This is a genomic window from Pristimantibacillus sp. Z349TD_6 (assembly GCF_056173205.1).
Window position 1 is genome coordinate 7,190,001 of the sequence record NZ_CM149662.1, and the last position, 55,610, is coordinate 7,245,610.

Genomic DNA, 55,610 nt, shown 5'->3' on the forward strand with positions numbered 1-55,610 from the left:
CTGTCTTAGATCTTGCAAATACAAGAGACCCGGCCGCTTTGAAGATGAGTACTCCAAAACGCATGCCATAAGCACATGCAATAATAATCGCGGGAATTTCCAGAATTCCGTGCGGCAGCAAACCTTTAACAATAAGCTCCATCACATACCCGCCGCCATGAAGCTCAGCTGTCGTTTTCAGTAGATAACCGATCATCATTCCATTTACAACTAAGAAAAAGAACGGCAATACCCCAAACAAAGCACCTAAGTACATAACCAGTATCGATTTGACCGCATTATTCAAAAAAATGAAGATCATCATCGTTAACGTTGGATTTTTGGAATCATCGATCATTTCAGCGAGCTGTCCTAGCCCTTTCAGCTGTTCATCAAGAAAAGCTCTGAACGCCGGGTTCGTGCCTCCGATAACCATGCCTGCTAAAAATAATATGGATCCAAACGCTATATAGGGATTCATTTGCTTAAAATGCTCCCAAATCAAACGCCATTTAAACATTTTATCCCCTCCGCAGCTTGTAAGTTCGCAAGATGGATGAATATCTCTGTAGTACGAGCATAGATTGTACTACAAGCGTAAACGACGGCAGCCTTCGATGGAGGCAAATACTCGTTTCGCAATTAAAGATAAGTGAAGTATAAAGGTCGGATTTATACTTTCTTATCTTTGTACAAGCTTCCATTAGAGAGGAGTGCCCTTCCCAATGAACGTTTTTTATGTTCTGAATGGCCGAAAGTTGAAAAGGTATTTCTTAATCGCTATCGCTGTCGTATTTTCCATTGGCATCATTTATGCCGAACGTGACAACATCACCGTCTTTGCTCCGCAGCAGCCGGCTGCAATCTACAGCGTACCCACTGACAAAAAGGTTGTTGCTCTTACCTTTGACATTAGTTGGGGCGATAAACGCACGGAACCCATTCTTAATGTGCTAAAAGAGAAAAACATTAAGCAGGCTACCTTCTTCTTGTCTTCACCATGGAGCCAGTCCCATCCCGAGATCGTCAGAAAGATTCAAGAGGCTGGTTATGAAATAGGCAGCCATGGCCACAAACATGATAATTACAGCAAGCTTAGCGATGAAGAAATTCGCAAACAAATTACGACTGCACACACCATTTTATCCGACGTAACGGGAAAACAACCGAAATTGATCCGACTTCCTAACGGAGATTTTGACAAGAGAGTACTGCGCATTGCTGAAGAGCTGCAATATAAGGTAATTCAGTGGGATACGGATTCACTCGACTGGATGAACATCGGCACCGACAAAATTATTAATCGCGTCGTTACGCGTGCTCATCCTGGCGACATCATTTTGTTCCATGCGAGTGATTCTGTAAAGCAGACACATGAGGCGCTTCCGATCGTTATTGATCAGCTGCGTGAAAAAGGCTATGAGTTTGTTACGGTAACCGACCTCATCACACAAACTGAGGTTGACGGCAAAGCGGTGCAGGACAAGACATCCTCTACATTCCCGCAAATTAATGCTGCTGAACTAGAATATTAAGTTAAACGACCGGCTTCGCAGCAATCGCTGCTGAGTCGGTTGTTTGTTTTTTCACCAAACGGTGCATCATCATAATTTGGTATGCATTGCAGACGAATAAAGGAACCATCATAAATACAATAGCAGATACGTTCGTTTCTCCTTGCAGCGCAGGCCAAGACTCAATGAAAGTAATGAAGAACATCAAAAACATGGTCGGCACAAAAGCGGTTTTGTTCGTTTGCTTAACCTTGAACCATGATACTGCAACAGAAAATAGAAGCAGGGTAAGCGGCAATGTCCAGAAAAACCAGTTGTTCAGGCGCTGCTCATACAACATATACCCCAGCCCTATTGCTGCGAATATCGTCGTATAGCCTTGCAGCGCATTCCATAAATATTTTTTGCCGAATACGCTAAGAGCGATGTAGTTTAACGTTAAATAAGCGAAAAAGCCCATTTGGCTAAACGCTCCAATCATTAAACCAACCAAACCCATCATTAATGCATTAAAGCCGACAGCCTTAAAGCCTAAGAAACCAAACTCCGGATCTACCCAAGCCATCAACGCCCCGGTAATTACGCAGGCAAGCCCACCTACTACCATGCCGCTCCAAAATAAAAAGAACCACTTTTTTAAATTCACGTTCATTATCCTCCTGTTATCCACATTACCCTTTATTTTACCACGTTCACAATAAAAAGCTAAAGTCTGTCCATGATAATCCGGTGAACTTTGTACATAATAACTATACGATCCATCACTTTTCGAACGATTTGTTTATCCAAACGGTATGCAGCAGCAATGACATAGGAAGGAGCTTGCGAATCATGCGTAAGAGCTTTGCTTTACTTTCGGTTATTTCAGCCATGTTATTTGTTTTATCCGGCTGTGGCGCCGAGTCCTCTGGAGGTAGTAATGAGCAGGTCAGCTACAAGGATTTGAAAACGATGGTTATTGATATCCTCAAAACAGAGGATGCGCAAAAAGCGCTGCAGGAGTCATCACAGCAAATTTCCGGTTATAGTGGCCAAACCTCTAAGCTGCTGTCTGTGCAGGATCAGGAGGAGGTTCGCTTAGCGGTTAAGGATGTCCTTATTTCTCCTCAGTACGACAAGGTAATCAAAAAGCTTATGGTTGATCCACGTTTCGCGGGGGAATTTGCCAAATCCGTTAATAAGCAAAATAAACAAATCCATAAAGAACTAATAAAGGACCCCTCCTATCAAGCTGATTTAATTAAGGTGCTTAAAAACCCAGAAATGGACAAGATGATTCTTGAGGTGCTGCAAAGTACGCAATACCGCAAGGAAGTGATGTCCCTTATGCAGGATGCGATGCAAAATCCATTGTTTCGACTTGAAGTGCTTGATCTGATGAAAAAAGCGGTACAAGAAGAGCTTAAACCAAGTCCAGACCAGAAAGTAGATAAAAAGAAAGAAGAATCAGGCGGTGAGCAAAAGTCTGATGAAGAAGGCGGCGGCGGTGAAGACGATTCGGGCGGTGGAGATGAACAAGGCGGCGATTCGGCTATGTAGCGGTAGTGTTATTGTTTTCATCGCATAAAATGAAATCAAAAAAGCCCGAACAGGTTGTCCGCATGGCAGCAATGATTAGCTGCCTTAGACAATGGTTCGGGCTTTTGTTATTTGACTATTTGCCGCATTTCGCTAATACGCTGTCTGCAAGCTCCAAGTACATCTTCCCTGTTTCAGTATCGGCTTTGTATACCGACGGTGCAAAGTCAGGCTCAGATACATGGTTGTCCGGCGCCCCCAGTGGAATTTGAGCAAGCAGATCTGAATGAAGCGTCTCTGCGAGGCGTGCGCCGCCACCGCGGCCAAATACATATTCTCTCTCGCCGGTAACTTTAGATTCGAAATAGGACATATTCTCAACGATTCCAATGATTTCGTGTTCTGTCTTAATCGCCATTGCGCCTGCCCTAGCTGCAACGAATGCTGCTGTAGCATGCGGGGTAGTAACGATAATTTCTTTGCTTTGCGGAATAATCTGATGAACATCAAGCGCCACATCTCCCGTACCCGGCGGAAGGTCTAGCAGCAGGTAGTCAAGCTCGCCCCATTCAATCTCTTGGAAGAAGTTGCGCAGCATTTTGCCAAGCATCGGTCCGCGCCACACGATTGGACTGTTGTCCTCTACGAAGAAGCCCATGGACATCACCTTAACACCAAACTTCTCAATTGGGATGACCCGTTCATTCACAACATCCGGGCGCTCTTCAATCCCCATCATATCCGGCACGCTGAAGCCGTAGATATCCGCATCGATGATGCCGACGCGCTTGCCCCTGCGGGCTAAAGCGACCGCCAAGTTGACGGTCACTGTCGATTTGCCGACGCCGCCCTTGCCGCTCGCGACGGCGATGAACTGCACCCCGCTGGCAGGATCCAGCAGCGGGTTAGCTAAGCCGGCCCCATGCCCCTGAACAGGCGCTGGGCCGCTAGATTTGCCAGCACCGGCGCTAGCCGCAGCCGGTGCTGCAGCTGCCGCTGGCGGCGGCGTAGACGCGCCTGCGCCTGCGGCAGGCGCTGCCTCGGCCCGAAACCGGAAATGCACGGTTTCGGCGCCTAGGCGCGCCAGCGCCTCGCGGAGCGAGGCTTCCAGCGCGGGCTCCATTGCCGCGCCAGACCCAAGGACCGTCATCGAAACTTGACGGTCCCGAACCATTACATCGCGGATGGTAACCCCATCCGCTTTATGCTGTGCCGTCACGATTTCGACGGCCTCTATAACTTGCTCTCGTGTCAACATAGGCTCAGTCCCACCTTTATATAATTAAAACTATATAATAGTTAGTATAACACAGTAAGCCCATGAACCAAGTCATAGGGTGCAGCTTTGCTTCATTTTCGGCGAAAGGTTTCTTACTTGTCGGTTACCTCATCTTGCAGCACGCTGCCGCTCAGCTTCTCCCCTGCAGTATATCTCAGAATACCCTCATAGATGGAGGCAGCTACCGATCTTTGGTACTCCGTATCCGCAAGCCGCTGTGATTCCCCAGGGTTAGACAGAAAGCCCACCTCAACGAGTGCCGTTGGGATGTTCTCGATTGCCTTCAGCACATAAACATCCTTCACGGTAGCGGCAACTCTTGTCGTATTTTCTAAATTGCGTTTAATCTCATCTTGTATAAAGGTTGCGAGAATCCGATTGTCTGGATGATTGTCCGGATGAAAAAAAGTTTGTGCACCCGTCCACTTAGCTGAAGGGATACTGTTCATATGTATGCTTATAACTGCGGCCGGATTGCTGTTTTTAATAAGGGACACTCGCTTCTTTAAATCCTCTGTCTTGCGCTTGCTATAGGCTCTTGAATCCCCCGTAGCGAGATCGTAATCACCTTCCCTTGTCATTACGACGACCGCTCCAGCCTGCTGCAAATAATCGCGCAAATAAAGCGCAATCGCTAAGTTCAAATCCTTTTCGATAATGCCCTGCTTACTGACCGCACCGCCGTCTGCCCCGCCATGCCCGGCATCAATAGCTATAGTCTTGCCTGACAAAGGCAACGTCCAATAAGACCATGCTTTTTTTGAAGGCATCGATTGTGTAAGCAGTATGCCCGTTAGTGCAATAACCAGCAATCCGATACTGATGCGAATTAAACCTTTATACGTCAACCAAATGACAACATGCCGATCAATTCGGCGCATAAAAAAACCACCCCGTTTTCCATCAAATGAATATACAGCAGCAAGCAGCTTAATCAAGCCAAATGCACACATTCATTTATATGGGACGAGATGGTCGTTTATGAGACAAACCTTAAGTTATTCGGTTAATTAAACTACTGGCTGCTCAGACATGCCTTCAATCAGTATTTTAGCAACCTCAGGACGGGAGAACTCAGGCGGCGGGCAAATGCCATCGCGCAGCAATGCGCGTACCTTCGTACCCGAAAGCGTCAAATGATGCTCCTTGTCATGAGGGCAAGTTTTTGATGTAGCCATGTTGCCGCACTCTTTGCAGAAGAAACTGTGCTCGAAATAAAGTGGAGTAATGCCTAGATCTTCTACTGGAATCGTTTTGAGCAGATCCTGTGCTTCGTATGTTCCATAGTAGTCGCCTACACCAGCATGATCGCGTCCAACAATAAAATGCGAACAGCCATAGTTTTTACGAACAAGAGCATGGAAGATCGCCTCACGAGGACCTGCGTAACGCATAGCTGCCGGGAATACGCCAAGGAATACACGATCCTTCGGGTAATAGTTGTCAAGCAGTGCGAGATAGCTCTTCATCCGTACATTCGCAGGAACATCATCCGATTTCGTTTCACCAACGAGCGGATTGAGGAAAAGCGCATCAACGATTTCCATTGCTGTTTTTTGAATGTATTCATGCGCGCGGTGAACCGGATTGCGAGTTTGGAAGCCAACAACGGTTTTCCAGCCCTTTTCTGCAAATAAACGACGCGTTTCCGCTGGGTCAAAATAAAACTCGTTAAACTTCTCAGGCTGCGGACGGTTCAGCACCGTAATTTCTCCGCCTACATTTATGGAAGAGCGTTCGAACAGCTTTTGGACACCTGGGTGCTCCAAATCATCTGTCTTGAACACATTCACTGCTTCAACTTTATGGTCAACCGTATAGATGCTATCAATGCTGATAATTGCGTATGTTACGCCATCTTCACCGACTAGCGCTGCACGTTCTCCTGCGGACAGCTCTGCTGCCTTCGCTTCTTCTACAGCAAGCGTAATAGGAATGCTCCATACCGTGCCATTTGCTAGACGCATGTCTTTCACAACGGACTGGTAATCAGCTTCGTTCATAAAACCAGTAAGTGGGGAAAATGCTCCAACTGCGATCAAATCAAGGTCGGATATGGCCCAAGTGTTGATCGCAATCGATTTAAGGGTAGCAGCTTCAGCTAGTAATGCTTCACGTTGTTCGCCCGTAGCGACACGGTTAACGAGTACGCCGCCGTGCGGTAGAATTTGACTCATTGATATTGCTCCTCCTCGAGAGTGCTTATTTATGCAATCCGCATTCTGTTTTTTCTTGACCTGCCCAGCGTCCAGCGCGTGGATCTTCACCAGGCATTACTTTGCGCGTGCATTGCTCGCAGCCGATGCTCGGGTAGTTTTGATCATGCAATGGGTTGTAAATAACATCATTCTCGCGAATATAGTTCCATACGTCCTCGGATGTCCAGTGAGCGATTGGATTAAATTTAACGAGCCCGAATTTTGTGTCGTACTCAATTTTTTTGGAATTTGCACGAGTAGGTGCTTGATCGCGGCGAATACCTGTAATCCAAGCATCATATTTCGAAAGAATTTGGGTTAATGGTTTAACTTTACGAATGTTGCAGCATGCGTTCGCATCGGATTTCCAAAGCTCTTCGCCAAACTGAGCAGCTTGCTCCTCAGGTGTAATTTCAGGCTTTACTTCTACGAATGGAATGCCTGGGTAGCGCTTAGCCATCAAATCACGAGTTTCATACGTTTCTTTGAAATGGTAATCCGTATCTAAATAGAAAATGTCCGTTTTTGGGCTAATTTTCTGCAGCATATCAACAAGCACAACATCTTCAGCACCAAAGCTGCATGCAAACGTAATATTTGGGAAAGTTTCTACCGCAAACGCAATAATTTCTTCCGGTGTTGCGTTTTCCAGTTCAACTTCCTTTTGTTTGATAAGCGCTTCTTTTTCAAAAAGGTTCATTTTTTTGCCCTCCGTTTTTAATTCCTAGTAAATTGCTCTGTATAAAAATTATACGTCCAAAAAGTGAAATGTTCAATATAAGTTTTAACCAAAATGAAATAAAGTTTGAAATTTTTATGGACATACCAAAAAAACACCTTATGCGTCTTCCGACCAGCAAAGGTGTTTTAAGGGGAAATCAGTATAAGTTAAATGTTTTTAAACAAAAAAATGCCCTCTCTGGCAAGCAGAGAAGACATTTTGAAGTATTAACGTTTCGAGAATTGTGGAGCGCGACGAGCCGCTTTAAGACCGTATTTTTTACGCTCTTTCATACGCGGATCACGAGTTAGGAAGCCAGCACGTTTTAGAGCCGGACGGAATTCAGGGTCTGCTTTAAGCAAAGCACGTGAAATACCGTGACGGATAGCGCCTGCTTGACCGGACATACCGCCGCCGTTAGCAATTACTAGTACATCGTAGTTAGACAATGTGTCAGTAAGGTTAAGCGGTTGTTTTACGATCAGCTTCAATGTTTCTAGACCAAAATATTCATTAAGGTCGCGTTTGTTAATAATGATTCGTCCTTCACCCGGCACAAGACGTACACGTGCAACAGAGTGTTTACGACGACCGGTTCCATAGTATTGCACTTGAGCCATGAAACTTGTCCTCCTCTTTATTACCCGCGAAGTTCGTAAACTTCAGGGTTTTGTGCTTGATGCGGATGTTCAGCACCTGCGTATACTTTAAGTTTAAGCTTCATTTTGTTACCAAGACGGTTCTTAGGCAACATGCCGTGTACAGCCAGTTCGATTACGCGTTCTGGCTTGTTTTTAATCATCTCTTGAGCCGGAGTGGATTTCAATCCGCCGGAGTACATGGAGTGACTGTAGTAAATTTTATCTGACATTTTCTTACCTGTCAGATGGATTTTTTCAGCGTTGATAACAACAACGAAATCGCCTGTATCAACATGTGGCGTAAATGTCGGTTTGTGTTTGCCGCGGATCAGGGCAGCAACTTCACTCGCCAAGCGGCCTAGCGTTTTGCCTTCCGCATCGACGACGAACCATTTACGATCAACTTCAGTTGATTTAGCCATATAAGTGGTACGCATGGATGATCCTCCTTAATTTCATACATTAATCGTTTTTATAACAACGTAAACGTTGATTTGTTTGTTCATTGTTGATAGCCAAGTTTGTGACAATCTCAGTCGGGGCTGTGGGTTAGCCACTTCGAAAGCACAAGTTATATTCTACTATAAAGAATAAGTAAGTGCAAGTAATTTATAGTGATTTATCCCTGTATTTCGCTGGAATATTCAACATCCATCAACATCAATCCATGCGGCATTGCCGTAGGACCAGCAAGCGAACGATTTCGCCCCTCAAGGATGTTTTTGATCTCCGATGAAGCCATCTTCCCTTCGCCAACCCATAGTAAAGTTCCCATAATGACTCGAACCATATTGTACAGAAAACCATTGCCTGTCACGTACATATGCACGATTGGGCCTTCCTGAACAAAATCTGCTTCATAGATCGTACGAATATGATGAGGCTTGGTTGAATGTATCGATGTGAAGGAAGTAAAGTCATGTTTACCAACTAGGTAGCTTAGACCTTCCCGCATCGCATCCACATCAAGCGGCGTCGGATGATGAAAGCGATATTGTCGGCCAAATACATCAGGAAACTTACCAGTATCAATCGTATAGCGATACGTTTTGCGCTTAGCGGATCTTCTTGCATGAAAATGTTCTGGCACATCGAATGCTTCTATAATGACGATATCCTTCGGCAACCGCGTATTAAGCGCAATCGCCCATCTCTCTGTCGGAATCGTAGATTCCGTATAGAAATTGAATATTTGTCCCCGCGCATGCACTCCCGCATCTGTGCGACCCGATCCAATAATAATGGTCGTCTCGCCCGTCAGCTTCTTTATGGCCTTCTCTATTTCACCCTGAACCGTTCTGCCGTAAGGCTGCGTCTGAAAACCGTTGAAGCCTGCCCCGTCATAACTGACCTTTACGCATATATTCCTCAACCTATCCCCCCCTTTAACTATAGGGATACCTAAACGTCCAAAATTCCCTCTTGCTAAGAGAACCTAAGATGCTAAGCCTTATGGACACCTGTAGGCATCACACAAGCTCATCTATTGCCCCTGGCATGAATAACAAATCATTCTTTTCAAACAAAAAAAGGTGGCCGCAAGGGTCCACCCTTTTCATTAAAATATAAGAAGTATAGGGAGACCCTAATACTTACTTATATTTTATTGCGTTGGCAGCTCATCCCCCACGTTGGCAGGCACAAGCCGTTTACCGCTCGCGTATAAAGCTTGGACAAGGTTTAACGCTGTGGACAAGCTTATACATTTCATTTATTAGGTAACCTACGCGCGGTCAACCAATTCTAGGTAAACCATAGGCGCAGCATCGCCGCGACGGGGTCCTAGTTTTAGAATACGCGTGTAGCCGCCTGCACGCTCCGCATAGCGAGGTGCTAGATCGGAGAATAGCTTTTGAATAGCGTCTTGTGTACCATCGACAGTTTCGCGACGAACATAAGCAGCTACTTGACGACGAGCATGAAGATCACCTTGCTTAGCTTTAGTGATCAGCTTCTCAGCGATTGAACGAACTTCTTTCGCTTTAGCTTCAGTCGTTTGAATACGCTCATAAAGGAACAAGTCAGTAACGAGGTCACGGAACAAAGCTTTCCGTGCACTAGCGTCACGTCCTAATTTTTGATATGCCATCTTGTTTTCCCCTCCCTTGCTCTTAAGTCTTCACTAGTTGGTTACTACTCTTCCATGCGAAGGCCCAAACCAAGCTCTTCAAGCTTCTCTTGAACTTCCTCAAGGGATTTACGGCCTAGGTTACGGACCTTCATCATATCCTCTTCGGATTTCGTAATTAGCTCTTGAACCGTGTTGATTCCAGCGCGTTTCAAGCAGTTGTAAGAACGGACGGAAAGATCAAGTTCCTCGATCGTCATCTCTAGAACTTTCTCTTTCTTATCTTCTTCCTTCTCAACCATTATTTCAGCGTCTTTGGCTTCATCGGTCAATCCAACGAACAAGTCCAAATGCTCGGTCAAAATTTTAGCGCCGAGGCTCACAGCCTCTTCCGGTCTAATACTACCGTCAGTCCATACTTCAAGCGTTAGCTTGTCGTAGTTAGTTACTTGACCAACACGTGTATTTTCAACGCTATAATTTACACGAGTAATTGGCGTGTAAATCGAATCTACAGGAATTACACCAATCGGTTGTTCGTCTTTCTTGTTGCGATCCGCTTGCACGTAACCGCGTCCCCGATTAGCAAATACCCGCATATGGAGCCGCGCGCCGGAGGCCAAGGTTGCGATGTGAAGATCAGGGCTTAAAATCTCGACATCGCTGTCTGCTCGAATGTCGCCCGCTGTAATATTCCCTTCGCCATCCGCGTCGATTTCCAACACCTTTTCTTCATCGGAGTGGATTTTCAACGAGAGGCCCTTCAGGTTCAGAATGATTTCGGTAACATCCTCAATCACTCCGGGAACCGTAGAGAACTCGTGAAGCACTCCATCGATTTGAACCGAAGTTACTGCTGCACCCGGCAACGACGACAACAAAATTCGGCGAAGCGAATTCCCAAGCGTCGTGCCATATCCGCGTTCAAGCGGCTCGACGACGAAACGTCCGTAAGTTCCCTCATCATTCAGTTCTACGGTTTCGATTTTCGGCTTTTCGATCTCAATCACTAATAGTACCCTCCTTCAAACGTCGCTCCGTTAGCTTACGTTATTTTAAGTCAAACCTTGTAGTATGCCAAACCTTCACAACCATTATTCACAAGTTGTTGATATTTGATACCACATCAGATCCAACTATACGCGACGACGTTTCGGAGGACGGCATCCGTTATGAGGAACTGGTGTTACGTCTTTAATGAGGTTAACTTCCAATCCAGCAGCTTGAAGCGAACGAATCGCAGCTTCGCGGCCAGCGCCTGGTCCTTTTACCATCACTTCGACAGTTCTCATGCCATGCTCCATCGCAGCTTTAGCAGCTGTTTCAGCAGCCATTTGAGCTGCGAAAGGCGTGCTCTTACGTGAGCCTCTGAAGCCCATGTTACCAGAGCTTGCCCATGAAATTGCATTGCCGTGAGGATCCGTGATCGTAACGATCGTATTGTTGAATGTCGAGCGAATGTGCGCAACGCCAGTCTCAATATTCTTCCGGTCGCGGCGTTTTGTACGAACGACTTTTTTTGGTTTAGCCATTGTCCATTATCCTCCCTTCTTATTTCTTCTTGTTAGCTACAGTCCGACGAGGACCTTTACGCGTACGTGCATTTGTCTTAGTACGTTGACCGCGAACAGGCAAGCCGCGACGGTGACGAAGTCCACGGTAGCATCCGATTTCAGTCAGACGTTTAATGTTAAGTGAAATTTCACGACGCAAGTCGCCTTCTACTTTAACAGATTTATCAATTGCTTCGCGAAGGCGAGCAAGTTCGTCTTCTGTCAAGTCACGAACACGAGTGTCGTAGCTAACTTCAGCTGTATTCAAAAGTTTTTGCGACGTTGTTTTGCCGATACCGAAAATGTATGTCAGGGCGATTTCGACGCGTTTGTCACGCGGCAAGTCTACACCAGCTATACGTGCCATAGGCTATATTCCCCTCCTTCTATCCTTGTTTTTGTTTGTGTTTCGGATTTTCACAAATCACCATAACGTTGCCTTTGCGACGAATGACTTTGCATTTTTCGCAGATCGGCTTTACCGAAGGTCTAACCTTCATTGTGATTACCTCCCGAATCTTTCGTAATAAGCCCCAAATTGAGCCTATTTACGATAGGTGATGCGCCCTTTTGATAAATCATAAGGCGATAACTGTATAACCACCTTGTCTCCTGTCAGGATGCGAATAAAGTGCATTCTGAGCTTACCGGAAACATGTGCGAGAATTTGATGACCGTTCTCCAGCTCCACCTTGAACGTGGCATTCGGCAACGGTTCAATAACCGTACCTTCGACCTCAATGATGTCTTCCTTAGCCAACCGTCATTCTCCTTTCGCATTTAAATACTTCTGAATTGCATAACGTAACTTTGCGTTGGTCACCCTGCCGGTCTCTTGCATACTGCTTGAAACCTCAGAACTAATTGCAGGCTGTAACTCGAGATGCAGAACGTTCTTTTTCTTCGGTCCATCGAATCGGCGCTTATGGCCATCGGCAATCATGACGAATCGCTCATCAACGATTGCTAGGATAACAGCATAGCTTTCCTCATCTTTACCGCGAAGTACTTTGACGAACTGACCAATCTGGGGACGAGCTTCCATCGTCATACTATGGTTGCTGCGGCAAAATGGTCAATATTTCAAAGCCGTCCTCTGTAACAGCTACTGTATGCTCGAAATGAGCACACCATGAGCCGTCTTCCGTTACAACCGTCCAATTGTCTTCGAGCGTCCGGACATATCGTTCACCGATATTAACCATTGGTTCGATTGCAAGCACCATTCCGGTCTTCAGACGAGGTCCGCGATCTGGTATGCCGTAGTTCGGTATTTGTGGTTCCTCATGGAGGTCCGCGCCGATTCCGTGCCCTACGTATTCCCGTACTACGGAGAATCCTGCATCTTCAATTACCTTTTGAATAGCATGCGAAATTGTATATAGCCTAATATCCGGTTTGACGAGCGCAAGCCCCGCATAAAGCGATGCTTCCGTCACATCGAGCAACTTCTGAACTTCAGGGGTTACAGCTCCTACCGCATAGGTCCAAGCTGAATCACCGTGATAGCCTTCAAATTGCGCACCGATATCGATACTAATTATATCGCCTTCGTTCAACTTGCGTGACCCAGGGAAGCCGTGCACCAGCTCATCATTCACAGAAGCACAAATGCTGGAAGGGAAACCATTGTAACCTTTGAAGGAAGGAATCGCATTTTGACTCTTAATGTACGTTTCAGCGATTTGGTCAAGCTCACGAGTAGTGATGCCTGGTTTCACAGCCTGCGCCATCAATCGATGCGTTTCCGCAACAATGCGTCCTGCTTCCCTCATATAACGCAGCTCCGATTCGGATTTGCATATAATCATTACAATGAACCTCGCAAGCAGGAAACGATGTCTGATGTTACAACATCAATGTCCTTCTCGCCGTCGACTTCGCGAAGGAGACCTTTAGCACTGTAGTAATCGAGTAGAGGTGCGGTTTTGGATGTATACTCATCCAAACGAGTTCCGACCTTTTCCTCTGTATCATCAGAACGCTGATACAATTCTCCGCCATCTTTGTCGCAGATACCTTCGACCTTAGGTGGATTAAAGATTACATGATAAGTCGTACCAGTCGTTTTCGATATGCGTCTGCCCGTCAAACGAGCAAGCAGCAAGCTGCGATCAACTTTTAAATTTACAACATGGTCAATACTGCGTCCGAGCTCCGCAAGCATAACATCTAGCGCTTCTGCTTGTTGCAGTGTGCGAGGAAACCCGTCGAGCAAGAATCCATTTTTGCAATCGGCTTGTTCAAGTCTTTCCTTTACAATGCCGTTCGTGATCTCATCGGGAACGAGCAAGCCTTGATCGACATACTCTTTCGCTTTGATTCCGAGTGCGGTTCCTTGTTTCATAGCGAGGCGGAATGCATCACCAGTGGAAATGTGGGGAATACCGAACTCTTCTACGATCCGTTCAGCTTGTGTACCTTTACCGGCACCCGGAGGGCCCATGAATAAAATGTTCATTGCTGAGTTCCTCGCTTTAAGCACAATAGGCTCGGGCGGGCTGCCGCAGAGCGCCTGTTGACGAACGCGGAAGCCCGGTCAGAACCTATTGTTATTTATTGATAAACCCTTTGTAATGGCGTTTGATCAACTGGCTCTCGATTTGCTTCATCGTATCAAGTGCAACACCGATAACGATTAGTAATGAAGTACCACCTAGCTGCACTGACTTAGGTAATCCAGCAAGTGTCCCGAAGAATACCGGAATGATTGAGATAACCGCCAAGAAAATTGCACCTGTCAACGTAATACGCGACATAACGCGTGTTAGGTAAGACGAAGTTGGCTTTCCTGGACGAATACCTGGAATATATCCGCCATTTTTCTTCATTTGATCGGCCATTTGAACCGGATTAATCTGAACGAAAGTGTAGAAGAAGGTAAACCCGATGATTAACAATACGTACAATACCATACCAAGTGGCTGGTCATAGCTCATATTCTTAATAATCCAGTCTGCCCAACCCTGAGTGGACCAAAACTGAGCAATCGTAACCGGGAACATGATGAGTGAAACCGCGAAAATGACCGGAATAACGCCTGCGCCGTTCACTTTCATCGGAATGTGCGTCGATTGTCCGCCGTACATTTTCCGTCCAACAACACGTTTTGCGTATTGAACAGGAATTTTACGAATACCTTGCTGTACGAATATAACACCGACGATGATTGCGATAATCGCAATCAGAATCAGTACCATTTTGATAATGTTCAGGAACAGTTGGTCTTGAGCACCTACGAACTGATCTTCGACGATCGTACGAATGTGTCCAGGAATACCAGCTGCGATTGCTGCAAAGATAAGAATGGAAATACCATTTCCGATTCCTTTTTCCGTAATTTGCTCACCCAGCCACATCAAGAAAGCAGTACCTGCTGTCAAGATAATAGCGATAAGCAAGTAATCAACGAATGTTGCGCCAACGATCATTTCATAACCGTATTGACGGTTAAAGCCGATCGCCGTTGCGAAACCTTGGATCATACCAAGAACAATCGTACCATAACGAGTGATTTGTGCGAGCTTACGTTTACCGTTCTCGCCTTCCTTTGCCCACTCTGCAAATTTCGGGATAACATCCATAGACAACAACTGTACGATAATCGACGCTGTAATGTATGGGGTAATTCCGATTGCAAAGATAGAGAATTGGAACAAAGCACCGCCGGAAAACGTGTTAAGCAAGCCGAACAGTTCCGAACCGGCTGTATTAACTTGCTTAAACACATCTTTGTTTACATCAGGTACCGGAATAAAAGCACCGATGCGGTATATTAATAGGATGAAAAGGGTGAAGAGGATCCTTGTACGAAGATCCGCCACTTTCCAAATATTGGACACGGTCTTGAACAATTAGATCACCTCGGTTTTACCGCCGGCAGCCTGGATTTTCTCTACCGCAGATTGAGAGAACTTGTTTGCTTTAACAGTAAGTGTAACGCTAACTTCACCATTACCCAAAATTTTGATTCCTGCGAGCGGGTTCTTAACGATCCCAGTCTCGATGAGAACTTCTGGAGTGACTTCAGTACCTGCTGCAAAAGCATTTAGCTCTTCAATGTTGACAATTGCGTACTCTTTGCGGAACGGGTTGTTAAATCCGCGTTTCGGCACTCGACGATACAAAGGATTTTGTCCGCCCTCGAAACCAGGACGAACGCCGCCGCCGGAACGAGCGTTTTGACCTTTGTGACCTTTACCGGCGGTTTTACCGTTACCGGAACCGATACCGCGACCTTTGCGCTTTGGCGCTTGGGTTGAACCCGGTGCTGGTGCTAGCTCATGCAATTTCATCGTTCGTGCACCTCCTTATTTATTTCTTAGAACAGCTATCTATTCTTGTACTTCTTCAACTTTTACCAAGTGACTAACAGTGTTAACCATGCCGCGGACAGCTGGGCTATCGTTCAAAACAACTGCTTGACGAATCTTCTTAAGACCGAAAGACTCAACCGTTGCACGTTGTTTCTCGTTGCGACCGATTAAACTGCGAACGAGGGTGATTTGCAATTTTGCCATCTTATTTCCCTCCTTAGCGTAACAGCTCTTCGACTGTTTTTCCACGAAGCTTAGCAACTTCTTCCACGCGTTTAAGACGGGAAAGACCTTCAAGCGTTGCATTAACCATATTCATGGAGTTCGAAGAACCTAGCGATTTCGTCAAGATGTCGCCGACACCAGCAAGTTCAAGAACTGCACGAACTGGGCCGCCAGCGATAACGCCAGTACCTTCTGAAGCTGGCTTCAAAAGAACTTCACCTGCACCGAAATGTCCGAGTACAAGATGGGGAATAGTCGTGCCAACGATTGGTACGTGGATCAGGTTTTTCTTAGCATCTTCAATACCTTTGCGGATTGCATCAGGTACTTCGCCTGCTTTACCGATCCCTGCGCCAACGTAGCCTTTACCGTCGCCGACTACTACTAGTGCACTAAAGCTGAAACGGCGTCCGCCTTTTACAACTTTAGATACGCGATTGATATTAACAACTTTTTCAGTCAGTTCTAACGTATTTGGATCTACACGCAAGTCGTTTAACCTCCTTATAAATAAAGTCGATTAGAATTCTAGGCCAGCTTCACGAGCTGCTGTAGCAAGTGCCTGAATTCTGCCGTGATACAAGTAACCGCCGCGATCAAATACTACTTGGGTTACACCCTTAGCTTGAGCGCGTTTCGCAATCAATTCTCCGACTTTGCTAGCTGCATCGATGTTACCACCGTTGCCAATTGCTTCAGTCAATTCTTTATCCTGTGTGGATGCAGAAACGATTGTTACTCCTGAAACATCGTCGATTAATTGAGCATACATATGCTTGGAGGAACGGAATACAGATAGACGCGGACGTGCAGCTGTACCGTTAATTTTTTTACGAACACGAAGGTGTCTTTTCAGACGAGCCTTGTTTTTGTCGCCTTTCGTAATCATACAAAGTTCACTCCTTTCTTTCAGCCTTAAGACGCTATCTTAAGCAAACGAACCGTTTGCTTATTTTTTCTTACCAGCTTTACCTTCTTTGCGGATGATGCGTTCGCCTTCATACTTGATACCTTTACCTTTATACGGTTCTGGTTCACGTACGGAACGAATTTTCGCTGCAGTTGCGCCAACTAGTTCTTTATCGATACCACGAACAGTAATCTTAGTGTTCGCAGGAACGTCAAACTCGATGCCGCTATCTGGAGTGATCTCAACTGGGTGAGAGTAACCAACGTTAAGTGTGATTTTGTCTCCAGTTTTGCTTGCACGGTAACCTACGCCAACTAGCTCCAAGTTCTTGGAGAAGCCTTCAGTAACGCCGCTCACCATGTTAGCGATGATGCTGCGAGTTGTTCCGTGCAACGAGCGATGCAATTTATTATCGGAAGGACGTTCTACTAGGATTTCAGTTTCAGTTACATTCACAACCATATCTTTGTGAATTTCACGAGAAAGTGAGCCTTTCGGTCCTTTTACAGTAATAACTGTGTTGTCCAAGCTGATTGTTACGCCGTTAGGCACTTGGATTGGTTTGCGACCAATACGGGACATTGTTACACCTCCTATCTTTGTGACTTGTTACTTACCAAACGTAGCAAACTACTTCGCCGCCAGATTTAACTTGGCGAGCTTCTTTATCAGTCATAATCCCTTTGGAAGTGGAAATAATTGCAATTCCAAGTCCACCGAGTACACGAGGGATTTCAGTTGATTGTGTATAAACGCGAAGGCCTGGTTTTGAAATACGTTTCAAGCCAGTAATAACGCGTTCTTGGTTAGGGCCGTATTTCAAGAAAATACGGATAATCCCTTGTTTGTTGTCTTCGATATATTCAGCGTCGCGGATAAAACCCTCGCGCTTCAAAATCTCAGCGATTTGCTTCTTCATTTTCGAAGCGGGCATTTCCACGGTCTCGTGACGAACGACATTCGCGTTACGAATACGCGTCAACATATCTGCAACCGGATCAGACATAACCATTGTGTTAACCTCCTTCCCAAACTAGGCTGATTACCAGCTTGCTTTTTTAACGCCAGGAATCTGGCCCTTATGTGCTAACTCACGGAAACAAATCCGGCAAACTTTAAACTTTTGCAAAACAGAATGCGGACGGCCGCAACGCTCACAGCGCGTATACGCGCGCACTTTAAATTTCGGTGTGCGTTGTTGCTTCACTTTCATCGAAGTTTTTGCCACTGGGTATTACACCTCCTAAAAGTGGATTACTTCGTAAACGGCATGCCCATTTGGGTCAGCAGTTCACGAGATTCTTCGTCCGTTTTTGCCGTCGTGACGATGACGATGTCCATACCGCGCACTTTATCGACTTTGTCGTACTCGATCTCTGGGAATATCAATTGCTCTTTCAAACCAAGCGTATAGTTACCGCGGCCATCAAAAGCTTTGTTTGATACACCGCGGAAGTCACGTACACGCGGAAGAGAAATGTTGAACAGTTTATCAAGGAAATGGTACATACGCTCACCGCGCAAAGTAACTTTAACCCCGATTGGCATGTTCTCACGAAGTTTAAAGCCTGCAATAGACTTCTTCGCACGAGTAACGACTGGTTTTTGACCGGAAATGATACGTAGTTCTTCAACAGCTACATCAAGGATTTTCGAATTGGAAACCGCTTCGCCTACCCCCATGTTGATAACTACCTTCTCAATTTTCGGCACTTGCATAACAGACGTATAGTTGAACTTCTGCATAAGAGCAGGAGTTATTTCGTTTAAGAAACGACCTTTCAATCTTGCTGCCATTGATCATGGACCTCCTTTCCTACCGTAACGATTAGTCGATTACTTCTCCGGAACGTTTCGCGATCCGAACTTTCTTGCCGTTGTCTAGCACTTTGTATCCGATACGTGTTACTTTACCGCTCTTCGGATCGATATGCATAACGTTTGATACGTGAATTGGTGCTTCTTGTTCGATAATACCGCCCTGTGGGTTAGCTTGTGATGGACGAGTATGTTTCTTAACAGTATTTACACCTTCTACAAGAACGCGATTTTCACGCGGGTATGCAGCGATAACGCGGCCCTTCTTACCTTTATCTTTACCGGTAATTACGATAACCGTATCGTCTTTTTTCACGTGCAATTTGTTGTTATGGGATTCGAGTACTTTTTTCAGCCTTGGCATGAGTTACACCTCCTGCACGCTTGTGCTTTCAAGCTTATATAGGTTGTTAGATTACTTCTGGAGCAAGCGATACGATTTTCATGAAATCTCTATCGCGAAGTTCACGGGCAACTGGTCCAAAGATACGTGTGCCACGTGGGCTTTTGTCTTCTTTAACGATAACAGCTGCGTTTTCGTCAAATGCGATGTACGAACCGTCTTTACGACGAACCGAACGTTTTGTACGAACGATAACCGCTTTAACAACGTCACCCTTTTTGACAACGCCGCCTGGTGTTGCTTGTTTTACTGAGCAAACGATCAAATCGCCGATGTGTCCAACGCGACGTCCCGTTCCACCAAGTACACGGATACACATCAATTGTTTTGCGCCAGAGTTGTCAGCAACCGCTAAGCGCGAAAATGGTTGAATCATTTCAACGTCCTCCTTTCGGAAAAATGCTCAGATACTGCATACGCTCATTAGATAATAACAGCAACTTCAACAACTTCCACAAGTCTGAAGCGCTTATCTTTCGATAGCGGACGAGTCTCCATGATTTTCACGATGTCGCCAATCTTCGCTTGGTTATTTTCATCGTGCGCTTTAAATTTTTTCGTAACTTTAATGCGTTTATGGTACAATTCGTGTTTTTTATATGTTTCAATAGCAACTACGATTGTTTTATCCATCTTGTCGCTTACCACTTTGCCAATTAACACTTTGCGGGCATTGCGTTCGCTCATGTTCTTCCTCCTTCCTTCAGCCATGATTATGCATTCATGTAAGGGATTTACTAGCTGCTAATTCCGAGTTCTCTTTCACGCAAAATCGTTTTAGCACGAGCGATTCCTTTACGCACATCACGGATCCGAGTCGGGTTATCCAATTGGCCAGTAGCCAGTTGGAAACGAAGATTGAAAAGCTCTTCTTTAAAACCAGCGACCTGTTGTTCAAGCTCAGCAGAGGTTAGGTTTCTAAATTCACTAGCTTTCATTTGCTTCACCACCCACTTCTTCACGCTTCACGAATTTAGTCTTGATTGGCAATTTATGAGCCGCAAGACGCATCGCTTCACGAGCGGTTTCTTCGGATACACCAGCAAGTTCAAACAGGATTTTACCTGGTTTAACTACGGCTACCCATTTCTCAACGTTACCTTTACCACTACCCATACGCACTTCAAGAGGCTTTTGAGTAATTGGTTTTGCAGGGAAAATCTTGATCCAAACTTTACCGCCACGTTTAATGTAGCGAGTCATAGCGATACGAGCCGCTTCAATCTGACGGTTTGTGATCCATGATGGTTCTAGAGCTTGTAGACCGAATTCACCGAATGCTACTGTAGTGCCGCCTTTAGCGCGACCCTTCATATGACCGCGTTGTTGTTTGCGGTGTTTGACACGTTTAGGTACCAACATGATTAGTTGCCTCCTTCCTGGGGAGCTTTCTTCTTAATCGGAAGGACTTCGCCGCGATAGATCCATACTTTTACGCCGATACGGCCGTATGTTGTAGCCGCTTCAGCCGTGCCATAATCGATATCTGCACGTAGTGTATGAAGTGGTACTGTTCCTTCGCTGTAGCCTTCCGAACGTGCGATTTCCGCGCCACCGAGACGACCGCTAACTGCGGTTTTGATCCCTTTAGCACCTGAACGCATGGAGCGTTGAATTGCTTGCTTCAATGCGCGACGGAAAGATACACGACGCTCAAGTTGTTGTGCAATGCTTTCAGCTACAAGAATAGCGTCAAGATCTGCATGTTTGATTTCAGAAATGTTGATGTGAACTTTTTTGCCTTTAGAAATTTTACCAAGCTCAGTACGTAGGTTTTCTACCTCTGAACCGCCTTTACCAATAACCATACCTGGTTTTGCGGTTTGAATCGTAACGTTCACGCGGTTAGCTGCACGTTCGATCTCGATGTGAGAAACTGCTGCGTCTTTCAGCTTGTTTTTCAAATATTCACGGATTTTAACGTCTTCCATAAGAAGATCGCCGAAATCTTTGCCAGCGAACCATTTGGACTCCCAATCACGGATAACACCGACCCGGAAGCCTATTGGATTTACCTTTTGACCCACACGTATTCCCTCCTTATTTTTCAGATACCACCAAGGTAATGTGGCTGGTTCTTTTATTGATCCGGCTTGCGCGACCCATCGCACGTGGACGGAAACGTTTCATCGTTGGCCCTTGGTTAACAAAGGCTTGCGAGATAACCAATTTGTTCACGTCAAGCTGGTAGTTATGCTCAGCGTTAGCAATCGCAGAGTTCAACAGCTTCTCCAAAATTGGGGATGCAGACTTAGGCGTGTGACGCAAAATCGCAATTGCTTCGCCAACTTGTTTACCGCGAATCAAATCCGCAACAAGCTGTGCTTTACGAGGTGCAATACGAATATATTTAGCGTGCGCTTTAGCTTCTGGCATGTAGGAACCTCCTCTCGTTCAGTTAGAGATGTTTAAGGGCAAATTAACGTCTGCCCGTTTTTTTGTCTTCACCGGCATGGCCTTTATACGTACGAGTTGGTGCAAATTCACCAAGCTTGTGTCCAACCATATCTTCCGTTACATATACAGGCACGTGCTTGCGTCCGTCATATACCGCAAACGTGTGACCTATGAATTGTGGGAAAATGGTCGAGCGGCGGGACCAGGTTTTGATAACGACCTTTTTCTCAGCTTCGTTCAATACCTCGACTTTTTTAAGCAGGTATCCGTCAATAAACGGACCTTTCTTTAAACTGCGACCCATTTGTGTTCCTCCCTTCAAATAAGCGGTAGCGATACTTACGTATCACGCGGTTTTTATCAAGCAGCTATTATTTCGTGCGACGACGAATAATGTATTGGCTTGATGCTTTTTTCTTCTTACGTGTTTTGTAACCAAGAGTTGGTTTACCCCATGGTGACAACGGAGATTTACGTCCGATTGGAGCACGGCCTTCACCACCACCGTGTGGGTGATCGTTAGGGTTCATGACAACACCACGTACAGTAGGGCGATTGCCCAACCAACGGTTACGGCCGGCTTTACCGATTTTCACGAGTTCGTGATCTTCGTTACCAACAGAACCAATTGTTGCACGGCAAGTGTTCAAGATACGACGAACTTCACCTGAAGACAAACGAACGGATACATAGTTTTCTTCTTTACCAAGAAGTTGAGCACTAGTACCAGCTGCACGAACAAGTTGTCCGCCTTTGCCTGGTTTCAATTCGATGTTGTGGATAACTGTACCGACAGGGATATTAACAAGCGGCATTGCATTGCCGGGTTTAATATCAGAGCCTACTCCAGATACCACTTGATCTCCAACTTTCAAGCCTTTAGGAGCGATGATATATGCTTTTGCACCATCAACATAATGGATCAAAGCGATGTTGGAAGAACGGTTTGGATCATACTCGATCGTAGCTACGTTACCAACGATACCGTCTTTAGTACGTTTGAAGTCGATGATACGGTATTTACGTTTGTGTCCGCCGCCATGGTGACGAACCGTAATTTTACCTTGGTTGTTGCGTCCAGCTTTTTTGAAAAGTGGAGCAAGCAACGATTTCTCCGGTGTACTTGTCGTGATCTCTTCGAAAGTCGAGACCGACATGTTACGACGTGCAGGAGAGGTCGGTTTGTACTTTTTAATAGGCACTTTGATTTCCTCCTTTTCTAAACAGACGTTTCAAAGAATTCAAGTTCTTTGCTATCAGCGCTCAATTGAACGATGGCTTTTTTCCAATCCGGTCTGTATCCGCTATGTTTACCATAACGTTTCGGTTTACCCGCAACACGCATTGTGTTAACGCCGGTTACTTTTACTTTAAAGATTGATTCAATCGCAAGTTTGATTTCAGTTTTGTTTGAACGAAGATCAACTTCGAAAACATACTTTTTATCAACCATGTAATCGCTCGTACGTTCCGTGATAACCGGGCGCTTGATAATATCGCGTGGATTTTTCATTACGCAAGCACCTCCTGTACTTTCTCTACTGCTTCTTTAGTGATGATAAGGTTGTCATGCACCAAAACATCCAGAACATTGATGCCGTCAGCTGCAACGAACTTCACACCTGGGATGTTACGAGCAGACAATGCTACGTTATCTTCATAATTAGCCGTTACTACAAGAGCTTTGCGGCCAACTTTAAGGTTGCTTAGAATTGCTGCGAATTCTTTCGTCTTAGGAGCTGCAAATGTCAGTTGATCCAAAACGATAATCTCGTTTGCAATCACTTTCGAAGACAATGCTGATTTAATCGCTAGACGACGAACTTTCTTAGGAAGTTTGAAGCCATAAGAGCGTGGAGTCGGTCCGAAAACCACACCGCCGCCAACCCATTGCGGGGAGCGAATACTACCTTGACGAGCACGGCCAGTACCTTTTTGTTTCCAAGGTTTACGACCGCCACCACGTACTTCGGAGCGTCCTTTAGTTTTGTGATTGCCGAAGCGTTCAGATGCTTGTTGATTAACAACAGCACTGTGCAAAACGTGAACATTTGGTTGAATTCCGAAAACCGTTTCAGCCAGTTCAAGTTCGCCCACTTGCGCGCCACTCACGTTATATACTGTTACTTTTGGCATTTCCTGTTCCTCCTTTCTTTAAGATCAATTATTTCTTAACAGTTTGCTTAACTTTTACGAATCCGTTTTTCGGGCCCGGAATCGAACCTTTTATTAGAAGAACGTTACGTTCTACATCTACACGGATAACTTCAAGTTTTTGAATCGTAATTGTTTCGTGACCCATATGTCCTGGAAGGCGTTTGCCTTTCGGTACACGGTTCGCTTGGATAGAACCCATCGAACCTGGTCCACGGTGGTAACGGGAACCGTGAGACATAGGACCCGTGCTTTGTCCCCAACGTTTGATAACGCCGGCAAAGCCTTTACCTTTTGAAATACCTGTTACGTCAACGAATTCGCCTTCTGTGAATAGGTCAGCTTTAACTTCTTGGCCAACTTCATAATCACCTAGATTAATTCCGCGAATTTCACGAACGTAGCGCTTAGGTGTTGTGTTAGCTTTTTTAGCGTGACCAGCTTCTGGCTTGTTCGATCTGCTCTCCTTCTTATCGGAGAAACCGAATTGAACTGCTTCGTAGCCATCGTTTTCTTGGTCTTTCTTTTGAAGTACTACGCAAGGTCCAGCTTCGATAACCGTTACAGGAACGACATTACCTTCAGCAGTAAACACTTGAGTCATACCAAGTTTTTTTCCTAAGATACCTTTCATGTTGACACCTCATTTCCTTTCTATAATCGCATATGCTGATATTACAGTTTGATTTCGATATCTACACCGGATGGTAAATCCAGGCGCATCAACGCATCAACCGTTTGCGGCGTTGGGTTTACAATGTCGATCAAACGCTTATGAGTGCGTTGTTCGAATTGCTCCCTAGAATCCTTGTACTTGTGTACCGCACGGAGAATGGTGATGATTTGCTTTTCCGTTGGCAACGGAATCGGCCCGGATACGCCTGCACCGGAACGTTTTGCAGTTTCAACGATTTTCTCTGCGGATTGATCAAGAATCCTGTGATCGTATGCTTTCAAGCGGATACGAATCTTTTGCTTTGCCATATAAGTCCCTCCTTCTTTCGCCCAATTTATTATCGGACATACTCCGTGAGAAAACCCTGCACATGCCCCATGGCAAAGGGGCCGGGTGTGTCGGCAACCTCTCACATCATCGCAACGTCAGACCAACAGTCAATATTATACCGAATCTAATAGGCAAATGCAACATAAAGTTTCTTCTTTCTTTTTACCGTCATACAACTGCAGAAAGATTAACAATAATGTCTTGTAAGCCATCCCTACATTCGCCCATTATGTCCCTTATTACAAGTATTTAGAACACTATCATTATAATAACGGACTTAATGGGCGCTATATGATTATATACATCATCCGGATGAAAATACACCACCAAATAACGCCAACCTTCACATTTACATAAAAAACACGCAGCGACCACATGTCGCTGCGTGCTTTCCTTCTATAATAACAGAGTTGAAGTGAAGTATCCGCAGGCTCTGATTCTACTTGTTTAGAAGGTGCAGGCAGCTATGACTTTTCTAACAGAGCTGCACACTCTCCATCCAACACTTCATATTCAGAGTTATAACGTGCTAACCAAGTACGATACGATCATCCGCAAGTTTCTTTCCGCTTATCAACTCAAACTCGCCTAGCAGTTGTTGTACGGTAAGATCCTTTTTGCGTTCTTCTGGTACATCAAGTATAATCCGGCCTTTGTCCATCATAATAAGTCGATTGCCTAGACGTATGGCCTGCTCCATATTATGAGTAACCATAAGCGTAGTCAAATTCATCTCGCGAACTAGGTTTTCCGTTAAAGTCGTAATGAGCTCCGCTCTTGAAGGATCAAGCGCTGCCGTATGTTCATCAAGCAATAAGATTTGCGGTCTTGTAAAGGTAGCCATCAATAGGCTTAACGCTTGGCGTTCTCCACCTGACAATAAACCCACCTTTGCCCCAAGTCGATTTTCGAGACCTATACCGAGGCGCTGCAGCTCTTTCTTAAAAATGGCACGTTTTGCGCGTGTTACGCCAAAGGAAAAACCACGTGACTTTCCACGAGCATACGCTATCGCCAAATTTTCTTCAATGGACATGCGTGGCGCTGTTCCTGCCATCGGATCCTGAAATACTCGGCCAATCCAGCGGCTGCGCTCATATTCCGATAGATGACTTATATTGTTGCCGTCAATTCGCACTTCGCCCGCGTCCGGCTTCATCACGCCGGATATAATGTTCATTAATGTAGATTTGCCTGCTCCGTTACTACCGATAACCGTAATAAAATCGCCTGGCTTCATAATAAGATTGGCACCAACGAGCGCTGTCTTCTCATCAACGGTACCAGGATTAAACAGCTTGGACACTTTAGCGATCTCCAACATTAGCGTCCACCTCCAGGCTGAATATTATCCAAGGATGCCAGCATTTCTGCCGTTCGTCTTTTAGCTACATTCTTTTGCTTCAATGTTCTTCTTATCGTAGGTATGATCAATGCAAAAATGATGATTACTGCTGTAATAAGCTTCATATCAGAAGCATCCAACCATTCAACACGCAGTGCAAACGCATAAATAATTCGATAAATAATCGAACCAAGTATAACAGCCAACGTTGCTCTAAAGATTGTACGGGATCCGAATATCGCTTCACCAATAATAACGGATGCAAGACCAATAACGATCATACCAATACCCATGCTATTATCCGCATATTTATTGTAATGTGCGACTAATGCACCTGAGGTCGCAACTAGTGAATTCGACAAAGCCACGCCAAAAATCGTCGTAACATCTGTATTTGCGCCAAAGCTGCGAATCATGCGAGAGTTATCCCCAGTTGCACGAAGACTCAATCCGAGATCCGTACGGAAAAATAGATCGAGAACCAACTTAACCACAACGACAAAAATGATCATAACAACTAATGTGGATACATTACTAAATAGATTTTCCTGTCCCCTTAAGGAAACGTTTGGTTTTCCCAAAATTCTTAAATTGATTGAATACAGTGCTATCATCATAATAATGCCTGACAATAGTCCGTTTATTTTACCCTTTGTATGCAGTAAGCCAGTACATGTACCCGCTATAGCCCCACCTGCAAATGCACATAATACCGCAATCCATGGCGCTGTTCCATTTACCGTCATAACCGTACCGATAGCTGCGCCTGTCGTAAAGCTGCCATCTACCGTCAAATCCGGAAAATCAAGAATTCGAAACGTTATATATACTCCAAGTGCCATAAGCGCATACAATAATCCACTCTCTAAAGCTCCCTGCATTGATACGAGCATATGACATACCTCCTTTTTCATAACAAGGGGGTGAACGAGTAGCCCGGTCACCCCTTTTGAACTTATGAGCCTGTTATTTTTAGCAAATGAATTTTAATTTACTCGATAATGTTGTTTGCTTGATCTTTAACGAATGCTTTCATCTCGTCAGTAACGGTAATGCCTTGCTCAGCTGCTGCTTTCAAGTTGAAAATGAAGTCAAGCTTCTGTGGCACTGTAACATCCATGTCTGCTGGTTTTTTACCATTTTTCAAAATCTCAACTGCCATTTGGCCAACTTCATAACCATGATCGTAATATTTGAAGCCTACTGCTGCAAAAGCACCTTTTTCTACCGTATCACGGTCAGCAGAAAAGAATGGAATATCATTTTTATTAGCCACTTCAATAATAGCATCAACGCCGCTTACAACCATATTATCCAAAGTGATGTAGATTGCTTCTACACGACCAACTAGTGATTCTGCCGCTTGTTTCACATCTGAAGAGTTCGCTACTGAAGCTTTAACGAGCTTAATGCCATGTTCAGCTAGTGCCTTTTCAGCAATGTCACCCATTACAACCGCATTAGGTTCTCCTTCATTAATAACAAGGCCCACATTTTTTACATTAGGAAATTGAGCAGCGATAAAATCCATCGTTTGTTTAATTGCATCTGGATTCGTATCAGAAGCGCCAGTAACATTTCCTCCTGGAGCTTTCAATTGTGTAACGATTCCTGCATCAATCGGATCTGTAACTGCAGCGAATAATACAGGGATATCCTTGACTTCATCAACCAAGCTTTGTGCAGTCGGAGTTGCAATTCCTAATGCAAGGTCACTTTTACTTGATTTAATCTTTTGTGCAATTGTAGCAATATTCGCTTGCTCACCTTGTGCATTATTGAAGTCGATTTTAAGATTTTTGCCTTCTTCAAATCCACCATCCTTTAGTGCTGCAATAAAGCCTTCGCGCGTTGCATCCAATGATGGGTGCTCAACAATTTGTGAGATCGCGATCGTATACTGTTTCTCACTGTTGCCTGAACCCGATTTATTTCCATCGTTCTCTGTGCCTGCTTTACCTGAGTTTGCACCACATGCTGCTGTTACTACCATAACTGAAGCTAATACTAAACTAAGTAAAAATTTTCTGTTCATTCTTCAAACCCCTCTCATCATATCAATTCTCTTGTAATGAAGCCGTTTGCAAAAAAAAATGTACAGCAAAGCATTATCGCTTTCTATCATTAAAGCCTATGTCTGTGCGTAATGACTACAATTAATGAGTGAAGGACAAGCTCTACCTACTATTCCTTAATATTAAATGGGCTTAAGGCATACAGTCAATGAATAGTTATTTGTAAAATTAAGTAAGAAGCCCTATTGACCGTTTTACATAGAAAAATAAAAAGCCCTCACCGAAGTGAGGGCTTTTGTCATTCATAGCGGCTAAGCCGCAATGAATTATTTTTGGATAGAAGCTACAGCGCCAGCGCCTACAGTACGGCCGCCTTCACGAATAGAGAAACGAGTTCCCTCTTCAACAGCGATTGGAGCGATAAGCTCAACCGTTACAGTGATGTTGTCGCCAGGCATAACCATTTCAGTACCTTCTGGCAAGTTGATGATACCCGTTACGTCAGTTGTACGGAAGTAGAACTGTGGACGGTAACCAGTGAAGAAAGGCTTGTGACGGCCACCCTCTTCTTTAGTTAGAACGTAGATTTGAGCAGTGAAGTTAGTGTGTGGTTTAACCGAACCCGGTTTAGCCAAAACTTGACCACGCTCGATGTTGCTGCGGTCTACACCACGAAGCAAAGCACCTACGTTGTCACCAGCTTGAGCGGAGTCAAGCAATTTACGGAACATTTCAACGCCTGTTACTACGGACTTACGGGATTCTTCAGCAAGACCGATAATTTCGATCTCGTCGCCAACTTTGATAACGCCACGCTCAACACGACCTGTAGCAACAGTACCACGGCCAGTGATTGTGAATACGTCCTCGACAGGCATAAGGAAAGGCTTAGCAGTATCGCGCTCAGGAGTAGGGATATAAGTATCCACTTGCTCGAAAAGCTCGATGATTTTTTCAGCCCAAGGACCATCTGGGTTAGCAAGTGCTTCACGAGCTGCACCACGGATGATTGGAGTGTCGTCGCCTGGGAACTCATACTCAGAAAGAAGGTCACGAACTTCCATTTCAACTAGCTCAAGAAGCTCTTCGTCTTCAACCATGTCGCATTTGTTCAAGAATACAACGATGTAAGGTACGCCTACTTGTTTCGAAAGCAAGATGTGCTCACGAGTTTGTGGCATAGGACCGTCAGTAGCGGAAACTACAAGAATAGCTCCGTCCATTTGAGCAGCACCAGTGATCATGTTTTTTACATAGTCGGCGTGACCTGGGCAGTCAACGTGTGCGTAGTGACGAGCAGGCGTCTCATACTCAACGTGAGCTGTCGAGATCGTGATACCACGCTCGCGCTCTTCTGGAGCTTTATCGATTTGGTCGAATGCGATTGCTGCACCGCCGTATTTTTTGGAAAGTACAGTTGTGATAGCTGCAGTCAAAGTCGTTTTACCGTGATCGACGTGACCGATAGTACCGATATTAACGTGCGGTTTGTTACGTTCAAATTTTGCCTTAGCCATTGAACTTGAGCCTCCTCAATTTAACATCATATTTTTTATGTGTGGCCGACATTTGGCTCGCAAGCAAACCAAAATGACGGCAAAAGCAATTTGTTGAGCGCTAATCCAAAAACGATTACTCGCCTTTGTTTTTAGCAATAATTTCATCAGCGATTGATTTAGGAACTTCTTCATAGTGAGAAAGCTCCATGGAGAATACGCCGCGTCCTTGTGTACCGGAACGTAGTGTAGTGGAATAACCAAACATCTCGGAGAGAGGTACCTTGGAGCGGATAATTTGTGCACCTGCACGAGTATCCATACCTTCGATACGACCACGACGGGAGTTAAGCATACCCATAACATCGCCCATGTACTCTTCTGGAACAGTAACTTCAACTTTCATGATTGGCTCAAGAAGAACTGGCTTACATTTTTCTTTGGCAGCTTTAAGCGCCATCGAACCTGCAATTTTAAACGCCATCTCCGAGGAGTCAACATCATGGTAAGATCCGTCAACAACAACAGCTTTAACATCAACGAGCGGGAAGCCGGCTACAACACCGTTCTTCATTGACTCTTCGATACCAGCTTGGATTGGAGCGATAAATTCACGAGGAATTGATCCACCAACTGTTTTGTTTTCGAATATGAAGCCTGTACCAGGCTCAAGTGGTGAAAACTCAACCCAACAATGACCGAATTGACCTTTACCACCGGACTGACGAACGAACTTACCTTCAACCTTCGCAGCTTGACGGAACGTTTCACGGTAAGCAACTTGTGGTTTACCAACGTTTGTCTCAACTTTGAATTCGCGGAACATACGGTCAACAAGGATCTCAAGGTGAAGCTCACCCATACCAGAGATAATTGTTTGGTTTGTTTCTTCATCCGTATGTGCACGGAAAGTAGGATCTTCTTCAGCAAGCTTGGAAATAGCGATACCTAGTTTGTCTTGGTCAGCTTTCGTTTTTGGTTCGATAGCAACCGAGATAACCGGCTCAGGGAAGTTCATCGATTCAAGAACGATGATGTGCTTCTCATCACAAAGTGTATCACCAGTAGTAGTATCTTTCAAACCTACAGCTGCAGCGATATCGCCGGAATAAACTTCCGTGATCTCTTGACGGCTGTTTGCGTGCATTTGAAGAATACGTCCAATACGTTCACGTTTGCCTTTAGTTGAGTTAAGGACATACGAACCGGATTTTAGTACACCAGAATACACACGGAAGAAAGTAAGTCTACCAACATAAGGGTCAGTCATGATTTTGAATGCCAAAGCCGCGAAAGGCTCTGTGTCTGAAGATGGACGTTCTCCTTCTTCACCGTCTTCAAGAGTACCTTTGATAGCTGGTACATCAAGAGGTGAAGGTAGGTAATCCACAACAGCATCCAACATCGGTTGAACACCTTTGTTACGGTATGAGGAGCCAGCTACAACTGGGAAGATTTTAACTTCGCAAACACCTTTACGGAGTGCTGCTTTAATTTCTGGAATAGTGATTTCTTCACCTTCCAAATATTTCATCGTTAATTCTTCATCCAATTCTGCTACTTTCTCAATCAATTCCGTACGTAGTGCATCTACTTGCTCTACATACTCAGCTGGAACTTCAACTTTTTCAGGGTCTTTACCAGTATCGTCTTTGTAGATATAAGCTACACGTTCAACGATATCGATAATACCTTTAAAGTCGCTTTCCGCGCCGATTGGAATTTGAATTGCTACGGCATTGGCACCAAGACGCTCACGCATGTCTTTGATTACGTTTAGGTAATCTGCACCAATGATATCCATCTTGTTTACGTAGGCAATCCGAGGTACGTTGTAACGGTCAGCCTGACGCCATACGGTTTCAGACTGTGGCTCAACGCCTTCTTTTGCACTGAAAACCCCAACGGCCCCGTCCAATACGCGTAGGGAACGTTCAACTTCAACAGTGAAGTCAACGTGTCCCGGGGTGTCGATAATATTAATGCGGTGTCCATGCCATTGAGCAGTTGTCGCGGCAGACGTAATTGTAATACCGCGCTCTTGTTCTTGTTCCATCCAGTCCATCGTAGCTGCACCTTCGTGCACCTCTCCGATTTTGTGAGTACGGCCCGTGAAGAACAAGATCCGTTCAGTAGTTGTGGTTTTACCGGCATCAATATGCGCCATAATCCCGATGTTACGCGTATTTTTCAAGGAGAACTCTCTTGACATAAAATTGTCTCCTCTCGAATGTAAAAATTCTACCAGCGGTAGTGAGCAAACGCTTTGTTCGCTTCAGCCATTTTGTGAGTATCTTCGCGCTTTTTAACAGCTGCGCCAGTGTTATTGGAAGCATCTGTGATTTCAGCAGCTAAACGCTCTTCCATCGTTTTCTCACCGCGGTTACGTGAGTAGTTCACGAGCCAACGGAGACCAAGTGCCGTACGGCGCTCTGGTTTAACTTCGATCGGCACTTGATAGTTTGCACCGCCGACACGGCGTGCTTTAACCTCAAGTACAGGCATAATATTTTTCAAAGCAGCTTCGAACACTTCCATCGGATCTTTACCCGTGCGTTCTTGAATCAGTTTGAAAGCATCATACAATAGTGTTTGTGCAACGCCTCTTTTACCGTCAAGCATAATGCGGTTGATTAGGCGCGTTACCAGTTTGCTATTATATAGCGGATCTGGAAGCACATCGCGTTTCGTTACAGGACCTTTGCGTGGCATGAGAAAGTCCCCCTTTCTTCTAATAGTTGCTATTTCTAGCATTTCAATAACCTGTTAAGGTTATGATTATGATTTTTTAACTTTCGGACGTTTCGTACCGTATTTCGAACGAGCTTGCATACGGTTGTTTACACCTGCAGTATCAAGTGCACCGCGAACGATGTGATAACGTACTCCTGCTAAGTCTTTTACTTTACCACCACGGATCAAAACAACGCTGTGCTCTTGCAAGTTGTGTCCGATACCTGGAATGTAAGCCGTAACTTCTAAGCGGTTCGTTAAACGAACACGAGCATATTTACGAAGTGCGGAGTTCGGTTTCCTTGGAGTCATTGTACCTACACGAGTGCACACACCGCGTTTTTGAGGAGCGCTGATGTTTGTAGCTTCACGTTTCAATGCATTGAAACCTTTTTGCAATGCCGGCGATTTCGATTTAACGACTTTCGCTTGGCGTCCTTTACGGACTAGCTGGTTAATAGTTGGCATGTTGCCACCCCCTTCCCTATATTCATGTCTTTTGAAAATATAAGCATTTATAAAGAAGTTGTTTATAAATCAACTTATATTCTTTTTCGCGTAAGCGGGCTCTTCCCACCAAAAGTCGTCAATAGCCGTTTACGCATGTATGGTAGACATTTTACCTAAAATTAAGCCCACAGATCCAGGCGGATCATAAAAGAACAAACAAAAGTTCTCGCCAGCTAATCATCGCTAAATAATCAACTAACAAAAACGGCTATTGCGTTATTCTTCTTCGGTTACGAGCGCTGCCATCGCGGCCCCGACATCGATGCCGCAGGTTTCCCCAAGCTCTACCATCGTGTCGATCCATTTCATTGGAACTCCCGCCCGCTCACATAGATGAACAATCTTCTCTTTCATCTGCGGATCTGCATCTCGTGCGATATAGACTTTAATGGCTCTTTGTTGCTCGAGCATCTTCGTCGTTTGCTTCGCGCCGACTTTGAATTGCATGATAATCACCTTCAATTCTTCCATTCAGCGAACACACAATTAGGCACACTTCGATATAGTATCACCTACTATGTGCTTGTGTCAAGAACCTTCTAGGATAATCACTTGTAAACTTTTTGTAAATGAAGTTCATACTGTAAACATATAAAAGAGCGGTCATCTTCCGCTTCCAAGGAAACGGAAGATGTGACGCTCCTTCGATATTAGTTAGTATCCGGTTTTAAGAACATGATCTGTTCAAGCCGACTAGTCGACTGTTACAGCTTCTGTTTCTAGTTCGCCTTCAACTGCAGTAGTTGTTTCATCTTCAAGTCCAGCAAAACGAATGTTACGATAACGGGCCATTCCAGTACCTGCTGGAATCAACTTACCGATAATAACATTTTCCTTGAGTCCAAGCAACTGGTCAACTTTGCCTTTAATAGCTGCATCAGTCAATACACGAGTTGTTTCTTGGAAGGAAGCTGCTGACAAGAACGAATCTGTCTCAAGCGATGCCTTCGTAATACCGAGCAAAACTGGTTTTGCAACAGCTGGTTCGAGATCTGCGAAAATCGCAGTGCGGTTTTGAGCTTCATATTCATGAATATCAACGAACGCACCAGGAAGCAACGTTGTGCCGCCTGCATCTACGATACGAATTTTACGGAGCATTTGTTTAATCATGACCTCAACGTGCTTGTCATTGATTTCTACCCCTTGATTTCGGTAAACGCGCTGTACTTCTTGCAAAATGTAGTTTTGAACGCCACGGATACCTTTGATACGCAGCATATCTTTAGGGTCAATTGAACCGTCAGTCAGCTCATCACCGGCTTCGATTTGTTGACCTTGCGTTACGCGGATACGCGAACCATAGGTAACAGCATACACTTTCGATTCCGCTTCACCTTGAACCTCGATTTCACGACGGTCCTTCGCTTCACGGATTTCTTTAACCACACCGTCAAGCTCAGAAATAATCGCTTGACCTTTCGGATTACGCGCCTCAAACAACTCTTGGATACGCGGCAAACCTTGTGTGATATCGTCTCCCGCAACGCCGCCCGTATGGAACGTACGCATTGTGAGCTGTGTTCCTGGCTCACCGATGGATTGAGCTGCGATAATACCTACCGCTTCCCCAATCTCAACGTGTTTACCAGTTGCAAGGTTACGTCCGTAACAGATCTTACATACGCCATGACGAGCACGGCAGCTTAGTACGGAACGAATTTGCAGCTTTTCAACGCCAGCGTCGATAATTGCATCCGCTTTGTTCGAGTCAATCAACTCACTGCGGTTAACAATAATCTCGCCTGTTTTTGGATTACGAACCGTTTCAAACGCATAGCGGCCTTCAATACGGTCATAAAGATCTTCAATAACCTCTTTACCGTCTTGAATTTTGCTTACAGAGAAGCCTTTATCGGTACCGCAATCTTCTTCACGTACGATTACGTCTTGTGCAACGTCAACAAGTCGACGAGTCAAGTAACCGGAATCGGCAGTACGAAGGGCAGTATCGGCAAGACCTTTCCGCGCTCCGTGAGTAGAAATAAAGTACTCGAGTACTGTAAGACCCTCGCGGAAGTTCGATTTAATTGGCAACTCGATGATACGACCGGATGGATTGGCCATCAAACCACGCATACCGCCAAGCTGTGTAATTTGAGATTTGTTACCCCGTGCTTTGGAGTCCACCATGAGCATGATGTTGTTGTAACGATCCATCGATTTCATAAGAACTTCGGTGATCTCGTCTTTACATTTACCCCAAATTGTAATGATCCGGTCATAACGCTCTTCGTTTGTAATCAAACCACGACGGTATTGATTCATAACGGTAGCAACCTTCTCATCGGAGCGCTTCATGATTTCGTCTTTCTCTTTCGGAATGATAACGTCAGCTACGCCGATCGTAATACCAGCCTTAGTCGAGTAAGTGAAACCAAGCTGCTTAATGCGGTCAAGAAGCATCGCAGTAAGCGTAGTGTGGTATTGGCGGAAACATTCTGCAATAACTAATGCAAGATAGTCTTTACCTACCGCACCAGGCGTTTCGATTGCATCCAAGAATTTAGGAAGATCTGCGCCTTTTTCGTAAACGAAATATTTATCTGGTGTACCGTGCAATAGGTTCGTTTTTGTTGCTTCGTTGATGTAAGGGAAATCTTCAGGGAAAATTTCATTGAAGATAACTTTACCAACTGTCGTAACGAGAAGCGAATTTTGCTGTTGCTCGGTGAAATTAACTTTTTTCAACACACGAACTGGAATGAAAATCCGCGCATGCAAGGAAACAATACCACGTTGGTAAGCAGAGATTGCTTCATTAATGGTACCAAATACGGAACCACTGCCTTTAGCCTCTTTGTTATCCATCGTCAAGTAGAAGCTTCCTAGTACCATATCCTGTGAAGGAGTAACGACCGGTTTGCCGTCTTTCGGGTTAAGGATATTGCCTGATGCAAGCATTAGCAAACGTGCTTCCGCTTGTGCTTCAGCAGACAATGGAACGTGAACGGCCATTTGGTCACCGTCGAAGTCAGCGTTGTAAGCTGTACATACGAGTGGGTGAAGCTTAATTGCGCGACCTTCAACCAAGATAGGCTCAAATGCTTGAATACCTAATCTGTGAAGCGTCGGGGCACGGTTAAGCAATACTGGGTGCTCCTTGATTACTTCCTCAAGAACATCCCATACCTCAGGGCTTACGCGTTCAACCTTGCGCTTCGCACTCTTAATGTTATGCGCTAGGCCTTTATTAACAAGCTCTTTCATAACGAAAGGCTTGAACAATTCTAGTGCCATTTCCTTAGGAAGACCGCACTGGAACATTTTGAGGTTTGGACCTACTACGATAACCGAACGACCAGAGTAGTCAACCCGTTTACCGAGCAAGTTCTGACGGAAACGTCCTTGCTTACCTTTCAGCATATGGCTGAGGGATTTAAGCGGACGGTTACCCGGACCTGTAACAGGACGACCGCGACGACCGTTATCGATCAATGCGTCAACCGCTTCTTGCAGCATCCGTTTTTCATTTTGCACGATAATATCAGGAGCGCCCAGATCAAGCAAACGCTTCAGACGGTTGTTACGGTTAATAACACGACGATACAAATCATTGAGGTCAGAAGTCGCAAAACGACCGCCATCAAGCTGTACCATCGGACGAAGCTCAGGAGGGATGACAGGAAGCACGTCTAGAATCATCCATTCCGGTTCGTTGCCGGAATTGCGGAATGCTTCTACCACTTCAAGACGTTTGATCGCACGATTGCGTCGTTGTCCTTGAGCAGTACGCAGTTCTTCTTTCAATTGCTCCAATTCTTTGTCAACGTCGATATCTTGCAAAAGTTTTTTAACAGCTTCGGCACCCATACCAGCATGGAATCCATACCCGTATTTCTCACGGTAGCTGCGGTATTCTTTCTCCGATAGAAGTTGTTTCTTCTCAAGTGGGGTATCACCTGGATCCGTTACGACATAGGATGCAAAATAAATGATCTCCTCAAGCGAACGAGGCGACATATCAAGTGCAAGGCCCATACGGCTTGGAATCCCTTTGAAGTACCAAATATGAGAAACTGGAGCTGCTAGCTCGATGTGACCCATACGTTCGCGGCGAACTTTAGCGCGAGTTACTTCAACGCCACAGCGATCACAAACGACGCCTTTATAGCGTACACGTTTGTATTTACCGCAATGACATTCCCAGTCTTTTGTAGGTCCAAAAATTTTCTCGCAGAAGAGTCCTTCCTTCTCCGGTTTTAAGGTCCTATAGTTGATCGTCTCCGGTTTTTTAACTTCTCCGCGGGACCACGAGCGAATTTTATCCGGCGAAGCCAGACCTATCTTCATATACTCGAAGTTGTTCACGTCCAACAAGGAGCAACCCTCCTCCGTCATGTATGACAATGTCTATCTAATCAGCTAGATTCCGTCATAGGCGCGTGACCATTTGACGGAATCTAGCAACTAGTTTATTCAGCAGCGCCGACTTCGGCACCTTCTATATTGAGGTTAAGCTTATCGCCTGTTGCCTCGTCTTCATCATCCATTTCCTTCATTTCGATCTCTTCTTCATTCTCGGATAGAATTTTAACGTCCATACCCAAACTTTGAAGCTCTTTGATCAAAACTTTGAACGATTCCGGAACACCTGGCTCTGGTACGTTTTCGCCTTTAACGATGGATTCGTACGTTTTAACACGACCAACCACGTCATCGGATTTAACAGTCAATATTTCTTGAAGCGTGTACGCAGCGCCATATGCCTCAAGCGCCCATACCTCCATCTCCCCGAAACGTTGTCCACCGAACTGTGCTTTACCACCGAGCGGCTGTTGTGTAACGAGTGAGTAAGGACCAGTGGAACGGGCATGGATTTTATCATCGACCATGTGCGCCAGTTTGATCATGTACATGACCCCAACTGTAACTTCACGTTCGAAATTCTCGCCTGTCCGTCCGTCATACAATACGGTTTTACCGTTACGCTGCATGCCTGCTTCTTCCATCGTATCGAAAACGTCATTCTCGCGCGCGCCATCAAATACTGGCGTAGCAGCGTGGATGCCGAGATGCTTACAAGCCATACCCAAGTGAACTTCAAGCGCCTGGCCGATGTTCATCCGCGACGGTACGCCGAGCGGGTTAAGAACAACTTCTACAGGTGTGCCATCCGGTAGGAAAGGCATATCTTCTTCAGGCATGATACGAGCGATTACCCCTTTGTTACCATGACGTCCGGCCATTTTGTCGCCTTCGGAAATTTTCCGTTTTTGAGCAATATAAGCACGAACGAGCTGGTTAACGCCTGGTGGCAATTCGTCGCCATTCTCCCGCGTAAATACTTTAACGTCAACAACGATACCGTCTGTACCATGCGGCACACGTAGCGATGTATCACGTACTTCACGAGCCTTCTCACCAAAGATAGCGTGCAGCAATCTTTCTTCCGCAGTTAGCTCTGTTACACCCTTAGGCGTTACTTTACCAACTAGGATATCGCCAGCGCCGATTTCAGCTCCGACACGAATGATTCCGCGCTCATCCAGGTTGCGAAGAGCTTCTTCACCGACATTCGGAATGTCGCGTGTAATTTCTTCAGGTCCAAGCTTCGTATCACGAGCCTCAGACTCGTATTCCTCGATGTGAATGGATGTATAAACATCCTCTTTCACTAGCTTTTCACTTAGCAGGATCGCATCCTCATAGTTGTAGCCTTCCCACGTCATGAATGCAACAACGACGTTGCGTCCAAGAGCCAATTCGCCTTTTTCAGTGGAAGGACCATCCGCAAGGATATCACCTTTTTTAATAACGTCGCCTTTACGTACAAGCGGGCGTTGATTGATGCACGTTCCTTGGTTAGAGCGCATAAACTTGTGTAGTTTATGTTTTACCAAGTCACCGGTAACCGGCTTGCCATCGATTTGCTCGACGCGACGAAGCCAGATTTCATTAGCGGAAGAACGTTCGATTATACCGTCATGCTTCGCTACGATACAAACGCCTGAGTCTTTCGCTGCCTTGTGCTCCATACCTGTACCAACAAGTGGTGATCTAGGGATAAGAAGCGGTACCGCTTGACGTTGCATGTTGGATCCCATGAGGGCACGGTTGGAGTCATCGTTTTCCAAGAAAGGAATTAACGCTGTCGCAACAGATACTACCTGTTTAGGCGATACATCCATGTAATCAACGCGATCACTAGGCATAGTCAAAATGTTGTCGGCTTGTTTATTGTAACGAACGATCGTATTCTCTTCTGCAAACTTGTCGTCTGGAGTCAGCTTCGCATTCGCTTGCGCGATTACGTAGTTATCTTCCTCGTCAGCAGTCAGATATGCGATTTGTTCAGTAACAATTCCAGTCTTCGGATCTACCCAACGATATGGTGCTTCAATGAAGCCATATTCGTTAATACGAGCAAAGGAAGACAAGGAGTTGATCAAACCGATATTCGGTCCCTCTGGCGTCTCGATCGGACACATCCGCCCATAGTGGGAGTGATGGACGTCACGAACTTCAAAGCCCGCGCGTTCCCGAGTCAAACCGCCGGGTCCAAGTGCTGACAGACGACGCTTATGCGTCAATTCAGCAAGCGGATTCGTTTGGTCCATAAACTGGGACAGCTGCGAGGAGCCGAAGAACTCTTTTATAGATGCAATAACCGGACGAATGTTAATTAACGCTTGCGGCGTAATTGCATTCGCGTCTTGAATGGACATTCTCTCACGCACAACGCGCTCCATACGAGACAGACCGATACGGAATTGGTTTTGAAGCAGTTCGCCAACAGAACGCAGACGACGGTTACCCAGATGATCGATATCATCCGTGCTGCCTACGCCATGAAGCAAGTTGATAAAGTAGTTAATGGAAGAAATGATGTCCGCAGGCGTGATATGCTTGACGGATTTATCAATAATGCCATTCGCAATAACTTTAATTACTTTGCTTTCGTCATATGGTGAGAATACGCTGATCGTTTGTAGTGGAATACTATCAGCATCAAGAACGCCATTAGCAACATGATACGTTTTGAAACCAACATCCTTCTCAAGCTTCTCGAGAATTTCATCAAGCAAACGACGGTCAATCATTTGTCCGGACTCAGCAATAATTTCGCCAGTCGCAGGATCAATTAGATTTTCCGCAAGACGTTGATTAAACAAACGGTTCTTGATGTGAAGTTTTTTGTTTATTTTGTAACGGCCTACGTTGGCCAAGTCATAACGTTTTGGATCAAAGAAACGAGCAACTAGCAAGCTCTTCGCATTATCCAAAGTCGGAGGCTCGCCTGGACGAAGACGCTCATAAATTTCAATAAGCGCTTTTTCAGTCGAATCCGTGTTATCTTTGTCTAGCGTGTTGCGAATGTACTCATCATGGCCTAGCAGTTCAAGAATCTCAGCGTCAGTACCGAATCCAAGCGAACGCAAAAGTACCGTTACCGGTATTTTCCGGGTCCGGTCAATACGAACGTAGATGATATCTTTAGCATCCGTTTCAAGCTCTAGCCAAGCGCCACGGTTAGGAATAACAGTAGCTGTGTAGTTTTTCTTCCCGTTCTTATCGACCTTCGTGCTGAAGTACACACTCGGGGATCGAACCAATTGGCTGACTATGACACGCTCGGCTCCGTTAATAATAAACGTGCCCGTCTCTGTCATAAGCGGGAAATCACCCATGAAAACTTCTTGTTCCTTTACTTCGCCAGTTTCCTTATTGAAAAGTCGCACCTTAACGCGTAAAGGAGCTGCATACGTCACATCGCGCTCTTTTGATTCATCGACCGAATATTTCGGTTCGCCCAAGCTATAGTCGATAAACTCAAGCGATAGATTGCCCGTAAAGTCCGAAATCGGAGAAATATCTTGGAACAACTCAATTAGGTCGCTGTCCAAAAACTTCTCATACGATTTTTGTTGGATTTCAATCAGGTTCGGGACTTCCAGCACCTCGTTGATCCTGGCGTAGCTTCTGCGCGCGCGCCGACCATACTGAACAAGTTGTCCTGCCAACTTAACCTCACCCCTCATGTCTGTATCACAGCATCGATAATCACTGCGTCACTATAGACGAACCAGCCGCCTATATAGTCAAATAAAGAAAAGCCCTTATCGAATGGTTCGAAAAAAGAGCATGTTCCGGCAGTTAACTAATCACAGCGCGGCCGTGACAGTCTCATATCAAATAATTTTGCCCAAAACGTAAACATTATACGTCAAATGTGTAAAACTTATGCATTCCGCGCTTTAAATTTACACTTGACATTTTAGTTAACTAAAGAGATCGAGCCCAATTTAATGCTGACATTTTATAATCTTACCATATTGCAAATGTCAAGTCAATAAATATTATTCAGTTTTCAAACATATTTTCAAAACATATTTTTCTCTAATTTTCTAAGCTTTTACAGCTTTGAAAATACGGTAGCCTTTATCCTTCGTTACTTCTTCTACATCTGCAAATAATGACTCTAATTTAGCTTTCGCCGAAGGCGCCCCTTGCTTCTTCTGTATGACAACCCACATGCTGCCGCCTTGTTCGAGCAATTCATAACCCTCTTCAAAAATCCGATGAACGACTGACTTCCCCGCCCTGATCGGCGGATTTGTAACGATGACATCGAACTTCATTTGCTTAACTGCTTCAAATAGATCACTTTGCAAAACGGTAACATTAGATATCTGGTTAAGCTTTGCGTTCTCACGCGAAAGCTCTACCGCTCGTTCATTTATATCAATCATCGTTACTTGCCCATGCTCAGCGAGTTTTGCTGATGTTAATCCAATAGGACCATAACCACAGCCAACATCAAGAATGTTTGCATTTGCATTTAGCTCCAAAGCATCGATCAACACCTGACTCCCGTAATCAACTCCTGATTTCGAGAATACGCCGGCATCCGTCATAAACTTTAAAGAAAAGCCTCGTAGTATTGCTTCATGAACTTGACGATTATGCTTAACATCTGGGCTCTGTGAGTAATAGTGATTCGACATTATTCATCACTCCCCGCTATTCCATATTGCATCGAGTATATTGATATCGCCTTGTTTCAGCGAAAAAATACTCGATTCTCGTTGAAGGATAAGAATGGACAAGCCAAAAACTTGCACATTCTTATCCTTCAACATACAACGAACCCCTTGAAACCTGACGTTTCAAGGGGCTCGCCGGCCGATTCATCATTCAATCGCATGATCAGCTTATTTTATTGAAAGAAATACTACTTAACTTCTACGGAAGCGCCAGCTTCAGTAAGCTTAGCTGCAACAGCTTCTGCTTCTTCTTTAGCAACTTTCTCTTTAACTGCTTTAGGAGCGCTATCAACCAAGTCTTTCGCTTCTTTCAGGCCAAGACCTGTGATTTCGCGAACAACTTTGATTACGTTGATTTTTGAAGCGCCAGCGCCGTTAAGGATAACGTCAAATTCAGTTTGCTCAGCTTCTACAGCTGCGCCAGCACCTGCTGCTGCTACTGGAGCTGCTGCAGTTACGCCGAATTCTTCTTCAATTGCTTTAACAAGATCGTTCAGTTCAAGAACGTTCATAACTTTAATCGCTTCTAAGATTTGTTCTTTAGACATGATTATACCTCCGGGAATATGGTTTATTTTTTTGGTTTATCCTACAGCCGACTTGCGTCGGTTCATTACTATAAGGGACTCTTGAAAAAAATTAAGCTTGTGCTTCTTGTTTCTCGCCGACTGCTTTAACTGCAAGCGCGAAGTTGCGCACTGGAGCTTGCAATACGCTGAGGAGCATAGAGAGCAAACCGTCGCGGGACGGAAGTTCCGCAAGAGCTTTAATTTCTTCTTGAGATACGACTTTACCTTCAACAACGCCGCCTTTAAGTTTCAAAGCATCGTTTTTCTTAGCGAAATCGTTCAAAATTTTAGCTGGAGCAACAGCGTCTTCTTTACCGAATGCAATTGCTGTAGGACCTGTAAGAATGTTGTTCAATTCTACATAATCCGTACCTTCAGTTGCGCGACGAACGAGCGAGTTTTTAAGAACTTGGAATTCAATTCCTGCTTCACGAAGTTGTTTCCGAAGTTCAGTTACTTGAGCAACGTTCAATCCACGATAGTCAGCTACTACTGTGCTAGAGCTATTAGCAATTTTTGCCGCGATTACGGCAACTGCCTCTTGTTTCTCTTGGATGATATTTGCGTTAGCCAAACTGTACACCTCCCGTAATAGTATACATTCCGTTAATTACGACGGGCTTTCCACGCCTCGATGCATGAGAAAGGCCTTCGCAGACACTGCGAAGGCCATGATGTCGTTATCGCGCATCAACCCTAAAGGATCGAATGTTGCTTACAAACGTTTTATCATAACACCTCGGTAGGAAATTAAGCCTTAAGGCACCTACTGTCTACGGTATGCGTATTCGAATTTAGTTCCGTTCTTCTTAGCGGTAAGCCGCTGTAGAAACACGAGCGCCAGGGCCCATTGTTGAAGAAACGGCAATGTTTTTCAGGTAAACACCTTTTGACGCAGCCGGTTTAGCACGATTAAGTGCATCGATCAATGATTTGAGGTTCTCGTTGAGTTTCTCAGCATCGAAAGATACTTTACCGATTGGCGCATGGATTTGACCTGCTTTATCAAGACGGTATTCAATCTTACCGGCTTTGATTTCTTGAACGGCTTTAGCAACGTCAAACGTTACTGTACCAGCTTTAGGGTTCGGCATCAAGCCTTTACCACCAAGGATACGTCCAAGTTTACCAACTTCAGCCATCATGTCCGGCGTTGCTACGCAAACGTCGAATTCGAACCAGCCTTGTTGGATTTTGTTGATCATGTCTGCATCGCCGACAAAATCAGCGCCCGCAGCTTCCGCTTCTTTCACTTTTTCGCCTTTTGCGAAAACGAGAACGCGTTTAGTTTTACCAGTGCCGTGTGGTAGTACAACTACGCCACGAACAGCTTGGTCTTGTTTACGTGGGTCTACACCCAAACGAACTGCTACTTCAACGGACTCGTCGAATTTAGCTGTTGCAGCCTTCTTAACAAGCTCAATCGCTTCTAGAGGCTCGTAAGTTGCTTCGCTATCAAATAGCTTAGCAGCTTCTACATATTTTTTACCTTGTTTAGCCATTGTAATTTCCTCCTCATGTGGTTGTAGCGGAAAATCCTCCTAGGGATGATCCTCCCACTCGCGAAAGCCGAAGCTAACGCAAAGCAAGCTACCTCGCGGTATTAGTCAACAATAGTTACGCCCATGCTGCGAGCAGTACCTTCAACCATACGCATTGCTGATTCTACAGACGCTGCGTTAAGATCCGGCATTTTTTGCTCAGCGATTTCGCGAACTTTGTCACGTTTTACAGTAGCGACCTTTTTCTTGTTCGGTTCGCCTGAACCTTTTTCGATACCAGCTGCGACGCGAAGCAATACTGCTGCCGGCGGCGTTTTTGTTTCGAAAGTGAAAGAACGGTCTTCAAATACTGTAATAACAACCGGAATAATCAAGCCTGCTTGATCTGCGGTACGAGCATTAAACTCTTTACAAAACGCCATGATGTTAACGCCTGCTTGACCAAGTGCTGGACCGATCGGCGGCGCTGGGTTTGCTTTACCTGCAGGAACTTGCAATTTGACCATCTTGATGACCTTTTTTGCCATGCCTGACACACCTCCTAACCCTTTATTCCATGCGTAAATAGCATCCGCCTCCGCAAGGGGGCATTGCTATTTCGCGTCCAAACCTCCACTAGTTTAACCCAGTGGGTTCGGAAACCAGATATTATATCTTTTCCACTTGAGTGTAATCCAGCTCTAGCGGGGTCTCCCTGCCAAACATGTTTACATGAACCTTCAACTTCGCTTTGTCCAGCAAAATTTCTTCTACTGTACCAACAAAATCTGCGAAAGGACCCACTTTGACGCGAACCGTTTCTTTCAAATCGAACTCGATTTTCGGTTTTGGTTCTTCCATGCCCATGTGTTTGAGTATTTGCTCAACCTCATCTGGCAATAGAGGAATCGGTTTTGAACCGGAACCTGTTGATCCTACGAATCCAGTTACACCTGGTGTATTTCGAACAACGTACCATGAATCGTCGGTTTGAACCATTTCCACAAGAACATAGCCGGGGTAGACCTTACGTTGGACAGTCTTCTTCTTACCATCCTTCTCTACCACTTCTTCTTCCATAGGAACAAGCACACGGAAAATCTTATCTTCCATGCCCATTGATTCAACACGGCGTTCCAAATTGGCTTTCACCTTGTTCTCATAACCTGAGTAGGTATGCACGACGTACCATCTTTTTTCCATCACAAATCCACCTTTGGACCCTTCTTAAACAATGAGTTCAACCAGAGACGAGATCCCGATGTCAAGAAGCCAGAAATAAATAGTCACAAGCGTAATCGTGAGCAAAACCACGATCGAATAGCTTGTCAACTCTTTACGGCTTGGCCAGCGAACCTTCTTAAGTTCCGCCCAGCTGTCGGCAAAAAAACTAAACGTTGTACCAAAGCTTTGCTTTAGTTTAGCCAAAAATGCCACGTTCACACCTCCAATTGACTATCTCGTCTCGCGATGAGGAGTCTGCTCGTTACAGAACTTGCAAAACTTCTTCAACTCGATGCGGTCGGGGTGATTGCGTTTGTTCTTGCTGCTCGCATAGTTTCTCTGTTTGCAGTTTGTGCATGCCAACGTGATAATTACCCGCATTGAATTACACCTCCCGAACTGCTACAAAATACGAATCATGAAGCTCTATATGAAAGTTCATTGATTCCAACGCCAAAACGAAATAAAACCTCGATTTTAGGCCTACCTAAACACTTTATCATACAGCAATTTTGATGTCAATGTAAAAGATAAGTGTTAAGCCTGTGAATGATTGGAAACAAAAGCGCCATCGGTCTCGTATCTACCAGTATAGTCTACTTTTGTCCATTTAAAACTAAAAGGACCGTATATTCCACCTAGACACCGCCAGATGGAAGACAGTCCTCGTAAAAATGATTTACGTATAAATGCGGCTAGCCGCTAATGTCTCTGACTTCCAAGTAACGTTCGAGCTTGCGTTTCACCCTTTGAAGAGCGTTGTCGATAGATTTCACATGTCTATCCAAATCAACAGCAATTTCCTGATAGGACCTTCCATCCAAATAAAGCATAAGCACCTTGCGTTCAAGGTCGCTTAATATTTCGGACATCTTATCTTCAAGGCCAATGAATTCTTCTTGATTAATAATTAATTCTTCTGGATCAGATACTCGCGTACCACAAATGACATCCAGCAGTGTGCGATCCGAATCTTCATCATAAATGGGCTTATCTAGCGAAACGTAGGAATTTAGCGGAATGTGTTTCTGACGCGTGGCTGTTTTGATGGCGGTAATAATTTGTCTGGTTATACACAATTCAGCAAAGGCTTTGAAGCTTGCTAGCTTGTCCCCTTTAAAATCTCGAATTGCCTTATAAAGACCAATCATACCCTCCTGCACGATATCTTCACGATCCGCACCTATAAGAAAATACGAGCGCGCTTTGGCTCTCACAAAATTCTTATACTTGTTTATCAAATATTCCAACGCTATGCTATCACCATTGCGGACCGCTTCGACGATATCCTCGTCCGTACTGCTGTCATACTCGAGCGTACTCCATTCTTTGAGGTCGATACTCACGAACTATCCCTCCGGCCTGCAAGGCGTACACCGCTAGATTCTTATTCACGCAAACCTATCTGATTGCACTCAAAGTCTGAGCTCAACAGCGTTTCACGTCGAAAGATAAGAATGTATACTGAACAAAATCAACACGTTCTTATCGCTAATAATAGAGTCAGTATACATTATGTAACCTTACACCGTCAACCAATCTGAGCCCCGACAACCACAGATATACTGGGAATTTTGTAACTTAGTGGAACGATCCGAGTCAATCATTCTATATCTATTTGAAGATTATCGCTTTTCCAATCTTTTATTTCTCTCCGCGCCGAAGTTTCTCCAGCTGGCTTCGAACCTCTAAACTAATTCTGCCGTCTACTGAATTCCGTTTTCCCGGCTGTTCCTCACGGAGTGTCTGCTCGATATTTTTGCGATTCTGGCCTATATCAATAAGCAATTCCCGTGCCGATACACGAAGCGCACCTTTACCGAATGCCACATGCTGCTCGACCAAATCCGAAGTGGCTACATATATATTTCGACGTCTGAGGACCAGCTCCGAGCATAAACGCTCGATGCATTCATCAGCTGTTTCCTTCTCTTTTGTGTAAACGATAGTCAGCCTGTGGTGCCTGTAAGTAGCGCCTAAGCCAGGCACCTGATGCGCATCGAACACAACATACACTTTCATTCCTGTAAAACCTTGATAATCCGCCATTAAATCGAGCAATTTATCCCGCGCTTCTTCCAGATCATGTTCCTTCAGCTTCTCGAGTACCGGCCAAGCGCCAATTATGTTATAACCGTCGACTAATAAAATATCGTCGCGCCGGTTCATAACCTAAATGCTCCGGCGCTGCCGAACGACCTCATACATAAGAACACCAGCTGCAACGGAAGCATTTAGCGAGTTCAACTGACCGAGCATAGGAAGTTTAACGAGAAAATCACATTTCTCCTTAATAAGCCTTCCCATACCTTTACTCTCGTTGCCTATAACGACAACCAGCGGCATGTCGAATTTCATTTTATAAACATCCTGCTTTGCACTTACATCAGTTCCCGCTACCCATACGCCCGCTTCCTTCAGCCTATCGATCGTTTGCGCCAAATTAGTAACGCGTGCAACCGGTACATGCTCAGCAGCACCTGCAGATGTTTTAAGCACCGTAGCCGTCAACCCTGCTGCACGACGTTTTGGAATGATAACACCATGCACGCCCGTGCATTCCGCTGTCCGCAATATTGAGCCCAAATTATGAGGATCTTCGATTTCATCCAGTAGCAAAATAAATGGAACCTCGTCCCGTTGTTTTGCTCGTTCCAGAATGTCCTCAACATCCACATAAGCGAAGGCCGCTGCCTGAGCGACAACTCCCTGATGTGTAACTCCAGGAGCTAAGCTGTCGAGTTTCCGCTTGTCGACAAACTGTACGATGATACCGGATTTCTTGGCTTCCGCTACAATGGGCTGCGTCAACGTTTTTTGAGCACCGTCAGCAATCCATATTTTATTAATTTCTCGTCCGGAACGCAGTGCTTCGAGCACAGGATGTTTACCGGCTATCATTTCATCTTGATCTTGAATCGTTTCTTCTGTCATCGGTAACCCTCCTTTATTTTTTCATTTACAAAATAGCTTCATGAGCCTTGTTAATTCTCATGCTTCTTTATTGCAATGGCAAATAGTTCATGTATTCTTTCGATTCGGCCTTCATAATAAAGAAATCCAATCAAGCTCTCCAACGCTGTTGCTAGACGATAATCAGCTAAATCAGCGTTTTTGGGAGGCGCTCCCGATTTTGAATTGCGGCCTCGGCGGACGATGTCCGCCTCCTCCTCGGTTAAATGCGGCTGCCAGAGATCCAACGTTTTCTTTTGTCCTTTGGCAGAAACAAATTTTGTTGCCTCACGGTGAAGGTGATGCGATTTCTGATTTGGGAGTGAAATAAAATATTGTCTTACAAGAAGCTCAAACACAGCATCGCCCATATAAGCGAGAACGACCGGGTTCATTAGCTGCGGTGATTTGGACGGCGGGTAAAAGAGTAAGCGGTTCGTATCGATATGCTCGCTCATTTACGCCGCCAGCGGATACCTTGCGGTGTATCCTCAAGGACGATGTTTTTCTCTATGAGCAAATCACGAATTTCATCCGCTCTAGCCCAGTTTTTGGACTGGCGAGCTTCGGTCCGCTCCACTATAAGCTGTTCGATATCCGCATCCAGCAGTTCAGCGTCCGCTTGTTGCTGCGGCAGCAAGCCAAGTACAGCATCCATACGCTCAAACAATGTAAGCAATGCATAAATCGCTTCAGCAGATGCGTCTGCACGATTCAAATATTGATTAGCCTCAGCTACCAAATCAAACACCGTTGTAATCGCGTCAGGGGTGTTGAAATCATCGCTCATTTTGGCATGGAATTGTTCATGAATCACTTTTAATCTTGCATCCAGCGCTTCGTCGCCAGAAGGGACAAGTCCGTTGCCACTGCCTGCCGCCTCATTTAGCTTGCCTTCAAACGATGAAAGCCTATGCTTTAGATTCGCTGCACTGTTTGCAATCCGCTCGACGCTGTTCTCAGCTTGCGCAACCGTGTCATCACTGAAGTTGAGTGGACTGCGGTAGTGTGTAGAGAGCATAAAATAACGAATCGCATGAGGTTTAACCCGCTTCACCAGCTCATGCACCGAAATGCCATTGCCAAGCGATTTGGACATTTTCTCATTATTTATATGAATATAGCCGTTATGCATCCAATAGTTCGCCAGCGGTTTGCCTGTCAGCGCCTCAGATTGCGCAACCTCGCATTCATGATGCGGAAACTGCAAATCATGACCGCCGCCATGGATATCAAGAGTATCCCCAAGGTATGCGCGAGCCATAGCCGAGCATTCGATATGCCAGCCTGGGCGTCCGTCGCCGAAAGGACTTTCCCATTTGATTTCGCCCGGCTTAGCGCCTTTCCATAATACAAAATCCTGTTGATTCTCTTTGCGGTCGCCAATTTCTACTCGAATACCGAATTGAAGCTCTTCAATATTCTGATGGGAGAGCTTGCCGTAATCCGCGAATGCAGACGTACGATAATAAACGTCTCCGTCACTCATATAAGCATAGCCTTTATCTATCAAACCTTGAATAAACGCAACGATTTGCGGAATATGCTCCGTAACCCTTGGATTAAGTGTCGCCTTATGGACACCCAGCGATTCGATATCTGCATAAAATGCCGCAATAAACGTCTCCGCTACTTCAGGGACTGTCGTACCAAGCTGTTCTGCTTTACGAATCAGCTTATCATCGACATCTGTAAAGTTAACCACATATTGAACTTCATTACCTACGTCCTCCAAATAACGACGAACAACGTCAAAGAAAATAACCGGACGAGCGTTTCCAATATGAATGTAGTCATAAACGGTGGGTCCGCAAACGTACATTTTCACCTTACCTGGCTCTTGCGATACAAAAGGCTCTTTTAGCCGCGATACTGTATTATAAATGGATACTGTCATTTTCGTATTTCTCCTCCAGCTACAGGATTCCGAAGCTTATCGAGCTCGGATTTTAATTCGTCTATTTCCTTCTGCATCGTACGGAACATTTCGATGACTGGATCGGGCAGCTTCGTATGATCAAGTCGATCGCCTACACGTTCGCCGTTTCTTTTGACCACGCGTCCCGGGTTTCCAACTACCGTACAATTGGCAGGAACCTCTCTGAGTACAACCGCGTTTGATCCTATGTTAGAAAATTCGCCCACTTGAAATGAGCCGAGCACCTTCGCTCCTGAGCCAATAACTACATTATTGCCAATTGTCGGGTGACGCTTCCCTTTTTCTTTACCCGTTCCGCCAAGAGTTACTCCCTGATAAATAACGACATCATCGCCGATCTCACAGGTTTCACCAATGACGACACCCATGCCATGATCGATAAACAATCGCTCGCCGATACGAGCACCTGGATGAATTTCGATGCCGGTCATAAAGCGGCTAACCTGGGAGATCAAGCGCGCTGTAGTATACCAACCTCTACGGTACAAGGGATGGGCAATGCGATGCGCCCAAATTGCGTGCACACCTGAATAGGTGAAAATAACCTCGAAGCGACTGCGAGCAGCCGGATCATTCTCAAAAACAGCTAGTATGTCCGATCGAAAATGACGAAACATAAACAATGCTCCTTTTTCCTACGCTCATAAATTTCTAATAAAAGAAAAGCCTCTGCAGCATAATATGCTGCAGAGGCGTGTGATCTCGCGGTTCCACTCTGCTTGAATAAATCGACAGCTGTCCTCGCTGAAGTTTATTCACCTTAAGGTCTTTAACGCAGACGATACGTTGCTGCCTACCCTGTCCAGACAAATATATGCCAATATTGCCGATTAAGCGTCGCCGCCATCCTCATCATTGCGCATTACCTGCTGACACAGCTCGGAACAAAGCTCCCAGGTGCATATTTCCGTTTGGCGGACCAGACAACTTGCAGCCCCATTACGTTTCCTCATAGTCACATGGTGATGCGACTCCGACTCGAATGACGGTTGTCCTCTCTGCGAATCCACAAGCAAACGTACTTCTCCTGTTCATGGCCGTTTGATTCATTCATTTATTAGTCATAGTATACCGAATACCCAAAAATGTGACAAGGGCATTATGCATACTCATATTTACAAGAATTAAGCTAAAGATCCTGCCAAACGCGCGCGCAGACGATCAGCAACCTTATCTTTGCCTAGCAAAGCTAGCGATTGATTCAAATCAGGACCATGCGTTTGTCCAGTAAGGGCTGCACGAATCGGCATGAACAGCTGCTTGCCTTTAAATCCAGTTTCCTTCTGTACAGCTTTGATCATCTCTTTGATGCCATCCACTTCAAAGGCTGTTTCTCCCGCTTCGATTTTTGATAGGAAGGCCTGCAATACAGTTGGCACTTGCTCTTCGGCAAGAACCTCTACCGCTTCGCTTTCATCCTCTACCGTATCACGGAAAAATAGCTCTGTCATTGGAACGATTTCTGAGGCGGAACGCAGTTTGTCCTGATGAAGCGCTACTAATGCAGTCACCCAGGCTCTGCCTTCTGCATCAAGTTCAGCAGCGACTCGACCCGCATTTTGCAGGTGTGGCAGGCAAAGATCAACAACACGGTTCAAGTCCGCTTTTTTCAAATATTCATTGTTCATCCAGCTAAGCTTCTGCGTATCGAATACGGCAGGGCTTTTGCTTAGACGCTCAGGATTAAACACATTAACCAATTCTTCGCGAGTAAACATTTCCTGCTCACCCTCTGGCGACCATCCAAGCAATGTAATAAAGTTAAACATCGCTTCCGGCAAATAACCGAGATCGTCATACTGCGAAATAAACTGAATGATGGATTCATCTCGTTTACTTAGTTTTTTGCGCTGCTCATTGACGATTAGCGTCATATGGCCGAATTTTGGAGCTTCCCAGCCAAAAGCTTCATAAATCATCAACTGGCGCGGCGTATTCGAGATATGGTCTTCTCCACGCAATACGTGACTGATTTTCATCAAATAATCGTCCAGTACTACAGCGAAGTTATAAGTCGGGATACCGTCCTTCTTCACGATGACGAAATCGCCCATCTCTGTTGTATCAAAGCTGATTGAGCCTTTTACGATATCATCAAAAGCATAGGTCCGATTTTCCGGTACACGGAAACGAATACTCGGAACACGTCCTTCCGCTTCGAAAGCTTGGCGCTGTTCTTCCGTCAGATTGCGATGGCGTCCGGAATAACGAGGCGTTTCGCCGCGCTCCGTTTGATCTTCCCGCTCCTTCTCAAGCTCCTCTTCCGAGCAGTAGCAGCGATAAGCAAGACCACGATCAAGCAATTCCTGCCAGTACTTGTTGTATATATCAAGACGCTCAGTCTGACGGTAAGGTCCGTACCCGCCGCCAATGTCGATACTCTCATCCCAATCCATGCCCAGCCATTTCAAATACTTAAGCTGGCTCTCTTCTCCGCCCTCAACATTGCGCTTTACATCCGTATCTTCTATCCGAATAATAAATTTACCGCCCTGGTTTCTTGCGAACAAATAATTGAATAAGGCCGTTCTTGCATTACCAATATGTAAATGACCCGTTGGGGATGGGGCATAACGTACACGAACTTCTGCAGTCATATAAATAACCTCCTAAAAGTTTTGCGAAGCACAAACTGGCTTCGTAAGCATATACAGGTAAAGTTTTGCGAAGCAAAATCTAGTCTCGCAAGCATATGCTGATTAATGAATACTCCCGATCATAGCACATCCTTGATCAGACAGACAACGGATTGCGCTGCAATTCCTTCACCGCGTCCTGTGAATCCAAGCTGCTCGGTTGTCGTTGCTTTTACATTCACCTGTGTTACATCAGCCTCAAGCGCCTTCGCTATAATTTCAGCCATTTGCGGAATATATGGCAGCATTTTGGGCTTTTGAGCAATAATCGTGGAATCAATGTTGCCAAGCTTATATCCGCGCTCACGCACAAGCTTCCATACTTCCTCCAGCAGCTTTAAGCTGTCGGCATCTTTAAAAGCGGCATCAGTATCCGGAAAATGTTTGCCGATATCGCCAAGTCCAAGCGCGCCCAGTATTGCATCCGTTATTGCATGCAACAGAACATCCGCATCAGAATGACCTAGAAGTCCCTTCTCATATGGAATCGTTACTCCCCCAATAATGCATGGACGGCCTTCTACCAATTGATGCACATCAAATCCATTTCCAACTCGAATCATCCTTGCTCACCATTCCCCTCTGCCCTATTGGCATGACGCTTCGCAAGCAAAAATTCCGCCCACGGCAAATCTTCAGGCGTCGTAATTTTAATATTCGTATATTCGCCTTCTGCAACAGTAACGCTTGCACCCATGCGCTCTACAACCATTGCGTCATCTGTTCCAATGAACTCTTCTGCAAGTGCGCGCTCATGCGCCTCCTGCAGTAGAACACGTCGAAAAGCTTGCGGCGTTTGTATCGCCCACAAGCTTCGGCGGTCCGGAGTAGAAACGATAACTCCCGCTTCATTGACTTGTTTAATCGTATCCTTTACTGGAACAGCCAGCACAGATGCACCGCTCTGCTCAGCCTGCGAACAGCAAGCACGGACGGCATTCGCCGATACCAGCGGACGTACACCGTCATGCACCATCACCCAGTCGCTCTTCAGCTCCTGTAGACCTAAGTATACCGAGTTCTGTCGTTCTTTCCCCCCGGCAACAATAGCGGTTACCTTCGTTATGCCATATAGGGAAGCCCAATTGCGGCAACGCTCCACGTCCTCGCTGCCCACGACCAGAACCACTTCTTTTACCAAATCCATCGATTGAAACAGCTCTAGCGTATGCACAAGAATAGGCTTGTCCGCCAGCTTCAAATACTGCTTGCTTTCTTTCGTTCCCATCCGCGTGCCTCGTCCGGCTGCTACGATGATAACTCCCCAATCTGCTCCCATGCCTCGACCCGCCTCACACTGAGTTAAAACATAAGTATTTATAAACCTAGCTTTTTATAAATAAACTTACGTTTCTCTGCGAAACGAGCTTGTGCCGTCTTTTGTCGACGTTAGCCGTTTGCGCTATAACAATAGTACTATCATACCTTGTTACTGCGCTTTTTCCAACAGCTTCGGCTTTGCAAATATCATTCGGCCCGCAGAGGTTTGAAGCACGCTCGTTACAAGCACTTCCATCGTTGTTCCGATATATTCACGTCCGCCCTCAACGACGATCATCGTGCCATCATCCAAATATGCGACACCTTGTCCATGCTCTTTGCCGTCTTTTATCACTTGTACGATGATTTCTTCTCCAGGTAGAACAACCGGCTTCACAGCATTAGCCAAATCATTAATATTGAGCACCGACACGCCTTGAAGCTCACATACTTTGTTTAAGTTGAAGTCGTTGGTAACAACTTTACCATGAAGCGCCTTAGCCAGCTTGACCAGCTTGCTGTCTACTTCTCCGATTTCTTCAAAATCCCCTTCATAAATAAGGACCTTTACGTCCAGCTCTTTCTGAATCTTGTTCAAAATATCAAGTCCGCGGCGTCCCCTATTGCGCTTCAATAAATCAGATGAATCAGCAATATGCTGCAGCTCCTCAAGCACAAACTCAGGAATGACTAACGTGCCTTCAATAAATCCAGTTTTACAGATGTCTGCAATACGGCCGTCAATAATAACGCTGGTATCGAGTATCTTATGCTCCTCGTAACCACCCGCCTCATCTACAGGCGCGACTCTCCGTTTCTCCAGCAGAGCTGCAAAACCTTCTGCCAGCTCCTCCTGCTTATGCAGACCAATTCGCATGCCCAAATAACCAAAGCATAACATCATAGCAGCAGGAAGGAGACTTCCTATACCATCTAGACCCGATACTGCGGGATAGATCAGAACAGTAAGCAATAAACCTGCTAGAAGACCGCCAGCTCCAGCAATCAGCTGCTGCATAGGAAGCGCTGCGGTTTGCTCCGCCCCCTTCTGCATATAGCGAATGACTTGCCCTGCAACCATCGTTGCTACAACTACACCAAAAACCGCGCCAATTGCTACATTCATGTAATAAGTGCCGGATCGCTGTAGCATTCCGAAGGATGAGCCAGACCATACGGCCGCTCCATTTATCCATCCGTATACTTCACCGCCTGCCATACCACCGAACAACATACCCAATATTTGAATTATTCGTCTAACCATTATGGTTCACCTCCACTATAATTATGTTCCAATAATTGGATCGCTAACCGTGGGGGCACGGATTAATTGAAAACATTTATAATTTTTAATAATTCACATTTTGTAAAAGGGGGATAGGAGGCTTATAATGGATATTAGGAAGAAAACATAAGAGGTTGGTGAAAGAGGTGGAACCGATGAGCGCTCCTACACTGGATCAATTTCAGCAGCAAGTATCCGAATTGTTGCTTCGGCACCGCAGCTTGCTAGATGTTATGTCCAAATTTGGACAGTCAGGCGCTTCGGTAAATCGTGCAGTCACGAAAGCAGTCACAGACTGTGGATGTATTGAACTAAATGCCCGCAAACAACAATACTCGGACGAACTAAATCTTGAAAATGCAAAAACGACGCTGCAAAGTCATCTCACTGGAGCCGTATGCGAGCATTGCCGCGATGCGCTCAAGGCCGATCTTGGCCGCAACTTGTTTTATATGACTGCTTTATGTAATTTGCTGGA

72 protein-coding genes and 1 other annotated feature (2 of these 73 cut by a window edge) are annotated in these 55,610 nt (G+C 45.3%); of the genes, 3 read left to right on the forward strand and 69 right to left on the reverse strand.

Annotated elements, in window-relative coordinates:
• Positions 1-499, reverse strand: the 5' portion of a protein-coding gene (locus AC0VYE_RS31130) for a stage II sporulation protein M (RefSeq protein ID WP_475444662.1). 128 nt of this gene lie to the left of the window's left edge; 499 of the gene's 627 nt are visible here — the first part of the coding sequence; it begins with the start codon at positions 497-499; its stop codon lies off the left edge, out of view.
• 205 nt (positions 500-704) lie between these two features.
• Here AC0VYE_RS31130 and pdaB point away from each other — a divergent pair, with 205 nt between their 5' ends.
• Positions 705-1,514 carry a polysaccharide deacetylase family sporulation protein PdaB gene (pdaB, locus tag AC0VYE_RS31135; protein ID WP_076271411.1) on the forward strand — a complete coding sequence of 270 codons (810 nt, stop codon included), beginning with the start codon at positions 705-707 and terminating at the stop codon, positions 1,512-1,514.
• 1 nt (position 1,515) lies between these two features.
• On the opposite strand, the gene AC0VYE_RS31140 is transcribed toward pdaB, so the two are convergent.
• Positions 1,516-2,139 (reverse strand): KinB-signaling pathway activation protein, encoded by a 624-nt coding sequence (locus AC0VYE_RS31140; protein ID WP_076271412.1) that lies wholly within the window; start codon positions 2,137-2,139, stop codon positions 1,516-1,518.
• Between the two features lie 185 nt (positions 2,140-2,324).
• On the opposite strand from AC0VYE_RS31140, the gene gerD reads away from it, so the two are divergent.
• Entirely contained in the window at positions 2,325-3,032 is a 708-nt protein-coding gene (gene gerD, locus AC0VYE_RS31145) for a spore germination lipoprotein GerD (RefSeq protein ID WP_475444664.1), read from the forward strand.
• Between the two features lie 115 nt (positions 3,033-3,147).
• Here gerD and AC0VYE_RS31150 read toward each other — a convergent pair whose 3' ends face one another.
• The 67 genes from AC0VYE_RS31150 to AC0VYE_RS31480 form a co-directional block, all read right to left on the reverse strand.
• Positions 3,148-4,269 carry a P-loop NTPase gene (locus AC0VYE_RS31150; protein ID WP_076271414.1) on the reverse strand — a complete coding sequence of 374 codons (1,122 nt, stop codon included), beginning with the start codon at positions 4,267-4,269 and terminating at the stop codon, positions 3,148-3,150.
• Between the two features lie 113 nt (positions 4,270-4,382).
• The gene (gene cwlD / locus AC0VYE_RS31155; RefSeq protein WP_076271459.1) at positions 4,383-5,171 is read right to left on the reverse strand and encodes an N-acetylmuramoyl-L-alanine amidase CwlD; all 789 of its coding nucleotides are present in this window, start codon (positions 5,169-5,171) and stop codon (positions 4,383-4,385) included.
• Between the two features lie 129 nt (positions 5,172-5,300).
• On the reverse strand, positions 5,301-6,467 hold the full coding sequence (gene sat, locus AC0VYE_RS31160; RefSeq protein WP_475444667.1) for a sulfate adenylyltransferase: 1,167 nt from the start codon (positions 6,465-6,467) through the stop codon (positions 5,301-5,303).
• A gap of 25 nt (positions 6,468-6,492) precedes the next feature.
• Positions 6,493-7,188, reverse strand: a complete 696-nt coding sequence (locus AC0VYE_RS31165) for a phosphoadenylyl-sulfate reductase (protein ID WP_076271416.1) — start codon at positions 7,186-7,188, stop codon at positions 6,493-6,495.
• Positions 7,189-7,436: 248 nt separating this feature from the next.
• Positions 7,437-7,829 (reverse strand): 30S ribosomal protein S9, encoded by a 393-nt coding sequence (gene rpsI, locus AC0VYE_RS31170; RefSeq protein ID WP_054025303.1) that lies wholly within the window; start codon positions 7,827-7,829, stop codon positions 7,437-7,439.
• Positions 7,830-7,849: 20 nt separating this feature from the next.
• Positions 7,850-8,287, reverse strand: coding sequence for a 50S ribosomal protein L13 (rplM, locus tag AC0VYE_RS31175; protein WP_054025304.1), 438 nt, complete (start codon positions 8,285-8,287; stop codon positions 7,850-7,852).
• Between the two features lie 182 nt (positions 8,288-8,469).
• Positions 8,470-9,222, reverse strand: a complete 753-nt coding sequence (gene truA, locus AC0VYE_RS31180) for a tRNA pseudouridine(38-40) synthase TruA (protein ID WP_054025305.1) — start codon at positions 9,220-9,222, stop codon at positions 8,470-8,472.
• A gap of 351 nt (positions 9,223-9,573) precedes the next feature.
• Complete coding sequence (rplQ, locus tag AC0VYE_RS31185) at positions 9,574-9,939, reverse strand: 50S ribosomal protein L17 (RefSeq protein ID WP_076271417.1); 366 nt, start codon at positions 9,937-9,939, stop codon at positions 9,574-9,576.
• A 44-nt stretch (positions 9,940-9,983) separates the two neighbouring features.
• Positions 9,984-10,928 (reverse strand): DNA-directed RNA polymerase subunit alpha, encoded by a 945-nt coding sequence (locus tag AC0VYE_RS31190; RefSeq protein ID WP_053373922.1) that lies wholly within the window; start codon positions 10,926-10,928, stop codon positions 9,984-9,986.
• Positions 10,929-11,054: 126 nt separating this feature from the next.
• Entirely contained in the window at positions 11,055-11,450 is a 396-nt protein-coding gene (rpsK, locus tag AC0VYE_RS31195; protein WP_054025307.1) for a 30S ribosomal protein S11, read from the reverse strand.
• A gap of 19 nt (positions 11,451-11,469) precedes the next feature.
• Positions 11,470-11,838, reverse strand: coding sequence for a 30S ribosomal protein S13 (gene rpsM / locus AC0VYE_RS31200; protein ID WP_054025308.1), 369 nt, complete (start codon positions 11,836-11,838; stop codon positions 11,470-11,472).
• A 19-nt stretch (positions 11,839-11,857) separates the two neighbouring features.
• Positions 11,858-11,971, reverse strand: coding sequence for a 50S ribosomal protein L36 (rpmJ, locus tag AC0VYE_RS31205; protein WP_003333770.1), 114 nt, complete (start codon positions 11,969-11,971; stop codon positions 11,858-11,860).
• 44 nt (positions 11,972-12,015) lie between these two features.
• Entirely contained in the window at positions 12,016-12,231 is a 216-nt protein-coding gene (infA, locus tag AC0VYE_RS31210) for a translation initiation factor IF-1 (protein WP_053373919.1), read from the reverse strand.
• A 3-nt stretch (positions 12,232-12,234) separates the two neighbouring features.
• Positions 12,235-12,516, reverse strand: coding sequence for a KOW domain-containing RNA-binding protein (locus tag AC0VYE_RS31215; RefSeq protein WP_144376900.1), 282 nt, complete (start codon positions 12,514-12,516; stop codon positions 12,235-12,237).
• 7 nt (positions 12,517-12,523) lie between these two features.
• Entirely contained in the window at positions 12,524-13,282 is a 759-nt protein-coding gene (gene map / locus AC0VYE_RS31220; protein WP_339205286.1) for a type I methionyl aminopeptidase, read from the reverse strand.
• Complete coding sequence (locus AC0VYE_RS31225; RefSeq protein ID WP_076271420.1) at positions 13,282-13,932, reverse strand: adenylate kinase; 651 nt, start codon at positions 13,930-13,932, stop codon at positions 13,282-13,284. Before AC0VYE_RS31225 ends, map begins: the two co-directional genes overlap by 1 nt.
• A gap of 91 nt (positions 13,933-14,023) precedes the next feature.
• Positions 14,024-15,325, reverse strand: a complete 1,302-nt coding sequence (gene secY / locus AC0VYE_RS31230) for a preprotein translocase subunit SecY (protein WP_076271421.1) — start codon at positions 15,323-15,325, stop codon at positions 14,024-14,026.
• Positions 15,326-15,766 carry a 50S ribosomal protein L15 gene (gene rplO, locus AC0VYE_RS31235; RefSeq protein ID WP_053373914.1) on the reverse strand — a complete coding sequence of 147 codons (441 nt, stop codon included), beginning with the start codon at positions 15,764-15,766 and terminating at the stop codon, positions 15,326-15,328. It abuts the gene before it with no gap.
• A 39-nt stretch (positions 15,767-15,805) separates the two neighbouring features.
• Complete coding sequence (gene rpmD / locus AC0VYE_RS31240) at positions 15,806-15,991, reverse strand: 50S ribosomal protein L30 (protein WP_076271422.1); 186 nt, start codon at positions 15,989-15,991, stop codon at positions 15,806-15,808.
• A 13-nt stretch (positions 15,992-16,004) separates the two neighbouring features.
• On the reverse strand, positions 16,005-16,502 hold the full coding sequence (gene rpsE / locus AC0VYE_RS31245; protein ID WP_054025314.1) for a 30S ribosomal protein S5: 498 nt from the start codon (positions 16,500-16,502) through the stop codon (positions 16,005-16,007).
• A gap of 30 nt (positions 16,503-16,532) precedes the next feature.
• Positions 16,533-16,901, reverse strand: coding sequence for a 50S ribosomal protein L18 (gene rplR, locus AC0VYE_RS31250; protein WP_054025315.1), 369 nt, complete (start codon positions 16,899-16,901; stop codon positions 16,533-16,535).
• Between the two features lie 60 nt (positions 16,902-16,961).
• On the reverse strand, positions 16,962-17,504 hold the full coding sequence (gene rplF / locus AC0VYE_RS31255) for a 50S ribosomal protein L6 (RefSeq protein ID WP_076271423.1): 543 nt from the start codon (positions 17,502-17,504) through the stop codon (positions 16,962-16,964).
• A 31-nt stretch (positions 17,505-17,535) separates the two neighbouring features.
• A complete protein-coding gene (gene rpsH / locus AC0VYE_RS31260; RefSeq protein ID WP_053373909.1) occupies positions 17,536-17,934 on the reverse strand; it encodes a 30S ribosomal protein S8 in 399 nt (132 codons plus the stop codon).
• A 30-nt stretch (positions 17,935-17,964) separates the two neighbouring features.
• A complete protein-coding gene (locus AC0VYE_RS31265; protein ID WP_054025317.1) occupies positions 17,965-18,150 on the reverse strand; it encodes a type Z 30S ribosomal protein S14 in 186 nt (61 codons plus the stop codon).
• A 26-nt stretch (positions 18,151-18,176) separates the two neighbouring features.
• Positions 18,177-18,719, reverse strand: coding sequence for a 50S ribosomal protein L5 (gene rplE / locus AC0VYE_RS31270; RefSeq protein WP_053373908.1), 543 nt, complete (start codon positions 18,717-18,719; stop codon positions 18,177-18,179).
• A 31-nt stretch (positions 18,720-18,750) separates the two neighbouring features.
• A complete protein-coding gene (gene rplX, locus AC0VYE_RS31275; protein WP_076271424.1) occupies positions 18,751-19,104 on the reverse strand; it encodes a 50S ribosomal protein L24 in 354 nt (117 codons plus the stop codon).
• A gap of 46 nt (positions 19,105-19,150) precedes the next feature.
• On the reverse strand, positions 19,151-19,519 hold the full coding sequence (rplN, locus tag AC0VYE_RS31280; protein ID WP_076271425.1) for a 50S ribosomal protein L14: 369 nt from the start codon (positions 19,517-19,519) through the stop codon (positions 19,151-19,153).
• Between the two features lie 47 nt (positions 19,520-19,566).
• Complete coding sequence (rpsQ, locus tag AC0VYE_RS31285) at positions 19,567-19,830, reverse strand: 30S ribosomal protein S17 (RefSeq protein WP_076271426.1); 264 nt, start codon at positions 19,828-19,830, stop codon at positions 19,567-19,569.
• Between the two features lie 50 nt (positions 19,831-19,880).
• Complete coding sequence (gene rpmC, locus AC0VYE_RS31290; RefSeq protein WP_053373905.1) at positions 19,881-20,081, reverse strand: 50S ribosomal protein L29; 201 nt, start codon at positions 20,079-20,081, stop codon at positions 19,881-19,883.
• Positions 20,071-20,505, reverse strand: a complete 435-nt coding sequence (rplP, locus tag AC0VYE_RS31295; RefSeq protein WP_028609647.1) for a 50S ribosomal protein L16 — start codon at positions 20,503-20,505, stop codon at positions 20,071-20,073. Before rplP ends, rpmC begins: the two co-directional genes overlap by 11 nt.
• Positions 20,506-20,507: 2 nt before the next feature.
• Positions 20,508-21,170, reverse strand: coding sequence for a 30S ribosomal protein S3 (gene rpsC, locus AC0VYE_RS31300; RefSeq protein ID WP_054025321.1), 663 nt, complete (start codon positions 21,168-21,170; stop codon positions 20,508-20,510).
• Positions 21,171-21,183: 13 nt separating this feature from the next.
• Positions 21,184-21,519, reverse strand: coding sequence for a 50S ribosomal protein L22 (rplV, locus tag AC0VYE_RS31305; RefSeq protein ID WP_076271427.1), 336 nt, complete (start codon positions 21,517-21,519; stop codon positions 21,184-21,186).
• A gap of 43 nt (positions 21,520-21,562) precedes the next feature.
• On the reverse strand, positions 21,563-21,844 hold the full coding sequence (gene rpsS, locus AC0VYE_RS31310) for a 30S ribosomal protein S19 (RefSeq protein WP_053373902.1): 282 nt from the start codon (positions 21,842-21,844) through the stop codon (positions 21,563-21,565).
• A gap of 67 nt (positions 21,845-21,911) precedes the next feature.
• Positions 21,912-22,742, reverse strand: a complete 831-nt coding sequence (rplB, locus tag AC0VYE_RS31315; RefSeq protein WP_076271428.1) for a 50S ribosomal protein L2 — start codon at positions 22,740-22,742, stop codon at positions 21,912-21,914.
• Between the two features lie 17 nt (positions 22,743-22,759).
• A complete protein-coding gene (gene rplW, locus AC0VYE_RS31320; protein ID WP_054025324.1) occupies positions 22,760-23,053 on the reverse strand; it encodes a 50S ribosomal protein L23 in 294 nt (97 codons plus the stop codon).
• Positions 23,053-23,676, reverse strand: a complete 624-nt coding sequence (gene rplD / locus AC0VYE_RS31325; RefSeq protein ID WP_053373899.1) for a 50S ribosomal protein L4 — start codon at positions 23,674-23,676, stop codon at positions 23,053-23,055. Before rplD ends, rplW begins: the two co-directional genes overlap by 1 nt.
• Positions 23,677-23,704: 28 nt before the next feature.
• Positions 23,705-24,328 carry a 50S ribosomal protein L3 gene (rplC, locus tag AC0VYE_RS31330; RefSeq protein WP_076271429.1) on the reverse strand — a complete coding sequence of 208 codons (624 nt, stop codon included), beginning with the start codon at positions 24,326-24,328 and terminating at the stop codon, positions 23,705-23,707.
• A 41-nt stretch (positions 24,329-24,369) separates the two neighbouring features.
• The gene (rpsJ, locus tag AC0VYE_RS31335) at positions 24,370-24,678 is read right to left on the reverse strand and encodes a 30S ribosomal protein S10 (RefSeq protein ID WP_017692074.1); all 309 of its coding nucleotides are present in this window, start codon (positions 24,676-24,678) and stop codon (positions 24,370-24,372) included.
• A gap of 551 nt (positions 24,679-25,229) precedes the next feature.
• Complete coding sequence (locus AC0VYE_RS31340) at positions 25,230-26,024, reverse strand: ABC transporter ATP-binding protein (RefSeq protein ID WP_076271430.1); 795 nt, start codon at positions 26,022-26,024, stop codon at positions 25,230-25,232.
• Positions 26,024-26,938, reverse strand: coding sequence for an ABC transporter permease (locus tag AC0VYE_RS31345; protein ID WP_076271431.1), 915 nt, complete (start codon positions 26,936-26,938; stop codon positions 26,024-26,026). The genes AC0VYE_RS31340 and AC0VYE_RS31345 overlap by 1 nt, the downstream gene beginning before the upstream one ends.
• A gap of 98 nt (positions 26,939-27,036) precedes the next feature.
• Positions 27,037-28,080, reverse strand: coding sequence for an ABC transporter substrate-binding protein (locus AC0VYE_RS31350; protein ID WP_475444683.1), 1,044 nt, complete (start codon positions 28,078-28,080; stop codon positions 27,037-27,039).
• Positions 28,081-28,386: 306 nt separating this feature from the next.
• Complete coding sequence (gene tuf, locus AC0VYE_RS31355) at positions 28,387-29,577, reverse strand: elongation factor Tu (RefSeq protein WP_076271433.1); 1,191 nt, start codon at positions 29,575-29,577, stop codon at positions 28,387-28,389.
• A gap of 115 nt (positions 29,578-29,692) precedes the next feature.
• Positions 29,693-31,768, reverse strand: a complete 2,076-nt coding sequence (gene fusA, locus AC0VYE_RS31360; RefSeq protein ID WP_076271434.1) for an elongation factor G — start codon at positions 31,766-31,768, stop codon at positions 29,693-29,695.
• Positions 31,769-31,797: 29 nt separating this feature from the next.
• Positions 31,798-32,268, reverse strand: a complete 471-nt coding sequence (gene rpsG / locus AC0VYE_RS31365) for a 30S ribosomal protein S7 (protein WP_028609662.1) — start codon at positions 32,266-32,268, stop codon at positions 31,798-31,800.
• Between the two features lie 66 nt (positions 32,269-32,334).
• Positions 32,335-32,757, reverse strand: a complete 423-nt coding sequence (rpsL, locus tag AC0VYE_RS31370) for a 30S ribosomal protein S12 (protein WP_054025332.1) — start codon at positions 32,755-32,757, stop codon at positions 32,335-32,337.
• Positions 32,758-33,015: 258 nt separating this feature from the next.
• Positions 33,016-33,246 carry a ribosomal L7Ae/L30e/S12e/Gadd45 family protein gene (locus tag AC0VYE_RS31375; protein ID WP_441885613.1) on the reverse strand — a complete coding sequence of 77 codons (231 nt, stop codon included), beginning with the start codon at positions 33,244-33,246 and terminating at the stop codon, positions 33,016-33,018.
• Between the two features lie 246 nt (positions 33,247-33,492).
• A complete protein-coding gene (gene rpoC / locus AC0VYE_RS31380; protein WP_076271436.1) occupies positions 33,493-37,119 on the reverse strand; it encodes a DNA-directed RNA polymerase subunit beta' in 3,627 nt (1,208 codons plus the stop codon).
• Positions 37,120-37,214: 95 nt separating this feature from the next.
• Complete coding sequence (gene rpoB / locus AC0VYE_RS31385; RefSeq protein WP_076271437.1) at positions 37,215-40,763, reverse strand: DNA-directed RNA polymerase subunit beta; 3,549 nt, start codon at positions 40,761-40,763, stop codon at positions 37,215-37,217.
• Between the two features lie 384 nt (positions 40,764-41,147).
• A complete protein-coding gene (locus tag AC0VYE_RS31390) occupies positions 41,148-41,747 on the reverse strand; it encodes a class I SAM-dependent methyltransferase (RefSeq protein ID WP_179089939.1) in 600 nt (199 codons plus the stop codon).
• A 6-nt stretch (positions 41,748-41,753) separates the two neighbouring features.
• Positions 41,754-41,882, reverse strand: coding sequence for a hypothetical protein (locus AC0VYE_RS31395; RefSeq protein WP_256711079.1), 129 nt, complete (start codon positions 41,880-41,882; stop codon positions 41,754-41,756).
• A 92-nt stretch (positions 41,883-41,974) separates the two neighbouring features.
• Positions 41,975-42,334: a 50S ribosomal protein L7/L12 gene (gene rplL, locus AC0VYE_RS31400; protein ID WP_076271439.1), complete on the reverse strand. Its 360-nt coding sequence runs from the start codon at positions 42,332-42,334 to the stop codon at positions 41,975-41,977.
• Between the two features lie 91 nt (positions 42,335-42,425).
• Positions 42,426-42,929: a 50S ribosomal protein L10 gene (gene rplJ / locus AC0VYE_RS31405; protein WP_054025338.1), complete on the reverse strand. Its 504-nt coding sequence runs from the start codon at positions 42,927-42,929 to the stop codon at positions 42,426-42,428.
• A gap of 57 nt (positions 42,930-42,986) precedes the next feature.
• Positions 42,987-43,152: a sequence feature (ribosomal protein L10 leader region), on the reverse strand.
• A 12-nt stretch (positions 43,153-43,164) separates the two neighbouring features.
• Positions 43,165-43,857 carry a 50S ribosomal protein L1 gene (gene rplA, locus AC0VYE_RS31410; protein WP_076271440.1) on the reverse strand — a complete coding sequence of 231 codons (693 nt, stop codon included), beginning with the start codon at positions 43,855-43,857 and terminating at the stop codon, positions 43,165-43,167.
• A gap of 101 nt (positions 43,858-43,958) precedes the next feature.
• Positions 43,959-44,384 carry a 50S ribosomal protein L11 gene (gene rplK, locus AC0VYE_RS31415; protein WP_054025340.1) on the reverse strand — a complete coding sequence of 142 codons (426 nt, stop codon included), beginning with the start codon at positions 44,382-44,384 and terminating at the stop codon, positions 43,959-43,961.
• A 121-nt stretch (positions 44,385-44,505) separates the two neighbouring features.
• The gene (gene nusG, locus AC0VYE_RS31420) at positions 44,506-45,039 is read right to left on the reverse strand and encodes a transcription termination/antitermination protein NusG (RefSeq protein ID WP_054025341.1); all 534 of its coding nucleotides are present in this window, start codon (positions 45,037-45,039) and stop codon (positions 44,506-44,508) included.
• A 24-nt stretch (positions 45,040-45,063) separates the two neighbouring features.
• The gene (gene secE / locus AC0VYE_RS31425; protein WP_053373883.1) at positions 45,064-45,273 is read right to left on the reverse strand and encodes a preprotein translocase subunit SecE; all 210 of its coding nucleotides are present in this window, start codon (positions 45,271-45,273) and stop codon (positions 45,064-45,066) included.
• 18 nt (positions 45,274-45,291) lie between these two features.
• The gene (rpmG, locus tag AC0VYE_RS31430) at positions 45,292-45,441 is read right to left on the reverse strand and encodes a 50S ribosomal protein L33 (RefSeq protein WP_015847242.1); all 150 of its coding nucleotides are present in this window, start codon (positions 45,439-45,441) and stop codon (positions 45,292-45,294) included.
• Between the two features lie 314 nt (positions 45,442-45,755).
• On the reverse strand, positions 45,756-46,406 hold the full coding sequence (sigH, locus tag AC0VYE_RS31435; protein WP_053373882.1) for an RNA polymerase sporulation sigma factor SigH: 651 nt from the start codon (positions 46,404-46,406) through the stop codon (positions 45,756-45,758).
• A gap of 298 nt (positions 46,407-46,704) precedes the next feature.
• Positions 46,705-47,229: an NYN domain-containing protein gene (locus AC0VYE_RS31440; protein ID WP_076271441.1), complete on the reverse strand. Its 525-nt coding sequence runs from the start codon at positions 47,227-47,229 to the stop codon at positions 46,705-46,707.
• A 3-nt stretch (positions 47,230-47,232) separates the two neighbouring features.
• On the reverse strand, positions 47,233-47,994 hold the full coding sequence (gene rlmB, locus AC0VYE_RS31445; RefSeq protein WP_076271442.1) for a 23S rRNA (guanosine(2251)-2'-O)-methyltransferase RlmB: 762 nt from the start codon (positions 47,992-47,994) through the stop codon (positions 47,233-47,235).
• A 50-nt stretch (positions 47,995-48,044) separates the two neighbouring features.
• Complete coding sequence (locus AC0VYE_RS31450; protein WP_475444693.1) at positions 48,045-48,470, reverse strand: Mini-ribonuclease 3; 426 nt, start codon at positions 48,468-48,470, stop codon at positions 48,045-48,047.
• A complete protein-coding gene (gene cysS, locus AC0VYE_RS31455) occupies positions 48,467-49,909 on the reverse strand; it encodes a cysteine--tRNA ligase (protein WP_441885595.1) in 1,443 nt (480 codons plus the stop codon). Before cysS ends, AC0VYE_RS31450 begins: the two co-directional genes overlap by 4 nt.
• Positions 49,906-50,568 (reverse strand): serine O-acetyltransferase, encoded by a 663-nt coding sequence (gene cysE, locus AC0VYE_RS31460; RefSeq protein WP_076271445.1) that lies wholly within the window; start codon positions 50,566-50,568, stop codon positions 49,906-49,908. The genes cysS and cysE overlap by 4 nt, the downstream gene beginning before the upstream one ends.
• Before the next feature lie 507 nt (positions 50,569-51,075).
• Positions 51,076-52,548, reverse strand: a complete 1,473-nt coding sequence (gltX, locus tag AC0VYE_RS31465) for a glutamate--tRNA ligase (RefSeq protein WP_475444696.1) — start codon at positions 52,546-52,548, stop codon at positions 51,076-51,078.
• Between the two features lie 119 nt (positions 52,549-52,667).
• Entirely contained in the window at positions 52,668-53,150 is a 483-nt protein-coding gene (gene ispF, locus AC0VYE_RS31470; protein ID WP_441912730.1) for a 2-C-methyl-D-erythritol 2,4-cyclodiphosphate synthase, read from the reverse strand.
• Complete coding sequence (gene ispD / locus AC0VYE_RS31475; RefSeq protein WP_475444698.1) at positions 53,147-53,866, reverse strand: 2-C-methyl-D-erythritol 4-phosphate cytidylyltransferase; 720 nt, start codon at positions 53,864-53,866, stop codon at positions 53,147-53,149. Before ispD ends, ispF begins: the two co-directional genes overlap by 4 nt.
• Before the next feature lie 150 nt (positions 53,867-54,016).
• On the reverse strand, positions 54,017-55,111 hold the full coding sequence (locus tag AC0VYE_RS31480; RefSeq protein ID WP_076271450.1) for a PIN/TRAM domain-containing protein: 1,095 nt from the start codon (positions 55,109-55,111) through the stop codon (positions 54,017-54,019).
• A 176-nt stretch (positions 55,112-55,287) separates the two neighbouring features.
• Between AC0VYE_RS31480 and AC0VYE_RS31485 the strand changes: the two genes are divergently transcribed.
• A protein-coding gene (locus AC0VYE_RS31485; protein WP_054025352.1) for a nucleoside triphosphate pyrophosphohydrolase family protein crosses the window boundary here: on the forward strand, positions 55,288-55,610 show its 5' portion. The gene runs 73 nt beyond the window's last position; 323 of the gene's 396 nt are visible here — the first part of the coding sequence; its start codon is at positions 55,288-55,290; its stop codon lies off the right edge, out of view.

What these genes read in the sequence shown, in the direction of transcription:
- rpsL (WP_054025332.1), bottom strand. Translation starts at nt 32,757, where the DNA reads ATGCCAACTATTAACCAGCTAGTCCGTAAAGGACGCCAAGCGAAAGTC.
- rplM (WP_054025304.1), bottom strand. Translation starts at nt 8,287, where the DNA reads ATGCGTACCACTTATATGGCTAAATCAACTGAAGTTGATCGTAAATGG.
- ispD (WP_475444698.1), bottom strand. Translation starts at nt 53,866, where the DNA reads ATGGGAGCAGATTGGGGAGTTATCATCGTAGCAGCCGGACGAGGCACG.
- rlmB (WP_076271442.1), bottom strand. Translation starts at nt 47,994, where the DNA reads ATGACAGAAGAAACGATTCAAGATCAAGATGAAATGATAGCCGGTAAA.
- rplO (WP_053373914.1), bottom strand. Translation starts at nt 15,766, where the DNA reads ATGAAATTGCATGAGCTAGCACCAGCACCGGGTTCAACCCAAGCGCCA.
- rplX (WP_076271424.1), bottom strand. Translation starts at nt 19,104, where the DNA reads ATGCCAAGGCTGAAAAAAGTACTCGAATCCCATAACAACAAATTGCAC.
- rpsI (WP_054025303.1), bottom strand. Translation starts at nt 7,829, where the DNA reads ATGGCTCAAGTGCAATACTATGGAACCGGTCGTCGTAAACACTCTGTT.
- cwlD (WP_076271459.1), bottom strand. Translation starts at nt 5,171, where the DNA reads ATGCGCCGAATTGATCGGCATGTTGTCATTTGGTTGACGTATAAAGGT.
- rpmD (WP_076271422.1), bottom strand. Translation starts at nt 15,991, where the DNA reads ATGGCAAAATTGCAAATCACCCTCGTTCGCAGTTTAATCGGTCGCAAC.
- AC0VYE_RS31215 (WP_144376900.1), bottom strand. Translation starts at nt 12,516, where the DNA reads ATGGAAGCTCGTCCCCAGATTGGTCAGTTCGTCAAAGTACTTCGCGGT.
- rplP (WP_028609647.1), bottom strand. Translation starts at nt 20,505, where the DNA reads ATGTTGGTACCTAAACGTGTCAAACACCGCAAACAACAACGCGGTCAT.
- AC0VYE_RS31150 (WP_076271414.1), bottom strand. Translation starts at nt 4,269, where the DNA reads ATGTTGACACGAGAGCAAGTTATAGAGGCCGTCGAAATCGTGACGGCA.
- AC0VYE_RS31165 (WP_076271416.1), bottom strand. Translation starts at nt 7,188, where the DNA reads ATGAACCTTTTTGAAAAAGAAGCGCTTATCAAACAAAAGGAAGTTGAA.
- rplF (WP_076271423.1), bottom strand. Translation starts at nt 17,504, where the DNA reads ATGTCCCGTATTGGTCGCAAACCAATCCAAGTGCCTAACGGCGTAACA.
- sat (WP_475444667.1), bottom strand. Translation starts at nt 6,467, where the DNA reads ATGAGTCAAATTCTACCGCACGGCGGCGTACTCGTTAACCGTGTCGCT.
- fusA (WP_076271434.1), bottom strand. Translation starts at nt 31,768, where the DNA reads ATGTCAAGAGAGTTCTCCTTGAAAAATACGCGTAACATCGGGATTATG.
- AC0VYE_RS31390 (WP_179089939.1), bottom strand. Translation starts at nt 41,747, where the DNA reads ATGTCGAATCACTATTACTCACAGAGCCCAGATGTTAAGCATAATCGT.
- AC0VYE_RS31375 (WP_441885613.1), bottom strand. Translation starts at nt 33,246, where the DNA reads ATGCAATTCAAAGTCGGCGCGAAGCAAACGACGAAGATGCTCGAGCAA.
- rpsK (WP_054025307.1), bottom strand. Translation starts at nt 11,450, where the DNA reads ATGGCTAAACCAAAAAAAGTCGTTCGTACAAAACGCCGCGACCGGAAG.
- rpsM (WP_054025308.1), bottom strand. Translation starts at nt 11,838, where the DNA reads ATGGCACGTATAGCTGGTGTAGACTTGCCGCGTGACAAACGCGTCGAA.
- rpmJ (WP_003333770.1), bottom strand. Translation starts at nt 11,971, where the DNA reads ATGAAGGTTAGACCTTCGGTAAAGCCGATCTGCGAAAAATGCAAAGTC.
- AC0VYE_RS31395 (WP_256711079.1), bottom strand. Translation starts at nt 41,882, where the DNA reads ATGTTGAAGGATAAGAATGTGCAAGTTTTTGGCTTGTCCATTCTTATC.
- rplK (WP_054025340.1), bottom strand. Translation starts at nt 44,384, where the DNA reads ATGGCAAAAAAGGTCATCAAGATGGTCAAATTGCAAGTTCCTGCAGGT.
- cysS (WP_441885595.1), bottom strand. Translation starts at nt 49,909, where the DNA reads ATGACAGTATCCATTTATAATACAGTATCGCGGCTAAAAGAGCCTTTT.
- rpmG (WP_015847242.1), bottom strand. Translation starts at nt 45,441, where the DNA reads ATGCGGGTAATTATCACGTTGGCATGCACAAACTGCAAACAGAGAAAC.
- AC0VYE_RS31450 (WP_475444693.1), bottom strand. Translation starts at nt 48,470, where the DNA reads ATGAGCGAGCATATCGATACGAACCGCTTACTCTTTTACCCGCCGTCC.
- rplE (WP_053373908.1), bottom strand. Translation starts at nt 18,719, where the DNA reads ATGGCAGCAAGATTGAAAGGTCGTTTCTTAAACGAAATAACTCCTGCT.
- nusG (WP_054025341.1), bottom strand. Translation starts at nt 45,039, where the DNA reads ATGGAAAAAAGATGGTACGTCGTGCATACCTACTCAGGTTATGAGAAC.
- rplW (WP_054025324.1), bottom strand. Translation starts at nt 23,053, where the DNA reads ATGAAAAATCCACGCGATATTATCAAGCGCCCGGTTATCACGGAACGT.
- rplN (WP_076271425.1), bottom strand. Translation starts at nt 19,519, where the DNA reads ATGATTCAACCATTTTCGCGCTTAGCGGTTGCTGACAACTCTGGCGCA.
- rpsQ (WP_076271426.1), bottom strand. Translation starts at nt 19,830, where the DNA reads ATGAGCGAACGCAATGCCCGCAAAGTGTTAATTGGCAAAGTGGTAAGC.
- tuf (WP_076271433.1), bottom strand. Translation starts at nt 29,577, where the DNA reads ATGGCTAAGGCAAAATTTGAACGTAACAAACCGCACGTTAATATCGGT.
- AC0VYE_RS31480 (WP_076271450.1), bottom strand. Translation starts at nt 55,111, where the DNA reads ATGGTTAGACGAATAATTCAAATATTGGGTATGTTGTTCGGTGGTATG.
- rpsG (WP_028609662.1), bottom strand. Translation starts at nt 32,268, where the DNA reads ATGCCACGCAAAGGTCCTGTAACGAAACGCGATGTGCTTCCAGATCCG.
- gltX (WP_475444696.1), bottom strand. Translation starts at nt 52,548, where the DNA reads ATGACTGCAGAAGTTCGTGTACGTTATGCCCCATCCCCAACGGGTCAT.
- rplD (WP_053373899.1), bottom strand. Translation starts at nt 23,676, where the DNA reads ATGCCAAAAGTAACAGTATATAACGTGAGTGGCGCGCAAGTGGGCGAA.
- rplR (WP_054025315.1), bottom strand. Translation starts at nt 16,901, where the DNA reads ATGATTACGAAAGGCGACAAAAACAAGGCTCGTCTGAAAAGACACCTT.
- pdaB (WP_076271411.1), top strand. Translation starts at nt 705, where the DNA reads ATGAACGTTTTTTATGTTCTGAATGGCCGAAAGTTGAAAAGGTATTTC.
- map (WP_339205286.1), bottom strand. Translation starts at nt 13,282, where the DNA reads ATGATTATATGCAAATCCGAATCGGAGCTGCGTTATATGAGGGAAGCA.
- ispF (WP_441912730.1), bottom strand. Translation starts at nt 53,150, where the DNA reads ATGATTCGAGTTGGAAATGGATTTGATGTGCATCAATTGGTAGAAGGC.
- AC0VYE_RS31345 (WP_076271431.1), bottom strand. Translation starts at nt 26,938, where the DNA reads ATGCTCGTATCAATGCAGGGAGCTTTAGAGAGTGGATTATTGTATGCG.
- gerD (WP_475444664.1), top strand. Translation starts at nt 2,325, where the DNA reads ATGCGTAAGAGCTTTGCTTTACTTTCGGTTATTTCAGCCATGTTATTT.
- rplA (WP_076271440.1), bottom strand. Translation starts at nt 43,857, where the DNA reads ATGGCTAAACAAGGTAAAAAATATGTAGAAGCTGCTAAGCTATTTGAT.
- AC0VYE_RS31340 (WP_076271430.1), bottom strand. Translation starts at nt 26,024, where the DNA reads ATGTTGGAGATCGCTAAAGTGTCCAAGCTGTTTAATCCTGGTACCGTT.
- rplL (WP_076271439.1), bottom strand. Translation starts at nt 42,334, where the DNA reads ATGTCTAAAGAACAAATCTTAGAAGCGATTAAAGTTATGAACGTTCTT.
- rpmC (WP_053373905.1), bottom strand. Translation starts at nt 20,081, where the DNA reads ATGAAAGCTAGTGAATTTAGAAACCTAACCTCTGCTGAGCTTGAACAA.
- rpsJ (WP_017692074.1), bottom strand. Translation starts at nt 24,678, where the DNA reads ATGGCAAAGCAAAAGATTCGTATCCGCTTGAAAGCATACGATCACAGG.
- rplV (WP_076271427.1), bottom strand. Translation starts at nt 21,519, where the DNA reads ATGCCAGAAGCTAAAGCGCACGCTAAATATATTCGTATTGCACCTCGT.
- rplC (WP_076271429.1), bottom strand. Translation starts at nt 24,328, where the DNA reads ATGAAAGGTATCTTAGGAAAAAAACTTGGTATGACTCAAGTGTTTACT.
- rpsS (WP_053373902.1), bottom strand. Translation starts at nt 21,844, where the DNA reads ATGGGTCGCAGTTTAAAGAAAGGTCCGTTTATTGACGGATACCTGCTT.
- rplQ (WP_076271417.1), bottom strand. Translation starts at nt 9,939, where the DNA reads ATGGCATATCAAAAATTAGGACGTGACGCTAGTGCACGGAAAGCTTTG.
- AC0VYE_RS31440 (WP_076271441.1), bottom strand. Translation starts at nt 47,229, where the DNA reads ATGAACCGGCGCGACGATATTTTATTAGTCGACGGTTATAACATAATT.
- rpsH (WP_053373909.1), bottom strand. Translation starts at nt 17,934, where the DNA reads ATGGTTATGTCTGATCCGGTTGCAGATATGTTGACGCGTATTCGTAAC.
- AC0VYE_RS31350 (WP_475444683.1), bottom strand. Translation starts at nt 28,080, where the DNA reads ATGAACAGAAAATTTTTACTTAGTTTAGTATTAGCTTCAGTTATGGTA.
- cysE (WP_076271445.1), bottom strand. Translation starts at nt 50,568, where the DNA reads ATGTTTCGTCATTTTCGATCGGACATACTAGCTGTTTTTGAGAATGAT.
- AC0VYE_RS31225 (WP_076271420.1), bottom strand. Translation starts at nt 13,932, where the DNA reads ATGAACATTTTATTCATGGGCCCTCCGGGTGCCGGTAAAGGTACACAA.